Genomic DNA, 57671 nt, shown 5'->3' on the forward strand with positions numbered 1-57671 from the left:
AGCGAATATAAAGAAAAGGATGTGTTTAAAAACAAAAAAGCAGCCTAAAATGACTGCAGTTTTTATCTTTTCTACTTTCTTACACCCCCGAAAACAATTTCTTTTTTTCTATAAATTCATGCTTTTTCACCACATACGTAACGGACAATGTATCATGCCATCCTCTCTCAGCCATTAAAAAAGAAAAAGGCTCCAAAGGAATTAATCTCGATACTGTACGTATAATAATGCTTTTCATATTGGGTTTTGAACCGTCGTTTTTTACAACTAGTGTTTTTGTAAAATATTTAGCGAAGGTTCTGGAGAAATACATTTCGGTAATTGAGTAATAAAAAAACAGGATAATCAGTCCAAAAAAGAAGCTTTCAATTAGGCTTAATGATGTAACCCAATTCGACGCAGCATAACTATGGGTCAAATCTCCTATTATAATGATGGTGGTGCCAATGGTGATTTCGATGATATAAATAATCAATACATCGATAATGAGATTCAGGAGACGTTGGCTTTTGGAAGCTAATAAATCATCTGTAACAGTAAATTTTTTATTTTCCATAGTAGTTCGTATAAAAAATGATTACTTATAATGATAACTATCTCAAATATAGTGAATTATTTACAAATTTCAGAAGTAACTTCCTGATATTTTAGCCCTGATTGAAGTGAAAATCCTTTTTATTTTTTCTTTAAAAATAAAAAGATTGAAACGGAAAGCAGGACACGAGCGAAGCGAACTGACGAAGTAAATAGCTCCAAAAAAAAGCAGTTATCATTACAATAACTGCTTTTAGATTTAACTACTTTTTTTAATTCGAATCTTAAAACAACTTCCGTCTGTTTTACAAATTCTTCTTCCATCTCTCGTTGTGATACATTTTCTAAAAATGTACTCAAAACTATCATCCTGTTTTGGACTCATATTTGAAAAATATTAAAATTTAACAATAAAGAAGTCCTTTTTTTACCAAAAAATTTTATATTTGAAGTCTCAAAACAAATACACTTTTGGCTATAGAATAGAACTTCAATTCTATTATCTATAATTAATTAAAAAAAGGCTTCAACTCGAATTGAAGCCTTTTTTATTTTATTTAACTCCCACACATTTCACATTCGTCTGGACCGGCATTTTTAGACAATTCAATCATTGCTCTGTATTCTTCAGCCGTCATTTCTACTGCTTCAGCTACTACAGGAACTGCAATTGGTTGTTCTTTCACTTCAATTGGATCTGCTTTTTTATCATTGTTCAATGTAAATTTAATCGCATCCACCGCAGCTTTTGTTCTTAGATAATACATTCCCGTTTTCAATCCTGATTGCCAAGCGTAGAAATGCATCGATGTCAATTTAGAATAATTGGCATTTTGCATGAATAAGTTCAACGATTGTGATTGATCCACAAAATAACCACGTTGACGTGACATATCGATAATGTCTTTCATAGACATTTCCCAAACGGTTTTGTACAATTCTTTCAAGTCTTGCGGAATATCAAGCGCTTGAACAGAACCGTTATTTCGCATTAATTCTTGTTTCAAGGTTTCGTTCCACAAACCGCGTTCCACTAAATCGTGTAACAAGTGTTTGTTTACCACAATAAACTCACCCGAAAGTACTCTTCTGGTGTAAATATTAGAAGTATATGGTTCGAATGCTTCGTTGTTACCCAAAATTTGAGAAGTCGAAGCCGTTGGCATTGGCGCTACTAATAATGAGTTTCTAACACCATGTTTCATCACTTCTTTTCTCAAGGAAGCCCAGTCCCAACGACCAGATAATTCTTCATCTTTCATTCCCCACAAATTGAACTGAAATTCTCCTTGTGACATTGGCGAACCTTCAAAAGTAGAATACGGTCCTTCTTCTTTGGCCATTTCCATAGAAGCGGTAACTGCTGCAAAATATAAAGTTTCAAAAATATCCTGGTTCATTTTTTTAGCTTCGTCACTCGTAAACGGCAAGCGCAACATAATAAAAGCATCGGCTAGCCCTTGTACTCCAAGACCAACTGGTCTGTGACGCATATTTGAGTTTTCAGCTTCTTTTACCGGATAATAATTTCTATCAATAACTTTATTCAAGTTTCTGGTTACACGTTTGGTAACGGTGAACAACAAATCGTGATTGAATTTTTTGTTTTCCACAAACATTGGCAACGAAAGTGAAGCAAGGTTACAAACCGCGATTTCATCTTTAGAAGTATATTCCATAATCTCCGTACACAAATTCGAAGAACGAATTGTACCTAGATTTTTTTGGTTTGATTTTCTATTAGCTGCATCTTTATACAACATGTAAGGCGTTCCAGTTTCGATTTGTGATTCCAGAATTTTCTCCCACAATTCATGCGCTTTGATGGTTTTTCTACCTTTTCCTGCTTTTTCGTAATCCGTGTACATTTTTTCGAAATCGTCTCCATAAACGTCATACAATCCAGGACATTCATTAGGACACATCAAGGTCCAATAACTGTCTTCTTGTACTCTTTTCATAAACAAATCCGAAGTCCACATGGCAAAAAACAAATCTCTTGCACGCATTTCTTCTTTTCCAGTATTCTTTTTCAAGTCTAGGAATTCAAAAATATCCGCATGCCAAGTTTCGATATAAATAGCAAAACTTCCTTTACGTTTTCCTCCTCCTTGATCTACATAACGCGCTGTATCATTGAAAACACGTAACATAGGAACAATTCCGTTAGAGGTTCCGTTAGTACCACGAATATAAGAACCAGTTGCTCTTACATTGTGAATAGAAAGTCCAATTCCACCTGCTGATTGCGAGATTTTAGCCGTTTGTTTCAACGTGTCATAAATCCCGTCAATACTATCGTCTTGCATTGCCAAAAGGAAGCAAGAAGACATTTGAGGTTTTGGAGTTCCGGCATTAAATAAAGTTGGTGTTGCATGTGTAAAGAACTTTTTCGACATTAAGTCGTACGTTTCTATTACTGATTTCAAATCGTCTAAGTGAATCCCAACAGACACACGCATCAACATGTGTTGCGGACGCTCTACGATTTTACCGTTTATTTTTAGCAAATACGATCTTTCCAAGGTTTTAAAACCAAAATAATCGTAGTTGAAATCTCTATTGTATATAATATGTGAGTCTAAAAACTCTGCATTATCCATAATCACTTTATGTACTTCCTCAGAAAGCAACGGAGCATATTGACCGTTTCTTGGGTTTACATAATTGAACATATCATTCATCGTTTCCGAAAATGATTTTTTTGTATTCGAATGTAAATTTGAGATTGCAATACGAGCTGCTAATTGTGCATAATCCGGATGCGCAATAGTCATTGACGCAGCAGTTTCGGCAGCAAGATTATCCAATTCAGATGTCGAAACACCATCATAAAGTCCTTCAATTACGCGCATTGCCACTTTCACAGCATCAACCAAATCATTCAAACCATAGCATAGTTTTTTAATTCTATCAGTGATTTTGTCGAACATTACAGGCTCTTTGTGCCCATCTCTTTTAACTACATACATACGCTTAATTGTTTTAAAAAACAGAAAATCCCTTTCCCGTTTTTGAGTATTTGTTTCATTTTTTTGGGAAGCTAATCCCGCTGTCATTCCAATCTTTCTAGTCCTGAAAAAAGTTCAGGACTAGAAAGGATATTCCCTTCCATCGGGGCTAAAACAGCCCGTGATGCGATAACGACTTTCTAAAAATCAGCGTCAAAACTAATTTTCTGAGCATCTTCATCGGTATTCATAACACCTGCTTTTTGATATTCGGCAACTTTCTTTTCAAAGAAGTTTGTTTTCCCTTGAAGCGAAATCATGTCCATAAAATCAAAAGGATTTGAAGTGTTGTATTCTCTCTCGCAACCTAATTCAACTAATAATCTGTCGGCAACAAATTCTAAATATTGTGTCATTAATACCGCATTCATTCCTATTAAACTTACAGGAAGGGATTCAGTGATAAATTCTCTTTCAATATTCAAAGCATCAACAATAATACTTCTGATTCTTTCTTTTGGAACTTTATTTACTAAATGGTGGTTGTGCAAGTGTACTGCAAAATCACAGTGCACTCCTTCGTCGCGAGAAATCAATTCGTTAGAAAACGTCAATCCTGGCATTAACCCACGTTTTTTCAACCAATAAATAGAACAAAATGCTCCTGAAAAGAAGATTCCTTCCACAGCTGCAAAAGCAATCAAACGCTCTGCAAACGAATCAGATTCAATCCATTTCAAAGCCCAATCCGCTTTTTTCTTAATCGCAGGGAAAACTTCTAAAGCATTGAACAATTCATCTTTCTCTGCTTCATCTTTCACATAGGTATCAATCAATAATGAATACGTTTCACTGTGAATGTTTTCCATCATGATTTGAAAACCGTAAAAGAATTTTGCTTCAGCATATTGCACTTCGTTCACAAAATTTTCAGCTAAATTCTCATTTACAATTCCGTCAGAAGCAGCAAAAAAAGCAAGAATATGTTTTACAAAATAACGTTCCTCATCAGAAAGTTTGTTATTCCAGTCATTTAAATCTTGTGATAAATCGATTTCTTCAGCAGTCCAGAAACTAGCTTCCATACTTTTATAAAATTCCCAAATATCATGGTGTTTAATTGGAAAAATCACGAAACGATTTTTATTTTCTTGTAAAATTGGTTCAAGTTGTGCCATTATAGTAGTTTGTTTTTTTGAGATTTTAACGAAATTTTATGCTTTCTGTGGATTACAAAGATTGTGAAATATTGCCGAAATTAAAAGTCAAACTTATTCACAATCGGCCATAGTTTTTAACAAACGAAAAAAATTGAGGTATTTTTCATGTGGATTTTAAATACTTAAAAATCAGTATTTTAAAATTTAAAAAAAGAGTTGAAGTACCGTAAAATATAGGATTTTAAAAACAGCAAACAAGAAAATTTGCATTTATTTTAGATTTATTTTTTGAGTTCCTGTGCGACTATTTCAAGCTCTGCATACCAGTCCTCTCCAAACTTTCTAACCAAAGCTTCTTTGACAAATTTATACACCGGCACTTCAAGTTCCTGACCTAAAGAACAGGCCGGATCACAAATATCCCATTTGTCATAATTAACGGCAGCAAACTCCGTGAAATCTTTTACACGAATAGGATATAAATGACAAGAAACAGGTTTTTTCCAGTCAATCACACCTTGATTGTACGCTTGCTCGATACCGCACAAAGCTGTTTTACCGTCAAACATTACGTAAGCACAATCTTTATTATCAATCAGTGGCGTTTCAAGATCACCATCAGTTCCTTTTGTCCAAGTTCCTTGCGCTTCAATAGCCGCAATCCCTTGTTTACGTAAAAATGGTTTTACTTTTGGATAGATTTCTTCTAATATCTTAGTTTCCTCAACGCTCAATGGAGCTCCCGCATCGCCATCAACACAACAAGCCCCTTTACAGGCTGACAAATTGCAAACAAAATCTTTTTCGAGTATGTCTTCTGAGACGATGGTTTTTCCTAATTGAAACATTATTTTGGGGTACTGAGATTATAAAGCGCAAAGGTAGTCAAAGTAAATTGTAATTTTTTAGATAAAAACCAACTTTAACTTTTCGGAAAACCAACGAAACTACTGACTCTTTGAGCACACTAACAAACTAACCTTAAACAACATAGAATTAAAAAAAATAAGAAATCAATTGAAAATCAGTATGTAAAAAAATGAATCAGAATTGTTGTAATAAAATTTAATTTTAATCAAAAATCTACCGAAAAGTTTAACTTTGCAAACAAAAAAATTATGTTTGAAATCGATTTTAGAGAAATAATTACGGTTGGAATGGTCCTTTTTGCCGTAATTGATATCGTGGGAACCATTCCTATTATTGTTGATTTAAGATCAAAACATGGACACATAGAATCTGAAAAAGCTTCAATAGTAGCGGGTATAATCATGATTGTTTTCCTTTTTGTGGGAGAAGAATTATTGAATTTAATAGGGATTGATGTAAACTCTTTTGCGGTTGCAGGTTCATTTGTATTATTCTTTCTGGCATTAGAAATGATTTTAGGGATTCGGATTTATCGCGATGAAGAAGCGAGTTCCGCATCTATCGTCCCTCTGGCATTTCCTTTGATAGCCGGAGCAGGAACAATGACTACTTTACTCTCTTTACGTTCACAGTTTTCTACTATAAATATTGTTATCGCAATAATTTTGAATATTATTCTGGTATATATCGTTTTGAAATCATCGTCTAAAATTGAAAAAATACTAGGAGAAAATGGGCTCGGCGTCATTCGAAAGACTTTTGGCGTTGTACTTCTTGCGATTGCTGTTAAATTATTCGCTGCGAATGTTAAAGGTTTGTTCGTCTAAAATAAATTTTCATAAATTTACCCCCTAAGATAATTTTAAAAGATAATCTGATTTTAAGCTGACATGTGTTTCTAAAATAAAAAATCTGTTTCTTTTATATCAAAAACAAAAACGTATTATGAAAATTTTCACTAACATCTTGGTGTTTTTAGCAATAGCGCTAATCATATTTAATGTTACTTTGTTGGATTTTAGAAATCCATTTCAAGGAGATAGCGTAGTTGCTTTTATTGGAATTGCTGCTTCTTTTTGTGCCGTTTTGATTCTTCTGATTTTTAAAATGGCAAAAAAGATTGAAGAGAAATCAAATGACCAACTGTAATAATGTTTGATGTTCTCATCGTTGGCGGTGGCGTTTCTGGAATTTCATGCGCACTCGTTTTGGGTTCTGCAAAAAACAAATCCTTTGTCAGTGACAAAAGAATTGGCATTTTCACCCATCAAAAAACATCATCTCTTCAAGAAGCACTGTTTAATAATGCTTACGGAATCCCTCCAGGGAAATTAGGTTCTGAATTATTAGAGGAAAGCACCGAACATCTTTCGAAAGCGTATCCACATATCACTCAAATTCCAGGGGAAAAAGTACTCAAAATTGAAGGAGAATTTCCTGAATTTACAGTCATCACAAACAAAAATTCCTACCAAACAAAAACAATTGTCATAGGCATAGGATCCGCAAATTCTTTTGCAATAGATGGATTGATGCATTATGTGGAACCCCATCAAAAATCCCTTCCCGAAAAACAACGAATTCAACTCAAGAACAGCGACCACAAAGTGGCTGAAGGAATTTATGCCATAGGAACTTTAGCAGGCTGGAGAAGCCAACTGGCCATTGCTGCCGGTAGTGGTGCTGCTGTTGCAACGGATATTCTTACGTTATGGAATGATGGCGTACAGACTCATGCACACGACAGTATCAGGTAAATAGATTTTCATTCTGGAAAATCTCAAGAAAAATAGTGGTAGGTTTACATTTTCAATATACTTTTTATGTTATCACTATTATTGGGCTTGACCAGGCTAATTGTTTTTATAGTATTCGTTTCCTTTTTTTCGATTCTTTTCTATTTGACGAGTTTCTTTTGCAGCGAAGAAATTAATTCCAAAAGAGCACTTCATCTACGCGATTTTTTAATTCGGGTGTCCAATTACATTTTAGGTATTCGCACCATTATTTATGGAGAAAAACCCACGATACAAGGACTGATTGTAGCCAATCACCGTTCTTATTTTGACCCAATTGTTATTGTAAATCAAATGCATGCTTTTCCTGTAGGGAAGAAAGAAGTTGCGTCATGGCCTATTATTGGCTATATCTGTAAAATATCGGGTGTTTTATTTGTAGATAGAAAATGCCAAAAGAGCAGACAAGAAACTGCCGAAAATATTCGTGAAGTTCTGGCCAAAGGATATTCTATCATTAATTTTCCGGAAGGCACAACCGATGTTTTGCCAACGACTGTAGATTTCAATTATGGCTCGTTTGTGATGGCCACGAAGATTAAATCTGCCGTTATTCCTATTGCCATTGATTATAAAGAAAAAACGGATGCTTTTGTTGGAGACGATACTTTCATTCCGCATTTTTTAAAGTGTTTTGGAAAATGGACTACTGAAATTAAAATGACTTTTTTTCCTCCTATTTATTCTGAAGATGCAACCTATTTATTAAACACGTCTAAGAAAATGATAGACGATGAACTCATTCTGTACAGGAAAGATTGGGACAGTGAAAATTAGTTGTTTTTAAACAATATTTTTCTTCACAATTACTTCTTGGAAATTGCCTTAATCATTGCATCTTCTTTCAATACAATCTCATAATAATAGCTTTCTCCATACAATTGTCGGGCAAATTCAGCAGCCAAGTATCTTTTCACCAATGACTTGCTTTTTCCAAAATTCAAATCCAATCCGTTTCCGAAAATAAATTTTTGAAACGAATTAAAATACAAATCCGTTTCATTCATTTTAGTTTTGAATTGTTCGAAATTAAGTCCTTTAAAAGCACTTCGATTTTTATCTAATTGTTCGAAAACAAAATTACCCACGATTCCGGATTGCAATAAATAAGCCGTACTTTCATTTCCATGCTCTACTTCTAGCGGTACAAAAACGTCAGGGACAATTCCGCCGCCACCGTATACAATTTTACCTTTTTTAGTTTTGAATTTTAAAGTATCCGAAAATTTTATACTGTCTTTTTCATACAATTCTCCATTTCCAAAACGAGCTTCTGATTCTTTAAAATACGCCTCATTTCCTTTCGAATATGGTTTTTGAATCGAGCGACCCGTAGGTGTGTAATATCTGGCAATAGTCAATCGAACGGCCGAACCATCGGCAAAATCCATTTCACGTTGCACCAATCCTTTTCCAAAAGAACGACGTCCTACAATAGTTCCTCTGTCATTATCCTGAATGGCGCCCGCTAGAATTTCACTGGCAGAAGCGCTGTTTTCATTGATTAAAACAAACACATTTCCGTTTTCGAAACTCCCTTTTTTGGTTGCAAATGTCTTGTCTATATTCCCATTTTTATTTTTAGTAAAAACAATCAGCTGCTTGTCTGTCAATAATTCATCGGCAATAGCAATGGCTTCTTCCATATAACCGCCACCATTATCGCGAACATCAATTACAAGTGATTTTGCTCCTTGTTGTTTCAGTTTAGTTAAACCCGCCATAAACTCTCTATACGTAGTTTCGGCAAATCTATTTATTTTTATATAACCGGTTTTATCACTCAAAAGTAAAGCGGCATCGACACTTTTTAGAGGAATAACATCCCGTTTTATTTTTACTTTAAGTTTTTTACCTTCAGATTTTCTGTAGATAGTAAGCTCAATATCAGAACCTACAGTGCCTTTTAATTTAGAATACAAACTGTCGCTTGGCAATTTTCGACCAAATAATTTTGTTTTATCAGCATACAAAATTCGGTCGCCAGCCTTTATTCCAGCTTTTGCCGAAGGGCCATTTTCAACCGGTCTTATAACTGCAACTGAATCATTATACATATAGAAATTCACGCCTATTCCCACGAAATTACCTTTCATGCTTTCTACCACTTCCAGCTGATCGCTTGGCGGAATATAAACTGAATGCGGATCGAGTTGCGCCAGAATATTATCTACGGTAAGGTTTACAATAGAATCCGTGTTGATATCATCGACATATTCATTATCTATAAAATCAATTAATTTGTTGAGTTTGCTCCTGGAATTATTTCTGTCTGCAAAATCAGCTGCGTTAGGAAAATTCAACATTCCGCCCAGCACAACTCCCAGAGCGAGTGTTGAGAAAATAATAATGGGCAAATATTTTACGTTATATTTCATACGAAGACAATAATTATTCTTCTAATACTGGGATGTGTTCTACTTCTACTCCTGCTTTTACAAGGAACTGAATTCCTGAATCATCGCGGTATCCATTGTGATACACTACTCTTTTTATTCCGGATTGATGAATCAATTTGCTGCACTCTTTACATGGCGAAAGCGTAATATACAAGGTTGCGCCTTCACACGATTGTGTAGATCGTGCCACTTTAAGAATCGCATTTGCTTCGGCATGTAAAACATCCCAACGCGTCAATCCTTCATCATCTTCACAACAATTTTCAAAACCAGTTGGAGTTCCGTTATAACCATCAGAGATTATCATTCTATCTCGCACAATAATCGCACCAACTTGTTTGCGTTTACAATAGGACAGCAAACTCCATTCTTTGGCAATTCTAAGATACGCTTTATCGTATTTATTTAATTTTTTTTCGTTCATTTTTTATCTAATCCAGATTTCACTTTCAACAATCAATGGTATCACTACCCCAATAATAAATGCCGACATCACTAAAGTCCAATCGCGTTTTGAGAATCTAAAAACGGTTTGAACAATATACGACAAAATCAAAACCACAAAAACCACTACAATCTGGGCCGCTTCTATTCCTAATGCAAACTCTGACAATGGCAATATTTTAGAAGTGGCATCACCTCCAAGAATCGATTTGAAATAATTTGAAAAGCCCAATCCATGAATTATCCCAAAGAAAAGTGTGATGAAAAACACCAAATTTATACTTTCTTTTTTGCTTGATTTTCCCGCCGTAAAAAGATTAAACAACGCCGTTATTAATATCGTTATTGGAATTAATAATTCAACAACATTCACTTTAATCGCAATTATACCAAAAACGGAAAGCAATAAAGCCATCGTATGTCCAATGGTGAAAAGCGTTACCAAAAGCACAATTCGCTTCCAATCCTTAAAAGAGAAAGGAATTGCTAATGCTATTAAAAATAAAACATGATCATAAGCATGAATATCTAAAACGTGTTTTAATCCTATTTGAAAGTAAATCCAAAATTCTGACATAGGTAATTTATTAGGTTGATAAAGGGGTTGTAAACTTACGATTAATTTTGAAAATGATTGATTTGATTATTTAAATAAATGCAATTCAAAAGAGATCAAATTCAAAGAAAAAATATAAAAAAATTAAAATCATTAATTTAAAAATAGATTTATCTTTGTAAGATAAAAAAACAATAATTATGTCATTTTCAGATTTATTTGATAGCGAATTCAAACAAAGAAATAAAGGTCATTTTTCAGCTATTGTTCGTGTAGCACTTGCTGACGATAAGTTTGCTCCGGAAGAAAAACTATTTTTAGACAAACTGGCTGTTCGATTAGAAATTTCTCAAGCAGAATATGAAGAAATTTTAGAAAACCCACTAAAATATCCTATAAACCCTCCTTATTTACATGAGCAAAGACTGGAGCGTTTGTTTGATTTAGCAAGAATGGTTCACGTTGATCATCAGTTAGGTGACACACAAGAATTATTATTAAGAAAAATTGGAGTAGCACTAGGCTTTAATGCTGAAAATGTAGATTATATTATACATAAAGCACTTAAATTAGTAGATAGAAAAGTAGATTTAGATACTTTCCTTTTCGAAATGCAAAACATGAACAAGTAATTGTAAAGTATAAAAAAAGCTCCCAGAAATCTGGGAGCTTTTTTTATTAAACATGCATTTTAGTATTTGCTTAATTTAGCTTTATGCATAAATTCTTCTGCTTTTTCTACCATGTTGTAGCTTCCGCAAAAGAACGGGACCCTTTCATGTAATTCTGTTGGTTCAATTTCCATGATTCTATTAAATCCGTCTGAAGCTTTTCCTCCGGCTTGTTCAGCAATAAAAGCTAACGGATTGCATTCGTAAAGCAAACGTAATTTCCCATTTGGTGCTTTGGAACTTGTAGGATACAAATAAATTCCGCCTTTAATCATATTTCTATGAATATCAGAAACCAAACTTCCTATATATCTTGAAGTATATGGTCTGTCACCTTCTTCTAACTGGCAATATTTTATATAATCTTTTACTCCCTGCGGAAAATGAACATAATTCCCTTCGTTGATGGAATAAATATGACCGTCTGTTGGGAATTGCATTTTTGGATGCGATAAATAAAAAGTTCCAATGGCCGGATTCAATGTAAATCCGTTTACTCCATGTCCAGTAGTGTAAACCAACATCGTCGATGTTCCGTAAATAACATAACCTGCCGCAACCTGATTGATTCCCGGCTGTAAAAAATCTTCTATGGTAACTGGAGTTCCTATTGGAGTAACTCTTCTATAAACCGAAAATATAGTCCCTACGGAAACATTCACATCAATATTTGATGAGCCGTCAAGCGGATCCATTAAAACCACATATTTGTTATTATGGCTGTTGTCACTTCCTTCTACGGTGATAAAATCATCATTCTCTTCAGAGGCAATACCACAAACAATTTCACGATTGATTAAAGTTTGAATGAAAATTTCATTGGCATAAACGTCGAGTTTTTGCTGATCTTCACCTTGTATGTTTTGTTCTCCGGCAGCCCCAACAATATCAACTAATCCTGCTTTGTTTACTTTATAATTGACTACTTTGGCAGCCAATCGGATGGAGTTAATGATTCGGGATAATTCGCCTGACGAATATTGAAAAGCATTTTGGTTTTCAATGATAAATTCTCCTAGTGTTTTGTTGCGTTCTTCCATTACGAAATCGATGTAGTTATTTTGAAGTCACAAATATCGTTTTTTTTGTGAAAACAATTTGAATACTATTTATTTACTTTGACAGTATTGTATATTTGCTGAATAAAACACAAAATTAGTACGTAAAAATGCTATTTTATTGCATTTTTGAATCATTAAAATAAAAATTTATGAATATTAGAAAAGGAAAACCTGAAGACATGCAGGCTGTTTTAGGCCTTATTCAAGAATTAGCCGATTTTGAAAAGGAGCCAGATGCTGTTCTTGTAACTGTTGCCGATTTAATTCGCGATGGTTTTGGACCTGTTCCTTTATTTCATGTTTTTGTTGCCGAAGTGGAGTCAGAAATTGTGGGTATCGCATTATGGTATTACCGCTTTTCAACTTGGAAAGGAAAAACAATTCATTTAGAAGATTTAGTGGTAAAAGACAAAATGCGTGGAACCGGACTTGGATATGCTTTATATTCTGAAATTATAAAACAGGGTAAAAGAGATAATGTTCGAAGAGTGGAATGGAATGTTCTGGACTGGAACGCTCCTGCTATTGAATTTTACGAAAAATCAGGTGCAAAAGTGTTAAAAGATTGGTATGTAGTGCAAATGGATGAAATAGGAATCAACCATTTTGTAGAGAATAAATTGAAATAAAGTATAAAGAACAATTTTTGTTTAAAAGTATGAGAGTATTCAAATTTGGAGGAGCTTCTGTAAAAGATGCCGCAGGAATTAAAAACGTATATGACGTTTTACAAAAAGTGGGTTACGAAGATGTATTGTTAGTTGTTTCTGCAATGGGAAAAACGACGAATGCATTGGAAATTGTCATAAAAAACTATTTCGACAAATCGGCTGAGTTAAATTCATCAGTCCAAGAAGTAAAAAAATACCACAATCAAATTTTGATGGATTTATTTGAAGATGACAAAAACGAAGTTTTTGCTGCTGTAAATACTCAATTTGCTGATTTAGAATATTTCTTGACACATAATAAATCTCCTAATTATAATTTTGTTTACGACCAAATTGTAAGTTATGGCGAATTAATTTCGACAACTATTCTTAGTCATTTCATGAATTTCATGGGAATAAAAACGCAATGGCTGGATGTTCGTAATTTCATAAAAACAGACGCTAATTATAGAGATGCAGAAGTAGATTGGGAATTGACACAGAAGAACATTGCCAAGAACGTAAAACGAAAAATCTTAAATATTACACAAGGTTTCTTAGGTTCTGATGAGAATAATTTCACTACTACTCTAGGTCGTGAAGGTTCAGATTATACTGCTGCGATTTTTGCCTATTGCCTAAATGCCGAAAGCGTAACCATCTGGAAAGATGTTCCCGGAGTAATGAATGCCGACCCAAGATATTTTGAAAACGCAAGTTTATTAAATCAAATTTCGTATCGCGAAGCCATTGAATTAGCTTTTTACGGCGCAACGGTTATTCACCCAAAAACACTGCAGCCTTTACAAAAAAAGGAAATCCCTTTGTATGTAAAATCATTTATAAACCCATTATTAAAAGGGACAAGTGTTTCTAAAGGTGTCGATTTAGAACCGTATTTACCTTGTTTTATTGTCAAAAGAAACCAACTTTTAATTTCTCTTTCATCAATAGATTTCTCTTTCATCATGGAAGAAAACATCAGTGAGATTTTTGCGTTGTTTCACCAATTCAAAATAAAAGTAAACTTAATTCAGAATTCTGCCATTAGTTTCTCTGTATGTGTGGAAGATAAATTTGATAATTTTAAAGCGCTGAATGCCATTTTATCTAAAAAATTCAAAGTTGAATTTGACGAAAATGTAACCTTATATACAATCCGACATTTCAATGACAAGGCAGCACAAACTGTAGAAGAAAATAAAGTCGTTTTATTGAAACAAGTCAGCCGTGAAACCATGCAAGTGATCACTAAAGAAGTTTAAAACTGTTTCAACAGTATTAAAATGGGAATCGAAATTTAATTTTGATTCCCATTTTTTGTTATTCCAAAGCATAAAATCAAGCACTCTAAACCAGAATATGTCGATTTGTCTATTCATCAATTTTCTGATTGGCACATTTTCTAATTATCGAATTATAAATACTACTTTTGGTACTTTCGAGTTATAGTATTTATGTTGAAAAAATTACTTTTTTGGATTGTAATAGGCTGTTTTTCTGGGCTCCATGCTCAGGAAATTAATTCGCTGTACAAAACCAAAAAAATCCTTCTTTCCCGCGACACAATTTATATTGAAAAAGAAAGTATCAATTCCAGTTTTTTCAAATTGCTTGACGCCAATGGCAAGCCTATCGACAGTACTTTATTTAAAATAAATTTCAAAAAGGGAACTCTGATTTTAAAGGAAAACAGTTCTTTTACCTCCGATTCACTTACAGTACAGTATCTTAAATTCCCAGAAATACTAACCCAGGAATACCGCATTTACGACCCCAGCAGAGTGGTCAGTAATGAAGCCGGCAATGGAAATTTATATAAAATTGAAGCAAAAAACCTAAAGAAAAACGTGCCTTTTGACGGTTTGAATACTTCCGGAAGCATTACCCGTGGCATTACTATAGGAAACAATCAAAATGCTGTTTTGAATTCTAATTTAGATTTACAAATTACTGGTAAAATTTCCGAAAAAGTAAGTTTAAGAGCTTCCATTCAAGACAGTAATATTCCATTGCAGGATGGCGGCTATTCTCAAAAACTGGATCAGTTTGATAATGTTTTCATGGAATTATTCAGTGACCAATGGAACATTCGAGCAGGAGATATTTTTCTGGAAAACAAGAAAACCCAATTCTTGAATTTCAATAAAAAAGTACAGGGACTGTCTACTAATTTCAACTTTGGAACCGAAGAAAACAGAACGAATGTATTTGCATCAGCAGCATTAGTTCGAGGGCAATATGCCAAAAGTAATTTTGTGGGACAGGAAGGCAATCAAGGTCCGTACAAATTAAAGGGACAAAACGGAGAATTGTATGTTCTGGTGGTTTCGGGCTCAGAGCGGGTTTATGTAAATGGTATTTTACTGAAACGAGGCGAGAACAATGATTATACGATAGATTACAATGCCGGTGAAATTGTATTTACGCCACTTTTTACCATCACTTCCGAAATGCGAATCGCCATAGAATATCAATACTCCGACAGGAATTACACCCGTTTTGTAACGTATGCCGGTGCCACGCATGAAAATGAAAAATGGAGTTTTGGAGGCTATTTATATTCGGAAAACGACTTGAAAAATCAACCGCTACAACAAAATTTATCACAAGAACAAGCCCAGATATTAGTCAATTCCGGAGACAATCCTGATTTAATGACGGCGCCTTCTGCCTACGCTGATTCCTATTCCGAAAACAAAGTACTGTATCGAAAAACTATAGTTAATGCCATTGAAATTTTCGAATATTCAAATGATGCTCAACAGGAATTATTCAATGTTCGTTTCACTTTGGTCGGAGCAAATAATGGGAATTATATCGTGACAAATTCGGCTACCATTACGCGAGTTTATGAATATATTGAACCCATAAACGGTATTCCTCAAGGAAATTATGAACCCATAATTCAGCTTATTGCGCCAACAAAAATTCAAGTTGCCACCTTTTTGGGAAAATACAAACCCAGCGAAAAAACGGCTGTCGATTTTGAAATTGGCCTGAGCAACAATGATCAAAATTTATTTTCATCCATTGATGACCGCAATAATCAAGGCTTGGCCGGAAAAATCAATGCCAAGCAAAGGCTTTTTTCAAAAAAATGGCAGGTTGATGCTTTTGCGAATTATCAATTTATACAAAAAGATTTCAGATCCGTGGAACGACTGTACAATATAGAATTTGACCGAGACTGGAATTTAGGAACCGCTGCCATTGGAAATCAAAGTTTATTGGTTTCCGGTTTGCAATTGGACTTAAATCCAGAACCAAAATCTACTACTAGAGGACTGTTGTTGTATCAGTTTGAAAAACTGGATTTCTCTGAAAATTTTTCGGGTAGCAGACATATTTTAAATGGTTTGTTTCGAATAAAAAAATGGACTTTTCAAAACCAAGGCAGTTTCCTAAAAAGTGATGGCAGTGTTTTATCATCGAAATTTTTAAGAAACCAATCTCAAATGCGTTTTCATTTCGATAAAAATTGGGTTGGCTCCAGCTTGCGTTTAGAAGACAATCAAGAAAAAGACAAAGCAACAAATCAGTTTTCGGTTCTAAGCCAAAAATTTACGGAGTATGGTTTTTTTACCGGTCGTGGCGACAGCACAAAAGTTTTTGTAGAGTTGGGCTATTTAAGAAGAACCAATGACAGCCTTCAATCCCAAAGTGTCGGGAGGCTGCTGCAGCGGGTAAATTCCTCCCAGACTTTCATGTTAAAATCTAAATTGATACAAACCAACAGAAGTGATTTATCTATTTATGCCAATTATAGAATCTTGGATTTTGTGGATGCAACGAGAAAAAAAGAACCTACATTAAATTCCAGAATAGTGTACACGGATCGTTTTTTCAATCAGTTAATCCAAAGCACAACCGTTTATGAAACGAATTCAGGAACCATTCCGCAACAGGAATTTACGTATCTGGAAGTTTCCGCAGGTCAGGGTGTATATACCTGGAATGATTATAACGGGAATGGAATTCAGGAATTGCAGGAGTTTGAAGTCGCTCCGTTTATCGATCAGGCAAAATTCATCAGAGTGTTTTTGCCCAATCGGATCTATATAAAAACACATCAAAATAAATTCTCCCAATCCGTGACCTTAAACCCGAATCAATGGCAAAATGAAAAAGGATTAAAAAAATTACTTTCCTATTTCTATAATCAAACCGCATTTATAATTGACCGGAAAACGAGAAGTGACGGAGACAATTTTGAATTAAACCCGTTTAGCGGTTCTAATGAAAATGTCCTCGGATTGAATTCCAGCTTGAGGAATAGCTTGTTTTACAATCGGGGAAAACAAAACCATTCGGTTACCTATTCTTATCTTCAGAATAAAACAAAAAACTTGTTATCGATAGGTTCACAAGAAGCCACCAACAGTTCGCATCAATTGCAGTATGGACATTTGTACAAAAAAAGTTGGCTGTTTGGTTTTTTTGCCAAAACAATCCAGACAACTATTCAATCCGAGAATTTCCCAGAAAAAAATTATGACATAAACGGATATCAATTGGCACCAAAAATTAGTTATTTATTCTCTAAAAACACCAGCTGGGATCTCTTTTATGAATTGCAAAGCAAAGAAAACCAAATTGGAGTTTTCGAAACGTTGTTACAAAACCGTTTTGGAACTTCCTTTTCCTACGCCAGCGATAAAAAAATAACGCTGAATGGCGAAGTCTCTTTTTACCAAAATAAATTTGAAGGAAATGAATTTTCTTCGGTTGGATTTCAAATGCTGGAAGGATTACAGACTGGACAGAACCTCACTTGGAGATTGCTTTTACAAAAAAACATCACACAATTTTTAGACATTAATTTCAATTATCAAGGGCGAAAAAGCGAATCAAGCCAAACCATTCATACCGGAAATGTTCAATTGAGAGCTTATTTTTAATACTGGAATTTGGAATAATTTCATTGATTGAATTTATAAACTATGATTATTTTTTATTATTTTTATTATATAAAATTTAAAATCAAATTATTATGAAAAAATTACTGTTGTTATGTTTTGTAATTATTTTGTCAGCAAACTTGCAAGCACAAGAAACTGCAGCCGAAAAGAAAGCAGCAAAAGCTAAAACTGAAAAATTGGCTAAAGCCAAAAAAGAAAAAGCGGAAGCGGCTAAAGATAAAGCGGCTATAGCCAAAGAAAAAGCAGCCACGGCTAAAAAAACAGCTAAAGACAAAGCAGAAGCTGCCAAAGACAAAGCAACTACAGCTAAAGAAAAAACAACAAAAGACAAAGCCGAAACTGCAAAAGATAAAGCTGCTACTTCTAAAAAAATAGCAAAAGACAAAGCGGAAGCTGCTAAAGATAAAGTAGTCAAAGATAAAGCCGAAACCGCAAAAGATAAAGCTGCCATAGCTAAAGAAAAAGCAACAGCATCTAAAAAAACAGCTACAAAAAAAGCAGAAACTGCCAAAGATAAAGCAGCGACGGCTAAAACTGCGATAAAAGAAAAAGCTACAAGCAGCAAATCAGTAAAAAAAATCAAGGAAACCAATGAAAAAGCACCTAAAGTAGCCGACAAAATAACAGGTGAGTACAATGGTAAAAAAGTATATACTGGTCCTCGTGGCGGAAAGTATTACATTAACTCAAACGGAAATAAAACCTACATACAAGAATAATTTTTTTATAGAAAACATATCGGAAAGGCTGTCTGTAAAAAGATAGCCTTTCTTTATTTTAGTCTAAAAAAAAGAGAAAAACAATCTGAAATAGTATTCAATAATTGGATAATTTAATAGTTTAGTAATATTTTGCAAATACAAAAAAGGGCTTAACTTATGTATCTTTCAACTATAAAAAACATTTGATACAATTAGAAATGGATATAAAAACCGCCCCTAAAACTATTTTGATTGCGCCTTTAAACTGGGGTTTAGGTCATGCCACCCGTTGCATTCCAATTATTAGAGCTTTACAAGAGAACAACTATATTCCCATAATTGCCTCTGATGGTATTGCTCTTGAATTACTCCGAAAAGAGTTTCCCAGCGTACAAACTTTGGAACTCCCATCCTATCAAATTGAATATGCTAAAAATGGCGCCAATTTTAAATGGAAACTAATAAAGAATGGCCCAAAAATGATTAGAGCCATTCTGGAAGAAAAAAAAATAATTCAAAATTGGATTGAAAAACATGCAATCGACGGCATTATTTCAGACAACAGATTAGGTGTTTTCAGCAAAAAAGTACCCTCTGTATTTATTACCCATCAATTGAATGTGATGACTGGAAATACCACTTGGATAACCAGTAAAATTCATCAATCAATTATAAAAAAATATACGGAATGCTGGGTTCCCGATCTATCAGGTACTCCAAATTTAACCGGCAAACTAGGTCATGTTGACAATCCAAATCTCAAAACAAAATACATTGGTCCTTTGAGCAGACTCCAAAAGAAATTGTTACCAAAAAAATATGATTTACTAGTAATTCTCTCTGGTCCTGAACCTCAACGTGGCATGTTAGAAAAACATTTAAAAGAAGAAATTATTAACTATAGCGGTAATGCAATTTTTATTGAAGGAAATATAGAAAAGGAGCAAAAAACAAGAATAATTGGAAATGTCACCTATTACAACTTCATGAATTCAACTGAACTGGAGCAGGCTTTTAACGAAAGTGAAATGGTTCTTTGCCGTTCGGGTTATACTACAATCATGGATTTAGCTCAACTGAGAAAAAAAGCTTTTTTTATTCCAACACCCGGGCAATATGAACAAGAATATTTAGCCAAAAAATTGAAGAAAGAAGGTCTGGTTCCTTATGCAACGCAAGATGATTTTAGAATGGAAAATATTCTAGAGATTGAGGAATATAAAGGATTGCCTCGATTAGACTCTAAAATTGAATGGGCAAATTTGTTCCAAGTTTTTCAAAAATAATCAACCTTTGATACATAGAAATAAAAAAACCGATTCACAAGAATCGGTTTTTTTAATGTTATTAATCGTAGGTTTTATGTTGTTTTCTTACTTGTTTTTGTTTTTTCAAGTGTAAAAGAAAATTCAGAACCCACGCCATACGTACTGTCTACATAAATTTTCTCATCATGCGCTTCAATAATATGTTTTACAATAGATAAACCTAAACCTGAACCGCCTTCGGTTCTTGCTCCACTCTTATCAACTCTGTAAAAACGCTCAAAAAGTCTTGGGATATTTTTTTTCTCTATTCCTTCTCCGTTATCCGTGATTCGAACAATGACTTTTTCATCTGTCAAATCTTCAATACTTACCTCGGTAGAACCTTTTACTTTTCCGTATTTGATTGAGTTTACAACAAGATTCATCACTACTTGTTGTATTTTTTCCTGATCCCCAACCACCATGACCGGTTTGTTGTATTTCATGTCAAACATCAACAGGATATCTTTCTTTGAAGCTTTCATTTCGAGCAAATCAAAGACATTTTGAACTAATTTCACAATGTCAAATTCGGCAATTTCCAAGTTCAAATCTCCAATTTCCAGTTTAGAAATCATGTCTAAATCTTGTACGATATAAATCAATCGTTCTACTCCTTTTTCGGCGCGTTCTAAATATTTTTTTCGGATTGTTTTATCGCTCATGGCTCCGTCGAGCAAGGTTGACAAATATCCTTGAACCATAAACAAAGGCGTCTTGAGTTCATGAGAAACATTCCCAAGAAACTCTCTTCTATATTCTTCACGAACTTTTAAAGTTTCGATTTCTAACTTTTTATCGGTGGCAAACTTTTTCACTTCGCGTGTAAGCGTCGCCATATCTGTTGTAATGGGCTGGTTTCTAAAAGTACTTGACTCTAATAAAGAAACGTCATCATATATTTTTTTAACTTTTTTATAGATAAATCGCTCAACTCGATACTGTATGACCAAAAATGAAAATGCAGCAATCGCAATGGCAAAAATTAAACAAAAGCGATACGAGAAAGTGAAAAATAAATACGTGAGGAAACCAACTAATCCTGTAGAAAAAAGAGTGATGTAAAGCGCTGACTTTACCGCAAAACGATATGTTTTTTTAAAATTTATTGTCATTTACACTTCAAACTTATAGCCTACTCCTTTTATTGTTTTAAACAATTCTTCTCCTATTTTCTCTCTTAGTTTTCTGATGTGAACATCAATTGTTCTTCCACCAACAACTACTTCATTTCCCCAAACTTTGTCGAGAATCTCGTCACGTTTGAATACTTTTCCAGGTTTTGAAGCAAGCAGGTAGAATAATTCAAACTCTTTTCTAGGCAATGCAATTTCAACATTATCCTTAACGATTTTATATTCTTCGCGATTTATTTCGATTCCGCCTACGTTAAGTGTTTCGCTGTTTTGCTCCTTTTCTTTTAATCGGCGTAATAATGCTTTTACTTTACTGACTAATAATTTAGGTTTAATAGGCTTTGTGATGTAATCATCTGCACCGGCATCAAAACCTGCAACTTGAGAATAGTCTTCACTTCTGGCTGTCAAAAAAGTGATGATTACATTACTGAGTTCAGGAATCTTTCTAATGTTTTCGCAAGCTTCCATTCCATCCATTTCCGGCATCATTACATCCATTATAATAAGGTCTGGCATTTCTTTTTTAGCTTTCGCTATTGCCTCTCTACCATTTGCTGCCGTAACGATTTGATACCCCTCTTGAGAGAGGTTATACCCTACTATTTCCAGGATATCCGGTTCATCATCTACTAATAAAATCTTCGTGTTTTTCTTCTTCATAAAGCGCCAAAAATTGTTTTTGAATTGTAAATGTAATAATAAATGGGATATTCAAATGGTGTTAACCATAATTTAATATTGGGGTGATTTTAGGACCCAAAACAAAACATAACCATAACAAGCCAGTAACTTACATTTTACATTTCAGGCGTTACTTTGCAAAAAAATTAAAACCAAATGAAATTCAAGTTACTATTTTTCACGTTATTAATAACAGTTATTTCTTTTTCACAGAATAAAGGAACGATTTCTGGAATCTTAACAGACAAAGATGCTAATAATCAGTCTTTACCTTTTGCTAACGTTCTTATTAAAGGAACAAATATAGGAACTAATACTGATATTGATGGTAAATATACCATAACTATACTACCTGGAAGCTATACTTTACAACTTAGTTTTGTAGGGTATGAATCTGTAGAAATTCCTGTGACAGTGGTTGCTGATGAAACAGTAACTATTAACAGAGCACTAGGTTCTGGTAGCTATACCCTGAAAGATGTTGTTGTAAGAAACACAGCAAGTAGAGAAAAGGAAACAGCTCTTTTATTAGACCAAAAACAAGCGGTCGTAATTAAACAAAGTATCGGTGCCCAAGAAATGGCTCGTAAAGGAGTTAGCGATGTTGAGGAAGGTTTGACAAAAATTACCGGAATCACTAAAGTTGACGGAAGAGGTTTATTCATCAGGGGACTAGAAGACCGTTACAATAACTTATTGATAAACGATTTACAATCACCATCAAACAGTCCTTTCAAAAAAATCATTCCATTAGATTTATTTCCTACTGATGTTGTGGGAGTATTAAACATCTACAAAACTTTCAATACTAACATTTCTGGAGATTTTGCCGGAGCAACCGTTAATATCGAAACACCTCAACCAAAAAACATCACTAAATTGAATATTGGTTTTGGATATACGACTAACAATAATCTTCAAGACTTTTTACTTTCTGATGATGCAAATTCTACAAAGGGAACTTTAGGACTGATTGGTAATGACAGAGCACTTCCTGGTATTTTTGGATCAGTTCCAAGTGGACAAAAACTTTCTCCTGCTGAATACGAAAATGGATTTGGTAAAAAATCATGGGATGTTAACAATACAAAAAGTCCTTTGAATTCTAGTATTGGATTTTTACATGCTCAAAAATTCAATCTTAAAAACGAAAGAAACATTAGTTATATCATGTCCTTCAACTTTGACAACAAATACTCATACAGAGAAGGTGTTGACAGAACTTTCAATCTTGGACAAGGGAACTACGACAATAATTTATACAATACGCAATACAGCTACCAAACTACTTTTTCTGGTTTAGCAGGATTGAAGTACAAGACAGATCGTTTTAATTTAAGCTTCAATACGTTCTTGATTAAAGCGACTGAAAGCAAAATTCAAGACCAAGTAGGTTACACAAACAGTTTGGCAAATCAGACAAACAACCTTATTAGATTAAATCAATACGAAGAATCTAACTATTGGAACTCACAATTGTACGGTGATTATAAATTAACCGAAGACGGAAAACACAGCATAAAAGCTGGAGGTTCTTATGTGAAAACTTCTTTTCAACAACCTGACAGAAAATTTATCACTGGTGTAAAAGTAAGTAATAGCCAAATAAATATGTCTTATGGTGGTAATAACTTGAACCGTCAATTTCTTGATGTAAAAGGAAACTTCTATTACTCTTCACTTTTAGAATATAATTTAAAATTTGGAGACAAGGAAGATTCTAATAAATTATCTATTGGATACAACAGTTCGCTGAACGACATGGAATCTTCTTACCGTTTCTTCTCAGGAAGAAGAAATTTGGAGAAAAACTATACTGCTGATTTAAGTACTATAAGCCAAAACATCAACGAAGATATCAACAACGGAATTGTTTATGTTCAGGAAGAATCTAACGGAGATTATAAAGTAAAATTGAATCAGTTTGTTAATGCAGGTTACTTCAATTTGTTCATGAATCTTGGAGAAAAATGGGATTTGAATGCTGGTATTAGAGGTGAAAGTTCTACTCGTACCATAAAATACAGACAACAAGGTGATCCTTTTGGAAGCGCTTACCGCAAAAAGACAGATGACAAACTTGATATCTTACCATCTATAAATGCGAAACGTATTTTGAATGAAAACAGTAATTTGAGAGTGTCATTGGCAAAAACAATAACTCGTCCAGTTGCGATGGAGTTGTTACCAATAAATTATATCAATGCCGATGGAACTTCAGAAAGTGGAAACCCAGATTTGAAAGACAGTGAAAACTATAATGTTGATTTCAAATACGAATTGTTTCCTAACAATAAAGAATTATTTGCTGTAGGAGTATTTGGAAAGATGATCAACGATCCAATTGAAAGAGTTTTCAAACCAACTGCAAATAGCGGTGGACAAATCACAACTTTCAAAAACTCAGAGCAAGCAGTTATTTATGGTGCCGAAATAGAAATGCTTTTCCAATTGAGCAGAATCAGCAAATCTCTTTCTAATTTCTCTTTAGGTTTCAATACGTCATTGATGAGTACTGATGTTAAAATTGACATTAAGAAACAAGGGAATGAATTAGAAAACAGCACAAATCGTAAGCTGCAAGGTGCTTCAAACTGGTTAATCAATTCTGATTTAAAGTATGACTTCATCCTTAATAAAGATTGGAAAAACTCTATGACCTTAGTATATAATGTTTATGGAGACCGTATTTTCGCTGTAGGTTCTTCAGGAATTGATCATATCTACGAGAAATCTTTCAGTAAATTAGATTTTGTTTGGACTAACTCAATTTCAAAAAGTATCGAACTTAAATTTGGAGTAGACAACATCTTAAATCCAAGTTATAAAAAAGAGTTGGGAAGCAAAAGCACTTTAAACATTACAGAAGACTCACTAATTTTAAGAGAATTCAAAAAAGGTGTCGGGTTCTCCTTTAACATAGGATACACGTTTTAAAAACAACAAAAAAAGAGCTTTAATAGCTCTTTTTTTGTTTACGTAAGTAACATAAACTTTACATCAAATTCATTGTTATATAATACTTTAATAACAATTACATAACTAAATTTCAGAAGCTCGGAAGTACTTTTGAAATAAATAATTAACAAAAAAACTTATAATTTTAAAATCATTAAAAATGAAAAAATTAGTATTCAGTCTTGCATTATTGAGCTTGGTTTTTACAAGTTGTACTTCAAGTGATGACGATGTAGTAACAACTCCACCAACTGCAACGGGTGAAATCACAGGAGATATCACAGCTACAAAAACGTATACAAAAGGTGTTTATACTATTAAAGGTACAGTAAGAGTAAAAAGCGATGTTACATTAACTTTTGAAGCTGGTTCAGTAATTACTGCTGATGTAGCTGACGGTACAGATGCATTATTAGTAGAAAAAGGCGGAAAATTAAATATTTCAGGAACTGCAGCAGAACCTGTTGTATTTACTGAAAAATCTAAAACTGCAGGTTCTTGGGGAGGTATAATCATGTTTGGTGATGCTCCTATCGTTTCTGCAAAAGCAGCTGACGGAAGTGCTATTACAACTGCAACTTCTGAAGACGGAACAAATATAGTTTATGGTGGTACAAATGCTGCTCATAATGGTGGTTCTTTGAAATATGTACGAGTAGAATATGCAGGTAAAAAAATCCTTGACGGAAATTCTGAGATGAATGGTTTCTCATTCTATTCAGTAGGTTCTGGAACAGTATTAGAAAATCTTGTTGCTTACAAAGGAGCTGATGACGGTTTTGAATTTTACGGAGGAACTGTAAGTGCTAAAAACCTTATTTCTTACGGAAACACAGATGATTCTTTTGACTGGCAAGATGGATGGCAAGGTCAAGCAAATACTAACTGGTATGCTTATCAAACTGGAGCTGGAAATTTTGGAATGGAAATCGAAGCAAAAAGTGTGAACAATACTTTCTTTCCAAAAGTATCTAACATTACTTTAAGAAGAGCTGCTGGTACTGCAACTGAGGCTGGTAACCCACTTGAAATAGATGCAATCCAATTCAAAAAAGAAGGAAACGGAGAATATTCTAATGTAGTAATTTCAGGATACACAAATACTGCAGTTTCAGGAACTACAACAGTAAATGCGGTTGCCGTTAGAATACAAGATGCTGCTACAAACACGAATCAAGTTCTTACTGGTAAAATAAAAATGTTAAATGTAAAAATTTCAGACACTAATACAGCTCAATGGGGCGCTGGTGCAGCTTTTACAGTTTCATTCTTACCTGCAAACTTCACAACAAGCACAACAGCATCTGGAGCAGTATTGACTCCTGGAGCATGGGCTATTGTAGATGGTGTTAATTTACTATCGAATTTATAAAAAACACCCGCATATATTTATATCAAACATCCTGAGTTTTCAGGATGTTTTTTTTTGGTACGCTTTTTGAATTATTTTTTGTATATTTACTATTCAATCTAATCCGATGGCAAAAAACTACTTTTATACTACCCTTTTATTGGTTTTTTTATTTTCTATGAGCACTAATGCTCAGGAAACTAAGCAACAACCAAAAACACAAGAAACCGCCGTTATCGAAGGTTTAAACTTGTACCCGAACCCTGTGAGTAATGGAAAAGTCTACATTACTTCAAAAAATGACTTAGATAAAGAAATCATTATCTTTGATGTTTTAGGAAAAAAAGTGCTTCAAACAATGCTTAGTTCCAGAGAGCTCAATGTCTCTAATCTAACTTCCGGTGTTTACATCATAAAGATTAATGAAAAAGAGGCATCTGCGACCAGAAAACTAATTATAAGATAATACCTCAACATTTAAATACAAAAGCTCCAATTCCTATTGGGGCTTTTTTTTATACAGAATTCTAATATAAGAGATTCCAAAAACAGACTATTGCACTTTTGTAAATGAGCTTGCCTTAAAATTTTTGATTACTTTTGCAAAAAAAATTCTTGATTACATCCTCCGATATATTTGCTATTTCCAGTCAAAAACAGTTTGAGAAAATCGCCTTGAAAGTGTTTCGTTTCCAATACGAAAACAACTTGGTCTATCAAGAATTTTGCAATTTTTTAAAAACAGATCCTCATAAAGTAAAGTCATTACAGCAGATTCCCTTTTTACCGATTCAGTTCTTTAAGAGTCATGAAGTGGTTTCCAATACCAATCCAATTCAGGAAACCTTTACCAGCAGCGGAACAACCGGAATGATTACCAGCAAACATCTGGTTACCGATGTTACCTTATATGAAGAAAGCTACCGCAAAGGATTTTCAGAATTCTATGGCAATATCGAAGATTATGTCGTTTTAGCCTTGCTTCCATCCTATCTAGAACGAGAAGGTTCTTCCTTAATTTACATGGTCAAGGATTTAATTGAACTGTCCAATCATCCTGATAGTGGTTTTTACCTGCACAATCATGACGAACTGATTGCCAAACTCATAGCTTTAGACCAAGCCGGTCAAAATGTCATTCTGATTGGTGTTACTTTTGCTTTATTAGATTTAATTGAAAAACATGAGTTTCAACTGCAGCATACCATTATCATGGAAACCGGCGGTATGAAAGGCAAACGTAAAGAAATGATTCGCGAAGAATTACACGAACAATTGTGCAAAGGATTTGGCGTTTCTGCCATACATTCTGAATATGGAATGACCGAATTGCTTTCGCAAGCCTATTCTTTAGGAAACGGCGTATTTGAATGCCCTTCTTGGATACAAATCCTCGTTCGCGACACCGAAGATGCTTTGACCTATATTCAAGACGGAAAAACAGGCGGAATCAACGTGATTGATTTGGCCAACATTAATTCTTGTTCGTTTATTGCTACGCAGGATTTGGGCAAAAAAAATCCCAACAACTCTTTCGAGGTATTGGGACGTTTTGATAATTCTGATATTAGAGGTTGTAACTTGATGGTTCTTTAAAGTTTATTTGGTAATTTGTTGATTCGGTTAACCAAATCAACGAATAAACAAATAAGCTATTACACCACTCTCACCACAAAATAATTTTTCTTTCCACTTTGCAACAATACAAATTGATTGTTGATTAAATCTTTTGTTGAAAGCACAAAATCCTCAGCAACTTTTTCTTTATTCACTGAAATAGAATTAGCCGTCAAAGCGCGTCTTGCTTCACCATTCGATTTCATAAAACCTGTTTTTTCATTCAAAACAGTAACGATATCAATTCCTGCTTCGATTTCGGTTCTGCTGATTTCCGCTTGAGGAACACCATCAAAAACATCTAAGAAAGTTGTTTCGTCTAGTTGTTTCAAATCATCTGAAGTAGAATTCCCAAACAAAATATTTGATGCTTTTATCGCATTTTCTAAATCTTCTTTTGAATGAACAAAAACCGTAAGCTCTTCGGCCAATTTTCTTTGTAAAGCTCTTAAATGTGGAGCCGTTTTATGCTCTTCTATTAACGCATCTATTGTTGCCGCATCTAAGAAAGTAAAAATCTTAATGTATTTTTCTGCATCAACATCGGTCGTATTCAACCAAAACTGGTAAAATTTATAAACCGAAGTTTTATCAGCGGTTAACCAAACATTTCCTCCTTCGGATTTTCCAAATTTAGAACCATCCGCTTTTGTTATCAAAGGACAAGTCATTGCGTATGCTTTTGCATCTTCACCTACATTCATACGACGAACTAACTCAGTTCCTGTTGTAATATTCCCCCATTGGTCAGAACCTCCCATTTGCAACAAACAATTGTATTCTTTGTGCAAATGGTAAAAATCATACCCCTGAATTAATTGGTACGTAAATTCCGTAAAAGACATTCCTTCGCCTTCACCGGACAATCTTTTCTTTACAGAATCTTTGGCCATCATGTAATTCACGGTGATTCGTTTACCCACATCACGAGCAAAATTAATGAATGACAAATTCTTCATCCAATCGTAATTATTTACCAGAACTGGCGCATTTATTTCATTCGAATTAAAATCTAAAAAACGAGATAAAACACTTTTTATTCCCTCTACATTATGATTCAAAGTCGCTTCATCCAAGAGATTTCTCTCATCCGATTTCCCAGATGGATCACCAATCATTCCTGTAGCTCCACCAACTAATGCGATAGGCTTATGTCCAAAATTTTTCAAGTGAACCAAAAGTATTATAGGCACTAAACTTCCAATATGTAAGGAATCCGATGTTGGATCAAATCCTATATAAGTCGTTGTCATTTCTTTTAGAAGTTGCTCTTCAGTTCCAGGCATAATGTCGTGAACTAGACCGCGCCATTGTAATTCGGAAATAATATTTTTCATTTTATAAAAATCAATTTTCACAAAGATAGCTTTAATTGCATAATTTGAAAATCTATCGGTCTAAAAATCGAACAATCTAATTATCTTTACAAAATGATTTTAGTCACAGGAGGAACCGGTTTAGTAGGCGCACATTTATTACTTCATTTAATTGAATCCCAAAGTATCGGGAGTGAAAAAGTACGCGCTATTTATCGAAGTATCGCTTCGATGGAGAAAACTAAGTCCCTATTCGCTACCTATAAAAAGGAATCGTTGTTCGACCAAATTGAATGGATTCCCGCAGATATTACCGAAGTTCCTTCGTTAGAAATTGCCTTTCAAAATATTGACACCGTGTATCATTGTGCCGCTTTAATTTCTTTTGACCCAAAAGATGAAGATGCATTGCGAAAAACAAACATTGAAGGCACCGCGAATATTGTGAATTTCTGCATTGCTTTTGGAATAAAAAAACTGTGTTTTGTAAGTTCTATTGCTACTTTGGGCGATTTACTGCCTCATGAAAAATTCATCACGGAAGAAACCGAATGGAATCCAGAAAAACCACATAATGATTATGCCATTTCTAAATATGGTGCCGAAATGGAAATTTGGCGTGGGCAACAAGAAGGATTATCGGTAATAATTGTAAATCCAGGCGTTATTCTTGGCCCCGGTTTTAGAGAGCAAGGAAGTGGACAACTTTTTACGAAAGTAAAAAACGGATTAAAATTTTACACGCTGGGCTCAACAGGATTTGTTGCCGTTACTGATGTTATTCGGATAGCACATCAATTAATGCAAAGCGAAATTAAGAATGAACGCTTCACCTTGATTGCCGAAAATAGTGTTTTCCGTGACATTCTGAATTCTATGGCTGATGCATTGGGTGTTAAAAAACCTGAAATTCACGCAAAACCCTTTTTTATGGAAATGCTTTGGAGATTGGATTGGTTTGTTTCGAATGTGTTGCAACAAAAGAGAAAACTCTCTCAAACAACTGCTAAAGCTTCGTACTCGACAACTATATTTTCGAACCAAAAGATTAAAGATACCTTGAAAACTGATTTTATAAATATCCACCAATACATCAAAGAAATCTCTAATCTATAAGTTCTTTTCTTAGTCTAATTTTGTAGTATCTCTGCTGATTGCAGCTTGTTTTTGCTTTTTGTCAACAATAGGATTCTTTTTCTTTTTTTTCAATTTGACCAAAGAATCTACACTCTTAGTATTTGCCTCCAATCGCTTTCTGATTTGTTCAAACATGCTCTTGTATTCATTATAATCAGAGGCATAATAAACATTGCTTTTAGCAAATTGAACACTGTCAATTTTATATTTTTTAAAAATATAGTCTCTCGAATTTATTTTAAAGGTATCCAAAGACGCCGGATTTTGATTTCTTATGGCTTCCAAAATAGATAAATCATACATAATATCCACCATAACGTCTTTCTCTATAAGTCGTTCCGGCTTGTTCACCACTTCTTCTTTACAGCTTACAAACAGTGTTACAATCGTTAAAAATGTTATGATTTTTCTCATTTATGAAATTTTATCTATCAAATAATAAACGTTTTCCTGCACGAATATCTTTTACTTTAAAAGCGGTATAAACCAATTGCCCGTTTACAAAAGTATGGGTAATTCTAGACTTAAAAGTAAACCCTTCAAATGGAGACCAACCACATTTAGCCAAAATATTTTCTTTTTTTACGCTCCAAGGCAAGCCTGAATTTACAATTACCAAATCCGCATAGTAGCCTTCTTTGATAAAACCACGTTTTTCTATTTTGAAAATTTTCGCCGGATTGTGGCACATTTTCTCCACAATTTTTTCAATGCTTATTTTTCCTTGGTGATGCGCTTCAAACATAGCTACAACAGCATGTTGCACTAATGGCCCACCGGAAGGCGCATTCAAATACGATTGTTTTTTTTCTTCTAAAGTATGTGGCGCGTGATCCGTTGCAACCACATCAATTCTGTCATCCAGTAATGCTTCCCAAAGCGCTTTTCTGTCATTCGCCGTTTTTACAGCTGGATTCCATTTTATAAGATTGCCTTTAGTAGCATAATCATCATTGGTAAACCATAAATGATGCACGCAAACTTCGGCAGTGATTTTCTTATCTTCCAAAGGAATTTTGTTTGTAAACAAATCCATTTCTTTGGCGGTCGAAAGATGGAAAATATGCAAGCGAGCCCCTGTTTTTTTAGCCAGCGCAACCGCTTTGGAAGACGAAATATAACACGCTTCCTCGCTTCGGATAAGGTGATGAACCGTAACGGGAACGTCCTCTCCAAACTCTGCTTTGTATTTCTCTAAATTATTTTTGATAGTGGCTTCATCTTCACAATGTACCGCAATAAGCATGGGTGTACTCGAAAATATTTTCTCTAAAGTAGCTTCATTATCCACCAACATATTCCCTGTTGAGGAACCTAAAAATATTTTTATTCCGGCAACATTCTTTGGATTTGTTTTTAAAACTTCTTCCAAGTTATCGTTGGTTGCGCCCATCATAAAAGAATAATTCGCATACGATTTTTCGGCAGCCAACTCGTATTTTTGCTCTAATATTTCTTGGGTAACCGCATTAGGAACCGTGTTGGGTTGCTCGATATAAGAAGTAATTCCTCCTGCAACCGCCGCTCTGGATTCTGATTCGATGTCTCCTTTGTGCGTAAGTCCTGGTTCTCTAAAATGCACTTGATCATCAATTGCACCCGGAATCAAATAATTCCCTTCGGCATCAATAATTTTACATTGAGAGGATTTTGCACTAATACTTTCTGAAATCTCAACAATTAAGTCATTTTCAATTAATACATCGCCCTCAAAAATCACCCCTTCATTTACTATTTTGGCATTCTTAATTAAAACCCTATTCATCCTGCTTTTTCTTATAATGTGTTGACTAATCTTTTTAATCTAAGTGCAATAACTCCAAAAACGGCTTCAATAATTATCGAATTACTCATTTTGGATTGCCCTTTTGTTCTATCGGTAAAAATGATGGGAACCTCAGCAATTTGAAATTTTTTACAATACGTTCTGTATTTCATTTCAATTTGAAAAGCATATCCAACAAATTTTATTTTATCTAAATTAATCTCTTCGAGCACTCTTCTTTTGTAACAAACAAAACCTGCAGTGGCATCATGAATTTTCATTCCGGTAATCATTCGTACATAAACCGATGCAAAATAGGACATCAATACACGGCTCAACGGCCAGTTTACCACATTTACTCCGGTAACATAACGCGAACCAATCGCTAAATCAGCATCGCCAAAATGACACGCATTGTATAATTTCTCTAAATCATTTGGATTATGGGAGAAATCAGCATCCATTTCAAAAATGAAATCATATTGATGCGCTAATGCCCATCTAAATCCATGAACATAAGCCGTTCCCAGACCCGATTTTTTTTCTCTTTTTTCCAAAAACAATCTCCCTCCAAATTCAGACTGAAGTAAAACAACCTTATCAGCAGTATGATCCGGTGAATTATCATCAATAATAAGAACATGAAAAGATTTATGCTGCGAAAACACCGATCGAATAATGCTTTCTATATTTTCAATTTCGTTATAGGTAGGAATTATAACAATACAATCATTCATATTTTTGACTAATTTCACCGCAAAAGTAAACTTTTTATGCCATTTCATCCTTAATAAAATTATAATAAAAAGAATGATATAAAAATTAGTAATTTTGCAGCGTTATGATCGAAAATATACTTCATCCAAGAATAACTGAGAGCAAAGACTGGGCAACCGTGCTTTTTGTTCTGTCATTTGCTATTATTGCTGTTACAAAATCTGTTTTCGAAAACAGATTTGGTGATTTTGCTAATTTAATTTTTTCCAACAAATACAACAAAGTGTACAGAGACAGCAGCCACCTAAAAAGCGGTTTTACCATTTCCTTGTTTTTTGTCCAAGTCATTTCACTTGCTTTCTTTATCCAAATTTCGCTAAGCTATTTTGGTCATGCTTCAAAGACAGATTGGATCCTTTACATTCAAATTTTTACTTTCCTAACTTTCTTTGTTTTATCTAAATATTTGATTGAGAAAATAATAGCAACATCCTTCAATATTGAAGAATTTATGGAGCAATTTAACCTCCAAAAGGTGACTTATAGAACCTATATTGGACTAATCATACTGCCGTTGAATATTATTTTGTTTTATTACGACTCATTTTCAAGAAATATTCCATTGCTAATTATTGCTATAATATTGATAATGAATATTTTAACTTATTTGATTTCAATAAAAAATTATCAAAATATAATATTCGGTAAGTTGTTTTATTTTATTTTATATCTTTGCGCTCTTGAAATAGCACCCTATTATTTTATGTATTATTGGTTTACAAAAGGGAGTGCTTAGAAACCGTTAAATATGAAAGTGAAAACAATTTTGGTGTCACAGCCTGAGCCTAAAGTGGAGAATTCCCCTTACTTTGAACTTCAACAAAAGCATAAAGTAAAAATTGATTTCAGACCTTTTATTCATGTAGAAGGAGTTAATGCAAAAGAGATTAGACTTCAAAAAATCGATCTTAATCATTACACAGCAATTATTTTAACGAGTAAAAATGCCGTAGATCATTTTTTCAGAGTGGCTGATGAAATGCGTTATAAAGTTCCAGAAGGATTAAAATATTTCTGCCAATCAGAAGCTATTGCTTTTTACCTGCAAAAATACGTAGTGTATAGAAAACGTAAAATCTACGTTGGACCAAAAGATTTTGCTGATTTATCTCCGCTGATAAAAAAATACAAAGACGAAAAATTCTTATTGCCTGCTTCAGACCAATTGAATGCCGATGCGCCAATAACGCTAAACGCATTAAAAGTAGACTGGACTCCAGCTGTTTTTTACAGAACGGTAATGAGTGATTTATCTGATTTAGCCGATGTATATTATGATGTTTTGGCTTTCTTTAGCCCAACCGGAATAAAATCATTGTTTATGAATTTCCCAGATTTCGAGCAAAACAATACTCGAATTGCAGTTTTTGGAAGCACTACTCAAAAAGAAGCGTTGGATCATGGATTAAGAGTCGATATTCTTGCACCAACACCAGCAACACCTTCGATGACAATGGCTTTGGAAAAATACATTATTGAAGCTAATAAAGGAAAATAAAAAATTACTTTTCAAAATAAAATCAAAAAGCCATTCGCAATCCGAATGGCTTTTTAATTTTAAAACAGTACTATATCAGTAGTTATTCACTAATAATTTTCTTTCGGTGCTCAATTCCCCAGTCCGTTAGGTTTCTTATTATAGTTTGTAATGTTTTTCCGTGTTCAGTAAGTTCATATCGAACCGTTATTGGTTGTGTGTCCAAAACTGTTCTTTTGATCAATTTATTTATTTCCAACTCTTTTAGTTCTTTACTCAACATTTTGTTAGAAATACCATTGATGTCATTTAAAATATCTGAAAATCTTCTTTTGTTGTAATAACAGATGGAAGAAATTATAGATATTTTCCATTTGCCACTTAACACATCCATTGAATCTTGGACTGCCATCATTTCTCTCTTATGCTCGTCTGTATTGTATTCGCTACATTTCATATTGTTTCTTGTTACCTTAATGTTACTCTGTTACTCCAATGTGATTGTAACTTTTAGAAACGAAGTTACTAAAATAAATTAGAGTGTTATAGCTTTGCTTCATAATTAATAAAATACACTATGAGTAAATTAAAAAACAAGGTTGCAGTTGTTACAGGTGCTTCTAAAGGAATAGGAGCTTCAATTGCAAAATATTTTGCAACAGAAGGTGCAAAAGTTGTCGTAAACTATTCTTCAAATAAAGAAGATGCGGAACAAGTTGTTCAAACCATAATTGATAATGGAGGAAATGCAATTGCTGTTCAAGGTGATGTATCAAAAGTATCTGATGTAGTTAGAATTTTTGAAGAAACTAAGAATGCTTTTGGTACTTTGGACATTTTAGTAAATAATGCAGGTATTTATCCCGCAGCACTAATACAAGATGTCACGGAAGAGTCGTTTCACAAACTTTTCAATGTTAATGTGTTAGGATCACTTTTAACCATTAAGGAAGCTGTTAAAATGTTTGGAAATGTTGGAGGAGTAATAATCAATATTAGTTCTGGAGTCAGCAACACGCCTTTAGCAATGATGTCTGAATATTCAGCTACTAAAGCGGCATTAGATGCCATTACCGTTTCTTTATCAAAAGAGTTTAGCGGCAGAAACATTCGAATCAATTCTATACTTCCTGGCGGTGTTGAAACCGAAGGCACAAGAACTGCAGGAATTACAGGTAGTGAATTAGAAAAGTCTATCATTGAAAAAACGCCACTTGGCCGTATCGGTCATCCTGATGATATAGCAAAGGTTGCTGTTTTCCTTGCTTCTGACGATTCAGGTTGGATTACTGGAGAAAAAATCACTGTTACTGGTGGTCTTTACGGATTGTAAAAATCCATAGTTCATTAGATTTATCACTTCATATTAAAATCAAAAAGCCATTCGCAATCAGAATGGCTTTTTTTTATGGCAAAAATTATAAAAACAACTTAGTATGCTTTTTACTAATCGTTTTTTACTTAAATTTGATTTCCAATTCAAACTAAATTTCACATTTTAGTTTAAAACAACAACTCATGAAAATCAATTCCCTAATAGTAGAAATTGACGGTATCGATAAAGAGATTTTACGCGACCTGATGGAAGATGCCCGAAAACCAATTCTTCAAATCGCCAATAAAATAGGAATTTCAGGAGCGGCAATTCACCAACGTTTGCGAAAACTGGAGCAATCCGGCGTTATTTCGGGATCAAAATTTACGGTAAACAATAAAATTCTGGGTTATAATACAATGGCTTTTGTTGGAATCTATTTGGACAAAGCCGCCCGAAATCCAGAAGCCGTAAGGGATTTAAAGAAAATACCTGAAGTATTGGAATGCCATTACACCACAGGAAACTGGTCGATTCTAATCAAAATTATTTGTCGGGATAACGAACATTTAATGCATTTACTCAACACCAAAATCCAAGCGATAGAAGGCGTTTCCAGAACAGAAACCTTCATTTCCTTAGACCAGCAAATCGATAGGCAGATACAACTATAGATTGTTAGATTGTTAGATTTATATGAACACAAAAAAGCCGTCTCGTTAAGATAACAAGACGGCTTTTTCTATAATTCTCTAAAGATCTAGTTTTCTAATAATCTAATCTCTTCTGCTTCCGCCCATATAAATGGAAACGTAATACAACAGCGTTGCGATAGATCCCAAAGCAGCCACGACATACGTTCTGGCAGCCCATTTAAGAGAATCTTTCGCTCCCGCTTGTTCTTGTTGCGTCAGCATTCTTTTGTTTTCTAACCAAGCCAATGCACGATTACTTGCATCATATTCGACCGGTAAAGTAACAATCGAAAACAAAGTGGTTGCGGCAAAAATGATAATCCCTACCAATAATAATTGCGGAAAAGTTTTCATCATCAAGATTCCGGCAAGCAAAATCCATTGCATGTACGTTGACGCCACATTCACCACTGGTACTAATTTAGAACGCATCGTCAGCCATTGATATCCTACAGCGTGTTGTACGGCGTGACCACATTCGTGCGCAGCAACAGCAGCCGCAGCGGCATTGCGTTGGTTGTAAACCGCCTCACTTAGATTCACGGTTTTATCTACCGGATTATAATGATCCGTCAAACGTCCCGGAGTAGAGATAACTCTCACATCACGAATTCCATTATCGGCAAGCATTTTCTCAGCGATTTCAGCGCCTGACATTCCGTTTTGTAATTGTAATTTAGAATAATGTTCAAATTTACTTTTTAGTCTTGAACTAACTAACCAGCTGAAAAGCATAATTGCTCCGGCAAGAATCAAATAACCCATTCCCATATTTTTGTTTTTTAATTGTATTGTTAAAGCTATAAAAAGAATCATCAAAATCTGAACCAATTTTTTACAATGTCAATTTGGCATTCTTGAAATGGAACACGGATTACACCGATTAAACTGATTGGCAAGGATTTTAATAAATTTAAAAAAAAATCCAAATCCCAAAAATGATTTTGGAATTTGGATTTTAATATATTTTGTAGAGACGCACCGTAGAGACGCACTGCAGTGCGTCTCTACAATATGACGTTCTGTATTTACCCCACCAAATTGATAATTTTTCCCGGAACAATAATCACCTTGTTTGGCGTTTTTCCTTCTAATTGTTTGATAGTTCTTTCGTCGTTCATTACAATTTCCTCGATTTGTTCCTTGGTTAAATCCAAAGGTAAAACCATTGTGAAACGCATTTTTCCGTTGAAAGAAACCGGATATTCTTTGCTGCTTTCTACCAAATGTGCAGGTTCGAATATTGGAAAATCAACCGTCGCAATTGAACCTGTATTTCCTAATAACGACCATAATTCTTCTGCGATGTGTGGTGCATACGGCGAAATCACAATTGCTAACGGTTCCAAAATTGCACGTGAATGACAGTTTTGAGTAGACAATTCATTCACACAAATCATAAACTGAGAAACCGATGTATTAAAAGAGAAACCTTCAATATCTTCCGCTACTTTCTTGATAGTTTTGTGTAATGACTTTAAGTTGTCTTTGGTTGGTTCATCATTGGTTACAATCAAACCATTATCATCAAAATACAAACGACATAGTTTTTTCAAGAAACCAAAAACTCCAGAAATTCCTGCCGTGTTCCAAGGTTTTGCTTGTTCCAATGGTCCTAAGAACATTTCATACAAACGCAACGTATCGGCTCCGTATTCTGTACAAATATCATCTGGAGTTACTACATTGTATTTGGATTTCGACATTTTTTCGATTTCGCGACCTACAATGTATTTCCCGTTTTCTTCAGTTATAAAGACAGCATCAGCATAATCCTCTCTCCAGTTTTTGAACTTTTCAATATCTAATTCATCTGAAGTATTAACCATTGCAACATCCACATGAATAGGCTGGACTTTTTGTCCATCGATTTTATTTTTAGAAACATACGTATTAGTCCCGTCTAATCTATAAACAAACGCACTCATCCCCAAAATCATTCCCTGATTAATCAGTTTTTTGAATGGTTCTTCGGTTGGCGCAAAACCTTTGTCTTTTAGGAATTTGTTCCAAAAACGGGAATACAATAAGTGTCCGGTTGCATGTTCGCTTCCGCCAATGTATAAATCCACACTTTCCCAATATGCCAAAGCATCTTTGCTTGCAAATTCATTCTCGTTATGCGCATCCATATAACGCATCCAATACCATGAACTTCCCGCCCAACCTGGCATCGTGTTCAATTCTAAAGGAAATATTGTCACATTATCTACTAACTGAGTACTAACAACTGAACACTGAACACTATCCCAAGCCCACGTAGTTGCATTTCCTAAAGGCGGTAAACCGTCTTCAGTTGGCAAATATTTTTCTACTTCCGGCAAGATGATTGGCAAATGTTGGGCATCAATCATTTGCGGCAAGCCATTCACATAATATACTGGAAACGGTTCTCCCCAATACCGCTGGCGAGAGAAAACAGCATCACGCAAACGGTAATTCGTTTTTCCTTTTCCTTGGTTTATTTTTTCTAATTCCTCAATTACTTTTTGAGTTCCTTTTTTGTAATCTAATCCATTTAGAAAATCAGAATCTACCAATTGAAAACCTTCTTTTGCTCCAAAAGCAGCTTCAGATATATCTTTATCAAAAATGTTTTTGATTTCCTGCATTCCGTTTTGACCTTTGAAGAAATTCGCAAAAGCATAATCTCTTTCGTCGCCACAAGGAACTGCCATAACCGCGCCTGTTCCGTAACCCGCCAAAACATAATCGCCAATCCAAACCGGAATTGGTTCTTTGGTAAACGGATGTTCAGCATAAGCACCCGTAAACACACCTGAAATGGTTTTTACATCAGCCATACGTTCTCTTTCGGAACGTTTTGACGTTTTTTCTATATAAGCATCTACTTCTGCTTTTTGTTCTGCAGTTGTAATTTGAGAAACTAATTCGTGTTCCGGAGCCAATGTCATGAACGTAACTCCAAAAATTGTATCGGGACGCGTTGTGAAAACCGCAATTTTAGCTTCTGAATTCTGAACATTGAATTCCACCGTTGCTCCAACGGATTTTCCAATCCAGTTTCTTTGACTTTCTTTGATGCTTTCACTCCAATCAATATCGTTTAATCCTTGTAACAAACGTTCTGCATAAGCCGAAATTCGCATGCTCCATTGCGTCATTTTTTTACGAACAACCGTAAAACCACCACGTTCTGAAACACCATTTACGATTTCGTCATTAGCCAAAACGGTTCCTAACCCAGGACACCAGTTCACCTCAGTCTCGGCTAAATACGTCAATCTGTATTGCAGCAAAATTTTCTCCTGCTGTTCTTTTGCGAAAGCGCTCCATTCATTTGCTGAAAAAGCTTCTATATTTTCATCGCAAACCGCATTGACATTAGCATTTCCTTCTGTTGAAAAAATGGAAACCAAAGTCGAAATATCTTCGGCTTTATCGCTGTTTTTATTGTACCAAGAATTGAATAATTGGATGAAAATCCATTGTGTATGTTTGTAATAATCGGGATTTGAAGTACGGACTTCTCTACTCCAATCAAAAGAAAATCCAATTTTGTCTAATTGCTTTCTGTAACCCGCAATTTTATTTCCTTCTTTATCAGTTCCACCGTCAATATTTACCGAAGTAGTATCTTCAGGACGTTGCCCCGTTTGTATCGCATATTGTTCCGCAGGCAATCCAAAACTGTCATAGCCCATTGGGTGCAACACATTAAAACCTTGGTGTCTTTTGTATCTTGAATACACATCAGAGGCGATATATCCCAGCGGATGACCAACGTGTAATCCCGCTCCAGATGGATAAGGAAACATATCAAGTACGTAATATTTAGGTTTTTCTGAGTTATTTTCGGCTTTAAACGTTGCGTTTTCTAACCAATATTTCTGCCATTTGGCCTCTATTTCGTTCGGATTGTATTTCATTCCTTTTTTTATTATTTTTTTAATGGAGCCATGCTGTCGCACACTCAAGTCATATTATAAGATTCAAAGTAACTCGGTTACTAAGTTGCTGTATTGTTTTTGGAGAAATGATTATTTCAAGGTGCCAAATTTACGTTTATTGTACGAAAGTTGAAACTTTGAGCGTTATTAACTTTAAATAAAGAAATTCTTTATTATTTTTACCCAATAATTTCAGTAAACTATGAGTTCTTCCTTTGATAAATTTCAAAAACGCAGATTAATTTCCTCTTATTTTTCAGTAGTGCTAAGTGTATTCTTAGTTTTATTTTTATTGGGTGTATTGGGTCTTTTTATCATAAATTCTAAAAAACTGGCTGACGATTTCAAAGAAAATATTGCCATGACCGTTTTTTTCAAGAACGAAGCTAACGACAGTATTTTAAAGGCTTTTGGAACTGAATTAAAATCGAGCCGTTTTGCAAAATCATACGATTATGTAACCAAAGAATCTGCCGCAAAACAACATACGGATATTATTGGAGAAGATTTCATGGAATTTCTTGGTGAAAATCCACTTCAAAACTCTTACGATATTCACCTGAAAGCCGATTATGTAATCAAGGACAGTATTGCAAAAATAGAAACCCGCTTGCGCAAAAACGCTATGGTTTCGGATATTGTGTATGACAAGCAATTAGTGAATCTAGTGAATGACAACATCAAAAAAGTAAGTATGTGGATTCTAGTAATCAGCGGATTTTTGGCCGTGATTGCTGTATTATTAATCAATAGTTCATTGCGTTTATCGATACATTCCAACCGATTTATAATTAAAACCATGCAAATGGTAGGCGCAACCAAAGCTTTTATCAGAAAACCATTTGTGGTAAGAAGTATAAAACTGGGAATGATTGGCGCAGGACTTGCAATTATTGCATTAATTGGCGTTTTGATTTACGTTCAAACTAATTTTCCAAATCTTGGTATACTTGACGATAAAGCTTTAATTGCATTGGTATTATTAGCTGTTTTAGGAATTGGAATATTGATTACCTGGTTAAGCACGTATTTTGCAACACAACGTTTCTTGAATTTAAGAACGGACGACCTTTATTAATTGTAGATAAAAAAAGCATTATCATTCAGCATTTTTAGATGCTGAACTAAATTCAGCATAAATGAAAAATAACGAACAGCAACCAGAATTTCTTTTTGACAAAATAAATTATAAAATTCTATTACTTGGAATTGGAGTAATTGCCTTAGGATTTATTCTAATGGCTGGCGGAGGAAGTGATGACCCAAATGTTTTCAATGAAGACATCTTCAATTTCAGAAGAATTCGATTGGCGCCAACTACCGTTTTAATCGGTTTTGGAATTACCGTTTATGCCATCCTTAAGAATCCAAAAAAATAGTAAACAGTGACTAGTAATAAGTTGCAGTATAAAGCAAACTATATCAACTGAACACTAAAAACTGAACACCGATCACTATATAATGAATACATTACAAGCATTTTTAATTGCTGTTATCGAAGGATTAACAGAATATCTTCCTGTTTCTTCAACAGCTCACATGGTTTTTCTAAGTTCATATTTTGGAATTCAAGAAGATGATTTTGTGAAACTATTCCAGGTTTCGATTCAATTTGGAGCCATTCTGGCCGTTGTCGCTTTGTATTGGAAGAAATTTTTCGATTTCTCTTCAAAAAGTGTTGCCATCAATTTTTACATAAAACTTATTTGCGCCGTAATTCCAGCTTTGGTTTTAGGGAAATTATTCGATGACAAGATTGAAGCGGTTCTTGGAGACCCTATTCCTATTGCGATTGTATTAATTTTAGGCGGAATCATTTTATTATTTATAGACAGTCGTTTTCAAAGTCCAACGGTTCTTCAGGAAGAGGACATTACCATTAAAAAAGCAGTAACTATTGGTTTTTGGCAATGTTTAGCGATGATGCCCGGAACAAGTCGTTCTGCTGCTTCTATAATTGGTGGTATGCAACAAGGATTAACGCGTCATGCTGCAGCAGAATTCTCCTTCTTTTTAGCGGTTCCAACGATGATGGCAGTAACATGCTACTCTGTATTCTTGAAAACCTACGAAACGTCACAAATGAAAGGCTACGAATTGATTTTAAAGTCAAACGAAAACATACAATTGTTCTTAATAGGAAATGTTGTTGCTTTTATTGTTGCCGTTATTGCCATTAAATTCTTCATTGAAATCATCAAAAAATACGGTTTCAAACCTTGGGGATGGTACCGAATAATGGTAGGTATTTTTTTATTGATCTATTTTTCATACTTAAAATAATTCCCATTGAAAACAGCCGAAGATTTCCAAAACGGACAAATTTTACTCATTGACAAACCCTTGAATTGGACTTCTTTTCAGGCGGTAAATAAAATGAAATGGGCTTTAATCAGTAAAGTTAATCTTCCAAAAAAATTCAAGATTGGTCATGCCGGAACTTTAGATCCTTTGGCAAGCGGATTATTGTTAGTTTGTACCGGAAAATTCACCAAAAGAATCACCGAGCTTCAAGGTCAAGCCAAAGAATATACAGGAACGTTCTATATTGGAGCCACAACGCCTTCCTATGATTTAGAAACCGAAATCGACCAAACTTTCCCAACAGAACATATTGACGAAGCTTTAATTCAAGAAACCGTAAAACAGTTTTTAGGAGAAATAGACCAGAAACCACCCATTTTTTCGGCTATAAAAAAAGATGGCGTACGCTTATACGAACATGCTCGCGCTGGAGAAACAATAGAAATTGCGAGCAGAAAAACAACCATTCACGAATTTGAAATCACTCGAATTGCACTTCCGGAAATAGATTTCAGAGTCGTTTGCAGCAAAGGAACTTACATTCGTTCCCTGGCTTTTGATTTTGGAAAAGCCATGAATTCAGGCTCCCACTTAACCGTTTTGCGCCGAACAAAAATTGGAGATTATAATGTGGCAGATGCAATGGACGTTACTTTATTTGAGGATAGTCTTACTTCAGAATAATACCAAAAGCAAAAACACATGACAAATCCAATATTAAAATTGAATTTGCGATGTGTTTTTTCTAAAGTTAAAGTAGTTTTAATCCATACTCTTTTGTCTAGGCTCACGCCGATTGCTTAATAATTAGTTGCTTTTTTACCCCCAAATAGTAAATGTGACAAATAATCATAAAACTTTTCAAATCGATTTTTCATGATGATGTTTTTTAAGTTGTGAAACAATATTTAAACACCATTAAAAAAGTAAATTAACAATAGACCTGGTTGGCAGTCACCAATTTACAAATTTTTTTTCGATACACAAAAAAATTAACAAAAAATAAACTTAATTATTTTACCCCAATAAATACTGAACCTCAGGTGACTTTGCATTGAAAATTTTGCTTGAAAACAATGATTTCTTGCTCTATACTAAAGCATTTTTCGGCATTTATAATGCATCCAAAGTTATGAATATTGCCGCTTTTAAAATTCTATTGTTCCAAATCAAGCATCAAGTTAACCAACTCATTTTGGGTACTGATTCCTTTATCATGCAAATACCACAATTGCAAGTTGGTTTTTGCCGTTTCATCAATAACCCCAAATTCTTTTTTATAATCCGTGATTAAATTGGTTGCGCCTATGGGTCTTGGTCCCCACTTTCCAAGAACACTTCCTGTTGCTTTCTCTACGACAATCACTATTGGAATTGATTTCTTTTTATTGGTCAAAAACAACTTCATCAACTCCTCATTTTCATCACGCAGAACAATCTTCAATTCTATTTTACCGGAATCGATTGCCATTTTATTGATAATTGGCAGGAGTTGGGCAGCATCACCACACCAACCTTCGGAAATTACTAACCAAATATATTCGTTTTTTAAGCTCTTTAATTTCAGACTATTTTCATCGGTAATTTTCATCGTTTTGTCCAAACGATTCATTCGGGTTTCATTCAACTCAGTGTAATGGGTTAAATTTTCCGATTGTTCATTACCTGTTGATTTTCCTTCAAGTAATAAATCTGAAACTAGCTTTCTATACTCCGCATAAGAGTGACTATTAAACAACGCTTTAGCTACTGGAATTTTCATAATGAATTATTTGTTTTTACAAAGTTACCATAAAATTGGAGCATAAATATGACATATGTCACTTTCAATTCCACAAAAAGAGTAATTTTATCACAAATAAAAAAGATGGATTTAAAAACAAAATCGATAGGATTAGTACTTTCCGGCGGCGGTTCTAAAGGTATAGCCCATGCTGGTGTTATTAAATTTTTAGAAGAGAAAAACATTCGTCCGTCTCAAATGGCAGGAACAAGCGCAGGTTCAATTGTTGGTGCCATGTATGCTTGGGGAAAAACTCCCGAAGAAATTCTGGAATTTTTCAAATCGATATACCTTTTTCACTGGAAGCATTTAACGTTCAAAAAAGCCGGATTAATTGATTCTGAATCCTTCAAATCCTATTTTCACACTATTTTTAAGGATGCTACATTAGGTGATTTGAAAATCCCGATTCAAATTACGGCTACTGATATGGTTCGTGGAAAATTAAAAATATTTGGTCCGGAAACAAAGATCATCGATGCAATTTTAGCTTCTTCTGCATTTCCCGGAATTTTGTCTCCGTATGAAATTAAAGGAAAAATATACAGTGACGGCGGGATATTGAATCATTTTCCGACTGATATTTTACAAGGACAATGCGACACATTAATAGGTGTTTATGTGAGTCCGATTCAAAAAATTGAAGCCAAAGATTTAAGTTCAATCAAAGCAGTAACTACACGAGCCTTTGATATCCTTTCGGCAAATTCAAATCTGCATAAATTCAATATTTGTGATTGGGTCATCGAGCCAAAGGATTTGTGCCTTTACAGCACCTTTGAAACCAATAAAGTGAAGATGAATGCTGTTTTCAACATTGGCTATGAAGCCGCCAAAAAATCGTACGAAAAACTTAATTTATAAAATTTCAGCAACATTATTTTAAAAAAAAAGAATATTCTATATTTGCACCAATCAACTCAACACACACATGAAATACAAAAGAATTCTTCTAAAACTAAGTGGAGAAGCTTTAATGGGCGACTTACAATACGGAATTGACCCAAAAAGATTAGCTGAATATGCCGATGAGATCAAGCAAATTCATGAAAAAGGAGTAGAAATAGCCATTGTAATAGGTGGTGGAAATATTTTTAGAGGAGTTGCCGGAGCGAGCGCAGGAATGGACAGAGTGCAAGGTGATTATATGGGAATGCTGGCTACAATTATCAACGGAATGGCTCTACAAGGCGCACTGGAAGATAAAGGAATGCTTACCCGCTTACAAACTGCCTTAAAAATTGAAGCGATTGCTGAGCCTTATATCAAGAGAAGAGCAGTACGTCACCTTGAAAAAGGAAGAATTGTGATTTTTGGAGCTGGAACTGGAAACCCATATTTTACAACTGATACAGCTGCCGTTTTACGTGGAGTGGAAATCAATGCCGATGTAATCCTAAAAGGAACCCGTGTTGATGGTATCTATGATTCTGATCCGGAGAAAAATGCTTCAGCCGTGAAATTTGATCATATTACTTTTGAAGATGTCCTTAAAAAAGGATTGAATGTAATGGACACGACTGCATTTACATTAAGCCAAGAAAATAAATTACCAATCGTAGTTTTCGACATGAACAAAGTAGGAAACTTATTGAAAATCTGCGATGGAGAAAATATAGGAACCGTAGTAAATATATAAATAGACAAATTAGATTGTTAGACTTTTAGATTGTCAGACAGTCTAAAGATCTAAAAATCTAAAAATCCAAAGATCTAAATTATGACTGAAGAAATTGAATTTATATTAGATAGTACTAAAGAATCTATGACAGGTTCTATTGCGCATTTAGAAAAAGAATTTTTGAATATTCGTGCAGGAAAAGCATCTCCGGCAATGCTTGGAAGCGTTTTTGTAGATTATTACGGATCTGCGACACCACTTTCTCAAGTATCAAAAATTAGTGTTCCTGATGCCAGAACAATCACATTGCAACCTTTTGAAAAAAATATGCTGCAAGTAATTGAAAAAGCAATTATGGTTGCCAACATTGGTTTTAATCCAATGAATAACGGTGATGTAATTATCATTAGCGTTCCCGCACTAACTGAGGAAAGAAGACGCGATCTTGCCAAACAAGCCAAAGTAGAAGCTGAAGACGCCAAAGTGGGGATTCGAAATGCTCGAAAAGATGCTAATACTGAAATCAAGAAATTAGAAAAAGAAGGAACATCAGAAGACATTTGCAAAAGTGCTGAAGAAGAAGTTCAAAACTTAACCAATACTTTCATCAGAAAAATAGATGAACTTTTAGTGGTGAAAGAAGCTGAAATCATGAAGGTGTAATTCCTTTTCAAATTATATTAAAAATCCGTCTCGTTAGTTTTACGAGACGGATTTTTTTATTGTTATTTTTGCGATACCAAAATGAGATTATACCCGTTTTGCAGTAAACCCTATTTATGAAGCAATTGTGTTTGTTCTTCTTTTTTTTAACGCTTTCGCTACAGGCGCAATTTCAGGTAAATGGCATTGTGAAAGAATCTACAACCAACAAGCCGTTGCCGTTTGCCACCATTACTACAAATAATGGCCTAAATACCATCTCTGATGTAGATGGAAAGTTTAGTATCGCAACAGCAATTCCCTTTACAGCTTTTGATATTTCTTATATTGGTTTCACCAAGGCTAGGATTGTCATCGAAAAAAACAAAAATTATTATGTTGTCGTTCTTTCACAAAAAACGGATGATTTGAATGAAGTGAAAATTTCAAATGAAAACCCGGCTTTGGGAATTATCCGGAAGGCAATCGAAAATAAGAATAACAACAATCCCCAAAAAAAACTTCGCAGTTTTGAATTTAAATCCTACAATAAACTCATTGTAACCGCAAATCCTGACTCTATTGATGGAAGAATCGATTCACTTTTTGTCCAAAAATCTATTGGGAAACAATTCTCAAAAATTGACTCTTCCGATTATAAATTTAAAGACGTCATACGCCAACAGCATCTTTTTCAAACCGAAAAAGTGTCACAATATCAATTTGCCAATAGTACATTAAAAGAAACGATATTAGGTACCAAAATGGCTGGTTTCAAGCAACCTGTTTATGAAATCATTGCTTTCAATTTACAGTCATTCTCTATTTACGATTCCAGTTACGAACTTTTTGAAACCAAATACAACAGTCCAATTGCCAATGATGCGCTAAACGATTACAACTATAAACTCTTGGATTCACTTATCATTGACGGCAGAAACACCTATATGATTTACTTCAAAAACAAGAAAAAAAGAAAAGCATCAGGACTGGAAGGTGTACTTTATATTGACCAAAATAATTTTGCTGTTGCCAAAGCGGTAATGCGCATAAAAGGCGTTCTTGACATTAGCGGAATTCATGATTTTAAGTACATTCCTACTGAAAAATTATGGTTTCCAACGGACAAAACGTTTAAAATTGTAAAGGGCAAAAATGATGACGATATAAAAATTCTTGGCGGAACGATTCAATTTGATGGCGATGTAGAACAAGATTTTAAAGAACGAAAAAAAGTTGCTTCAGACTTTACTTATTTGCTTTCGCACACGAATAATTTTGAAATTCAATATAACATTCCGATACAAATTAAAAAATCGGCGATTTACATCGAAATCAAAGACGATGCAATTAACAAACCAGAACATTTTTGGAACACTTACAGAAAAGACAGCTTAGACAGTCGAAGCCAAAAAACGTATTTGGCATTGGACAGTATTTCTTCCAAAAAACGAATTGAAAGCCGCATCCGTTTTGGTCGAAAAATCATCAACGGATATTTACCAATAGGAAAATTCGATTTAGACTTACGTAAATTATTCAGTTATAATAATTACGAAGGATTCAGATTGGGAATTGGCGGAGTCACCAATGAACAATTTTCAAAAAAATTCAGAATCGAAGGCTACACCGCTTATGGAACTAAGGATGGGAATTTCAAATACAATTTGGGAATGGCGACTCGGGTTGGCAAATTTTCTAATTCCTGGATTGGCGTTTCTTACACCGATGATGTTCGGGAAATTGCAAGCACCGTGTTTACAATTGATAAAAAAGCGTTCAAAATCTATGATCCAAGACCGATAAACATCAGTACATTTTACAATTATGTGAGTTGGAAAACATTTATAGAAACCAAAATCATTCCGAAAACAGAAAGTTTCTGGGAACTTTCCCGTGCCGCAATAGAACCAAAATTCAATTATATATTCAACCTCAACGAGAAATTATACTCGAGTTATGTAATGACAACCGCAATGGTTTCTTTGCGTTGGAATCCATTCAGCGATTACATGCAAACGCCTACGGGACGAATTGAAGTAGAAAAACGTTTCCCGAAATTCACTTTTCAATACACACAATCCCTGCCTAAGGTTATGCAAAATGATTTTGAATTCAGCAAATTTGATTTCAAAACAGAGTATGAAAAGAAATATTTAAACGGGCAAAAAACAAGTCTACTTTTCGAAGCCGGTTATGCTCTTGGTGATGTACCGCTGACACATTTATACAATACGTCTCCTAATAATATTACCAAAGAAACCATCATGCAGAGAATCACTTTTGCAGGAAAAAACAGTTTTGAAACCATGTTTTTCAATGAATTTTTCTCCAGTGAATATGCCTATTTTCAATTCAAACATGGTTTTAGCCGCGTAACATTATTCAAAAAAGTAAAACCTTCCTTAGTTCTTGTTTCCAGAATGGCTTGGGGAAATTTACGCAAACCGGAACAACATGTTGGATTGGATTACAAAACGCTGGACAAAGGTTATTTCGAATCTGGAATAGAGCTAAACCAAATTTATAACGGCTTGGGATTAGGCGGATTTTACCGTTACGGTCCAAACCAACTGAGTAAATTTCAAGATAATATTGCGGTAAAAATAAGTTTCGTCCTTAATCTGGGACTTTAATGGCTCGAAACGAATTTCAAACCAATAATCGAACTGATTAAAGTGGTAATGAAAAATATTCGCCAGAAATCAGCCGGTTCTTTAAATACAAAAATTCCAACAAGAACTGTTCCTACTGCCCCAATTCCTGTCCAAACCGCATAAGCCGTTCCAATAGGCAATGTTTGTGTGGCTTTGTAAAGCAACACCATACTTATTGCCAAGCATATTAAGAATCCGCCCAACCATAATGTTGATGTCATTCCTGAACTTTCTTTGGCTTTGCCCAAACAAGTCGCGAAACCCACTTCAAAAAGACCGCCTATAATCAATAAAATCCAGTTCATGTTAATGCTTTATAATTAATACCGAAGGAACACCGCTCAACCAAGTACTTCTGGAATCAACGAGTTCTTTCCAGCTTTCAAGACTGATTAACATTAAATCCTGTTGATCCAAAAATTCCTTTTTAATTATTTTATTGGTTATCAAACTAATGTTGTTTGGATGTTTTTGTTCCAAAGAATCTATAGCGCTATTCATCACAAAATTAGTCGTAAGATGCCCATTTACATCCAAAAGAATAATTTTAGAATTGTTATTGTAAATTAATTTTTGCACATAATCAATCAAAAAGGAATCTTCTGGGCTGAAAATTGGAATAAAAACATGGTTTACTTGCTGCAAATCTTTATCGATCAAAATCCCTATTGGCATCTTGGTTTTAGAAATAATCTGTCTGGTTCTTTCGTCAAAAGGGGAATTTTCAAACAAGCCTTCTTTTCCGGTGAACTTATCTATCAATCGATCCGGATTGATTATTCTTGTTGTAAAACCAATTACTTTTCCAAGAATGGTTCCTTCAAATATTGATTTTCCCAAACCTATCAGCAGTAAATCATAATCCCCTTGATTGGCAACATCGGCAATCTCGGTTTCAATATCCATCGTTGCTTTAAAAATGGTGGTAATATCCTGTTTGAGCAGTTGAGATTCTTCAACAATAGGGTAAAAACTATTTTTCTCTTTGTCTTCCATGTTAAAAGTATGCACCTCATCACTTAAAGATAAATGCATCACGGTAATACTGGAAGTGTTTTTTTGCCTTTTTATTAAACTATTGGCCAATCGCAACAAGGATTTTCCTTTTTCGTTGTTCCCGAATGAAATTAAAATTCGATATTTATTATGGTTTGTTTGTTCTATAATTTCAACACCATCTTTAGTCTTAAAAATATAATTGATTAAATCCAAAGCAGGTCCCGTCATAAAAGTAGTAACCAAAGCCATGATTACCATCATTGTAAACACTTCGGGAGTTAAAACTTTAAGTTCTAAACCGATGTTTAAAACAATCAATTCCATCAATCCTCTGGTGTTCATCAAGGCGCCAATAGTCAAACTGTCTCGCCAATTCTGTCCTACGAATTTGGCTGCCAAAGCGCTTCCTAAAAATTTTCCCACTACTGCTACCAAAATAATAAAACCGGTAACTTTCCATAAGTAAGGATCATTAATAAGGCCAATTTCGGTTTTCAAACCGGTGAAAACAAAAAACAAAGGCAGTAAAAGTATTAACGCAACATCCTCCACTTTTTCTATGAATATCGTTCTGAATTTTGGAACATCCGGCATAATAGCTCCCGCCATAAACGCTCCAAAAAGTGCATGAATCCCAATAACTTCAGTAGCATAGGACGAAAGAATCAGTACCAGGAAAAAGATTGCCACAACCGGTTTGATTATAGTGTCTTTTGAACCATACAAATCCCCAATTCTTTTCAAAAATGGTTTTACAATAAAAATCATGGCAACAACATAAAGTACTGCCAACATAATAATGTATAATGAACTGACAAAAGTTCCCGCTTTTACAATTGCAATTACCACGGCCAGAATACACCAGGCGGTAATATCATCGGCAGCGGCGCACGTAATGACAATGGCACCTAATTTCGTTTTATGAATTCCTCGTTCTTGAACAATTCTTGCCAAAACCGGGAAAGCGGTAATACTCAAGGCTATTCCCATAAACAAACTGAAAGCAAGGAATTTCACTCCTTCGGGAGCAAATCGATTGTAAACAAAATAAGCCAATCCAATCCCAAGTGCAAAAGGGATAACGATACTGGCATGACTGATTACCACCGCTTCATTGGCTTTGTTTTTCAGCACTTTCAAATCGAGTTCCATTCCTATGACGAACATAAAAAGTATCAATCCTATCTGACTCAAAAACTTTAAATTCCCTAAGGATTCAGCCGGAAATAATGCCCCGGAAAATTCAGGAAAATACAATCCCAATAAGGACGGTCCAAGAACAATTCCTGCAATAATCTCCCCGATTACTGATGGTTGTCCAATTTTCTTGAAAATCCAACCAAAAACTCGGGCAACAAGTATTATCGTTATAATTTGTGCCAAAAGGATGGCTAAAGGATCCTGAAAATTATGTTGCATAGAAGCTATAAAATCACCCCAAGAACCGTTTCCGCTTTCAGGCGTTACAATAACTTCACTTGCTTCTAATTTTTTTCCTTTACTAATAATCCAATACATTAATGCAGTGAAACCGCCTGTTACACCTAAATAAAACAATGTATTTTTATAATTCTTCATATCCATTTTTATGTATTCATGCTCAACTCTAAAAAAACAAAGATGAGAAATTCAAATGTATAATTTATATCCCACAAAATTATTTAATTGTAAAATAAAAAACCGGTATAATCAGTCCCATACAACAACAAAAAGTTTTAGTTAAAACAAATGATTTATAGCGGTTTTGACTACCTTTACCGCCGTTAAATATGAATTATGATTAAGTGGTTTAGTTTAGGATTTTGGGAATTAATAGCCCGAATTGTCCTTAGAAATAGAATTTTGATGTTATCCATTATTGTAGCGATAACAGCTCTTTTAGCAATGCAATGGAAGAATATCCACTTCACCTTTACCGAAGCCAATTTATTACCGGATGACAATATTGTAAACATTCAGTACAATGCCTTTTTAAATAAATTTGGTGAAGAAGGAAATCTAGTCATCATAGGTGTAAAAGACGACGCCATATTTACCCCAAAAGCATACGCTTCCTGGAGTAAAATGATGAATACCCTCAAAGGAGACAAAGCAGTTGATTTAGTCGTTTCATTAAATGATTTAAAGAAATTACAAAAAAATGATTCGTTGGCAACCTTTGAATTGGTTCCTTTTGTGGACCAAAGCAAAACCGTTGACCCAGCCTATCTTCAAAAAATAAGGAAAGAACTTTTCAATGATTTGCCTTTTTACGAAGGATTGCTTTTCAACAAAAGATCGGGAAGCATTCGCTCTGCGGTTTACATGGATAAGAAAATTGTAAACACAGCGGCACGAAAAGATTTTATTCTCGATAAATTAGTTCCTGCAGTTGAAACATTCGAAAAAGAAACCGGAATCGACCTGCGTGTTTCGGGAATGCCTTACATCCGAACGCTAAATGCAAAAACCATTACTGATGAGATAAGCATCTTCATTGGCGCCTCATTATTAGTCACTTCATTGCTTTTCTTCTTCTTTTTCAGAAGTTTTAGAGCGACTTTAATATCAATGGTAATTGTTATTATCGGCGTGATGTGGTCCTTTGGATTTTTAGGATTATTAAATTACGAAATCACGGTTTTAACGGCATTAGTTCCTTCTTTAATAATCGTTATCGGGATTCCAAATTGTATTTTCCTGACCAATAAATACCATCAGGAATACAAAGTTCACCACAATAAAGCCAAAGCATTACAGCGTGTCACTACCAAGGTGGGAATGGCAACACTTATGACAAATCTTACCACAGCTATTGGTTTTGCTACGTTTGTCGCTTCAAATAATCAATTGTTATTAGAATTTGGGGTGGTAACTTCCATCAATATCATGGCACTTTTCTTTTTGTGTATCATTGTTATCCCTATTTTTCACAGTTATATTCCAGCACCAAAAGAGCGTCACATTGAGCATTTAGACCGAAATTATGTTAAGGTTTTCATGGATTGGATTCTGAGAAACGTAAAATACAATCGCTTTTCGATTTACGTCGTTGCAATTCTACTTTTAGTAATTAGTATTATCGGAATCTATGAAATGCGTATTTCCGGCAGTTTGATTGAAGACATGCCTAAAAAAGAAGCCTTTTTTGAAGATATTGTTTTCTTCGAAAAAGAATTTGATGGTGTTATGCCGCTGGAAATCATGATTGACACCAAACGTAAAAAAGGAGTCATGAGATTGTCTACGCTGAGGCGAATGGAAGAACTCGAGGAAACCATTGACGAAATCCCGGAATTATCAAAACCCATTTCTATTGTCAATTTGGTTAAATATTCCAAGCAAGCATACTACAACGGAAATCCGGAATATTATGAATTGCCGACGTCACAGGAACAGTCGTTTATTTTGTCGTATGCTAAAAATGCTACAAAAAACTCGAAAGACAATCTAATGAAAAGCTATGTCGATTCTACAGGACAATTTGCCCGAATCACAACTTTTATGCGCGATGAAAACGGTGATAATATTGCTAAAATTGAAGCCGAAATACGTAAAAAAGCAGATAAGCTTTTTCCACCAAGTCAGTACAACGTTAGCATTACCGGAAAAGCATTGGTTTTCCAAAAAGGAACTGGTTACCTGTTGGATAATTTACTTTCCTCTTTGGTTTTTGCCTTTTTCCTAACCTCCCTTTTGGTGGCGTTTATGTTCCGTTCGTTCAAAATGGTACTGGTTTCTATTATCCCGAATTTATTGCCTTTGTTGCTGACGGCAGGAATTATGGGCTTTCTGGACATTCCGCTGAAACCATCAACGATTTTGGTTTTCGGGATTGCGTTTGGACTTTCGGTAGATGATACCATTCGATTTTTGGCGCAATACCGCGAGGAATTAAAGAAAAACAACTGGAAAATCCGCAAGTCGGTTTACGCCACATTTACAGATGCCGGTTTGAGCATGTTTTATACTTCTATCGTGTTATTTTTCGGGTTTTCGGTATTTATGTTGTCCAGTTTTGGAGGAACAATCGCTCTTGGTGGATTGATTTCGTTGACCTTATTATTCGGAATGCTGTCGAATTTGATGTTACTGCCGGCTTTGGTATTGACGTTGAATAAAACATTGGCAAACGAACAGGAATTCATCGAGCCTAAAATTGACATCATCGAACATACCGATGAGGAGATTGACAATTTCGAAAAAAATAAATAAGAAAATTAGACGCTGTTTACTTCGTTCGTTCCCGCTACACTACAATCTTTTTCAATACTGTCAGGATTCAAAACCCTGACAGAATTTGTTCTAAAGTAGATATAAAATAAGACATAAAAACAGCTTTTTTTATGATCTGGGTTTATTAAGTCCTCGATCGTAAAGGACTATGCTTCCTGCGACTGATACATTTAAACTTTTTTCGGATTTGAATTTTACGAGGTAATGACATTTGGCAATGGCTGCTTTTGATAGTCCGTTATCCTCAGCGCCCAATAGATATACGCATCGTCTTGGATGTTCAAAAGTCTCTAAATCAGTTGCGTTTTCATCTAATTCGACACCTACTAACCGCGCGCCTTTAGGCAAGTTTTTATAGAAATCCTCAAATGACTCATAATGAAAATAAGGGATGGACTTTACAGCATTGTGCGTATCGCAAGCCTGCTTGGCGTAGCGATTACCAATTGTAAAAATATAACTTGCACCAAGATTTTGTGCTGTGCGCCATAATACACCCAAGTTCTCAGGAGTTTTACCGTTTTGAATTCCAATACCAAAATACTCTGTTACAAAATTGTCGTTCATAGGGCAAAAATACAAACTGTTACTAGGTTTGTCAAGTTTTTAAAATATTTATGCGTGCTGTCTTTCGTTCATCGTGTCGTTTTTTATTGGGACAGCTTCTTTTTTACTTGAAAACCTAAAATTCCACTATAACCTAGCCCCGATAGCAGCGGCATCCTTTTACTTTTTTCTTTAAAAAGTAAAAGATATAGCGAATAGCGGGAAATAGCTCCTGATTACCCTATTTCTTACAATGACTTTTCAAACAAATCATTTATATTTGCAGTTCAGTTACAAGACAATTTTTAATATCAATTATATACATAAAATGAGACATACAAAAGTTAAAGACTTACTAAACAGCACAACAACGCTTCATGAAGTAAATGCAAAAGGATGGGTGAGAACTTTTAGAAACAATCAATTTATTGCCTTAAACGATGGTTCGACCATTGATAATATACAATGTGTTGTCGATTTTGAGAACACACCTGACGAAACTTTAAAGAGAATTACGACTGGAGCAGCGATTTCGGTTACAGGAACTTTGGTAGAAAGTAAAGGTGCCGGACAGAAATTTGAAATTCAGGTAGCTAAACTAGAAATCCTAGGAGATTCAGATGCGGAGAAATTCCCGATACAACCAAAAAATAAACCGAGCTTGGATTTCTTGCGTGAAAATGCGCATTTAAGAGTTCGTACTAATATGTTTGGAGCGATTATGAGAGTGCGTTCAGTATTATCGTATGCGGTTCATAGTTATTTTCAAGAGAAAGGTTTTGTGTATGTAAATACGCCAATCATCACGGGATCGGATGCTGAAGGTGCCGGTGAAATGTTTAAAGTTACCGCTTTGCCATTTGACGGAACACCAAGAACCGAAGACGGAAAAGTGAATTATAAAGAAGATTTCTTCGGAAAAGAAACGAACCTAACGGTTTCGGGACAACTGGAAGGAGAGACTTTTGCGATGGCTTTGGGTCAGATTTATACTTTTGGACCAACATTTAGAGCCGAAAACTCGAATACTTCTCGTCACCTTGCGGAATTTTGGATGATTGAGCCGGAAGTGGCGTTCAATGATTTGAATGACAACATGGATTTGGCCGAAGACTTTATTCAGTATGTAATCAAATACACAATGGACAAATGTCCGGAGGATTTGAAATTCTTGGAAACACGATTATTGGACGAAGAAAAATCAAAACCGGTTGCAGAGAGAAGCGAAATGGCTTTGCTTGACAAACTAAACTTTGTTTTGGAAAACAATTTCAAACGTGTTTCATACACCGAAGCAATTGATATTTTAAGAGATTGTACGCCAAATAGAAAGAAAAAATTCAACTATATCATCAACGAATGGGGTGCAGATTTACAATCAGAACACGAACGTTATTTGGTGGAGAAACACTTTAAATGCCCGGTAATCTTGTTTGATTACCCGGCAAATATCAAAGCATTTTACATGCGTTTGAACGAAGACGGAAAAACAGTTCGCGCGATGGATATCCTTTTCCCAGGAATTGGAGAAATCGTGGGAGGTTCTCAAAGAGAAGAACGTTTTGATGTTTTGGTTGAAAAAATGAAAGCCTTAGGAATTGATGAAGAAGAATTATGGTGGTATCTTGATACCCGAAGATTCGGTTCAGCGGTTCACTCTGGTTTTGGACTTGGATTCGAAAGATTGGTATTATTTGTAACAGGAATGACAAACATTCGTGACGTAATTCCTTTCCCTAGAACACCAATGAATGCGGAATTCTAAAAAGGTTTATTCGGTTAATCGTTTATTTGTTTAACCGATCATCCCGAATAAACGATTAAACAAATAAACGATTAAACTTAATGCTAAAGCAATTCTTAAATTTAAAATTATCACAGAAATTATCTCCTCAACAAATTCAGTTGATGAAGTTAATTCAATTGCCTACGCAAGCTTTCGAACAACGTTTATTGGAAGAAATGAACGAAAATCCAGCTTTAGAAGCCGGAAAAGAAGAAGATGAATATGAAAAGGACGAGTTCGAAAACGAAGATTATGACGATTATGATGATTCGGAATCAGATAGAATTGAAGCCGAAGACATCAACATTGACGAATATTTAAGCAACGACGAAACTCCGGATTATAAAACACAGGCCAACAATTACAGTGACGACGATGAAGATCGCGAAACGCCTTTTGCAGCGCCAGTAAGTTTTCATCAGGATTTAATCAATCAGCTGAACACCTTTATCCTGAATGATGAAGAGCGTGAAATTGCTGAATTTCTGGTAGGAAGTATCGATGATATGGGTTATATCCGCAGAAGTGTTCCTGATATGGTGGACGACATGGCGTTTACCCAAGGGATTTACACCGATGAAAAAATGGTGGAGAAAATGCTGCAGGTGATTCATGAACTGGAACCATCCGGTGTGGGAGCGCGCGATTTGCAAGAATGTTTGTTGTTGCAATTGAAACACAAAACACCAACGGAATACGTAGAGCTAGCCACTGATATTATCGAAAATCAGTTTGATGCGTTTACCAAAAAACATTACGACAAGCTGTTACAAAAATACAATGTTTCGAATGAGCAACTTAAAAAAGCGATTCACGAAATAGAAAAACTGAATCCAAAACCAGGCGGGTCGTTTACCGGAAACAACAAAGTAACGGAAAATGTAGTTCCTGATTTTGCCATCAGAATTGTGGATGGCGAACTGGAACTGACCTTAAACGGGCGAAATGCTCCTTCCC

Annotated in this window: 51 protein-coding genes (1 of these 51 running past the window's edge); 30 read left to right on the plus strand and 21 right to left on the minus strand. The window is 34.7% G+C overall.

What is annotated here, in order from left to right:
- Positions 1-79: 79 nt before the first annotated feature.
- From C8C87_RS13330 to C8C87_RS13350, 4 genes are all read right to left on the minus strand, one after another.
- Positions 80-556, minus strand: a complete 477-nt coding sequence (locus tag C8C87_RS13330) for an RDD family protein (RefSeq protein WP_121342924.1) — start codon at positions 554-556, stop codon at positions 80-82.
- A 535-nt stretch (positions 557-1091) separates the two neighbouring features.
- Positions 1092-3506 carry a ribonucleoside-diphosphate reductase subunit alpha gene (locus C8C87_RS13340; RefSeq protein ID WP_099716250.1) on the minus strand — a complete coding sequence of 805 codons (2415 nt, stop codon included), beginning with the start codon at positions 3504-3506 and terminating at the stop codon, positions 1092-1094.
- A 179-nt stretch (positions 3507-3685) separates the two neighbouring features.
- The gene (locus C8C87_RS13345; protein ID WP_121342926.1) at positions 3686-4663 is read right to left on the minus strand and encodes a ribonucleotide-diphosphate reductase subunit beta; all 978 of its coding nucleotides are present in this window, start codon (positions 4661-4663) and stop codon (positions 3686-3688) included.
- A 263-nt stretch (positions 4664-4926) separates the two neighbouring features.
- Positions 4927-5493 carry a DUF3109 family protein gene (locus C8C87_RS13350; RefSeq protein WP_099714234.1) on the minus strand — a complete coding sequence of 189 codons (567 nt, stop codon included), beginning with the start codon at positions 5491-5493 and terminating at the stop codon, positions 4927-4929.
- 270 nt (positions 5494-5763) lie between these two features.
- Between C8C87_RS13350 and C8C87_RS13355 the strand changes: the two genes are divergently transcribed.
- The 4 genes from C8C87_RS13355 (at position 5764) to C8C87_RS13370 (ending at position 8088) form a co-directional block, all read left to right on the plus strand.
- A complete protein-coding gene (locus C8C87_RS13355; RefSeq protein ID WP_099714233.1) occupies positions 5764-6342 on the plus strand; it encodes a MarC family protein in 579 nt (192 codons plus the stop codon).
- 118 nt (positions 6343-6460) lie between these two features.
- Positions 6461-6664 (plus strand): hypothetical protein, encoded by a 204-nt coding sequence (locus C8C87_RS13360; protein WP_099714232.1) that lies wholly within the window; start codon positions 6461-6463, stop codon positions 6662-6664.
- A gap of 2 nt (positions 6665-6666) precedes the next feature.
- On the plus strand, positions 6667-7272 hold the full coding sequence (locus tag C8C87_RS13365) for an FAD-dependent oxidoreductase (protein ID WP_121342927.1): 606 nt from the start codon (positions 6667-6669) through the stop codon (positions 7270-7272).
- A 66-nt stretch (positions 7273-7338) separates the two neighbouring features.
- Positions 7339-8088, plus strand: a complete 750-nt coding sequence (locus C8C87_RS13370) for a 1-acyl-sn-glycerol-3-phosphate acyltransferase (protein WP_121342928.1) — start codon at positions 7339-7341, stop codon at positions 8086-8088.
- A gap of 29 nt (positions 8089-8117) precedes the next feature.
- Here C8C87_RS13370 and C8C87_RS13375 read toward each other — a convergent pair whose 3' ends face one another.
- Genes C8C87_RS13375 through C8C87_RS13385 form a run of 3 tightly spaced genes read right to left on the minus strand, consistent with a single transcriptional unit; the run spans position 8118 to position 10731 of the window.
- Positions 8118-9689: a S41 family peptidase gene (locus C8C87_RS13375; RefSeq protein ID WP_121342929.1), complete on the minus strand. Its 1572-nt coding sequence runs from the start codon at positions 9687-9689 to the stop codon at positions 8118-8120.
- A gap of 13 nt (positions 9690-9702) precedes the next feature.
- Positions 9703-10134, minus strand: coding sequence for a dCMP deaminase family protein (locus tag C8C87_RS13380; protein WP_121342930.1), 432 nt, complete (start codon positions 10132-10134; stop codon positions 9703-9705).
- A 3-nt stretch (positions 10135-10137) separates the two neighbouring features.
- Complete coding sequence (locus tag C8C87_RS13385; RefSeq protein WP_121342931.1) at positions 10138-10731, minus strand: HupE/UreJ family protein; 594 nt, start codon at positions 10729-10731, stop codon at positions 10138-10140.
- A gap of 179 nt (positions 10732-10910) precedes the next feature.
- On the opposite strand from C8C87_RS13385, the gene C8C87_RS13390 reads away from it, so the two are divergent.
- Complete coding sequence (locus C8C87_RS13390; RefSeq protein ID WP_099714226.1) at positions 10911-11342, plus strand: TerB family tellurite resistance protein; 432 nt, start codon at positions 10911-10913, stop codon at positions 11340-11342.
- Positions 11343-11401: 59 nt separating this feature from the next.
- On the opposite strand, the gene fbp is transcribed toward C8C87_RS13390, so the two are convergent.
- Entirely contained in the window at positions 11402-12421 is a 1020-nt protein-coding gene (fbp, locus tag C8C87_RS13395) for a class 1 fructose-bisphosphatase (protein WP_121342932.1), read from the minus strand.
- 170 nt (positions 12422-12591) lie between these two features.
- Here fbp and C8C87_RS13400 point away from each other — a divergent pair, with 170 nt between their 5' ends.
- From C8C87_RS13400 to C8C87_RS13420, 5 genes are all read left to right on the plus strand, one after another.
- Positions 12592-13071 carry a GNAT family N-acetyltransferase gene (locus tag C8C87_RS13400; protein WP_121342933.1) on the plus strand — a complete coding sequence of 160 codons (480 nt, stop codon included), beginning with the start codon at positions 12592-12594 and terminating at the stop codon, positions 13069-13071.
- Between the two features lie 29 nt (positions 13072-13100).
- Positions 13101-14357, plus strand: a complete 1257-nt coding sequence (locus tag C8C87_RS13405) for an aspartate kinase (RefSeq protein ID WP_121342934.1) — start codon at positions 13101-13103, stop codon at positions 14355-14357.
- A gap of 192 nt (positions 14358-14549) precedes the next feature.
- Positions 14550-17993, plus strand: coding sequence for a hypothetical protein (locus C8C87_RS13410; RefSeq protein ID WP_121342935.1), 3444 nt, complete (start codon positions 14550-14552; stop codon positions 17991-17993).
- 92 nt (positions 17994-18085) lie between these two features.
- Entirely contained in the window at positions 18086-18733 is a 648-nt protein-coding gene (locus C8C87_RS13415) for a hypothetical protein (protein WP_121342936.1), read from the plus strand.
- A 200-nt stretch (positions 18734-18933) separates the two neighbouring features.
- Positions 18934-20001 (plus strand): glycosyltransferase, encoded by a 1068-nt coding sequence (locus C8C87_RS13420; RefSeq protein ID WP_121342937.1) that lies wholly within the window; start codon positions 18934-18936, stop codon positions 19999-20001.
- 74 nt (positions 20002-20075) lie between these two features.
- Here the strand turns inward: C8C87_RS13420 and C8C87_RS13425 are convergent, their stop codons facing one another.
- Complete coding sequence (locus C8C87_RS13425; RefSeq protein ID WP_099714219.1) at positions 20076-21137, minus strand: cell wall metabolism sensor histidine kinase WalK; 1062 nt, start codon at positions 21135-21137, stop codon at positions 20076-20078.
- Positions 21138-21821 (minus strand): response regulator transcription factor, encoded by a 684-nt coding sequence (locus tag C8C87_RS13430; RefSeq protein ID WP_121342938.1) that lies wholly within the window; start codon positions 21819-21821, stop codon positions 21138-21140. It lies immediately after the preceding gene.
- A 177-nt stretch (positions 21822-21998) separates the two neighbouring features.
- Between C8C87_RS13430 and C8C87_RS13435 the strand changes: the two genes are divergently transcribed.
- The 4 genes from C8C87_RS13435 (at position 21999) to C8C87_RS13450 (ending at position 27747) form a co-directional block, all read left to right on the plus strand.
- On the plus strand, positions 21999-24779 hold the full coding sequence (locus tag C8C87_RS13435) for a TonB-dependent receptor (RefSeq protein ID WP_121342939.1): 2781 nt from the start codon (positions 21999-22001) through the stop codon (positions 24777-24779).
- Positions 24780-24960: 181 nt separating this feature from the next.
- Positions 24961-26172, plus strand: a complete 1212-nt coding sequence (locus C8C87_RS13440; protein ID WP_099714216.1) for a hypothetical protein — start codon at positions 24961-24963, stop codon at positions 26170-26172.
- A gap of 106 nt (positions 26173-26278) precedes the next feature.
- Positions 26279-26617 (plus strand): T9SS type A sorting domain-containing protein, encoded by a 339-nt coding sequence (locus C8C87_RS13445; RefSeq protein ID WP_099714215.1) that lies wholly within the window; start codon positions 26279-26281, stop codon positions 26615-26617.
- Positions 26618-26766: 149 nt separating this feature from the next.
- Entirely contained in the window at positions 26767-27747 is a 981-nt protein-coding gene (locus C8C87_RS13450) for an acyl transferase (protein WP_121343379.1), read from the plus strand.
- A 59-nt stretch (positions 27748-27806) separates the two neighbouring features.
- Here the strand turns inward: C8C87_RS13450 and tyrS are convergent, their stop codons facing one another.
- Positions 27807-29105: a tyrosine--tRNA ligase gene (gene tyrS / locus C8C87_RS13455; protein WP_121342940.1), complete on the minus strand. Its 1299-nt coding sequence runs from the start codon at positions 29103-29105 to the stop codon at positions 27807-27809.
- A 93-nt stretch (positions 29106-29198) separates the two neighbouring features.
- Between tyrS and C8C87_RS13460 the strand changes: the two genes are divergently transcribed.
- On the plus strand, positions 29199-30200 hold the full coding sequence (locus tag C8C87_RS13460) for an NAD-dependent epimerase/dehydratase family protein (protein WP_121342941.1): 1002 nt from the start codon (positions 29199-29201) through the stop codon (positions 30198-30200).
- Positions 30201-30209: 9 nt separating this feature from the next.
- On the opposite strand, the gene C8C87_RS13465 is transcribed toward C8C87_RS13460, so the two are convergent.
- From C8C87_RS13465 to C8C87_RS13475, 3 genes are read right to left on the minus strand one after another with little or no spacing between them, the layout of a single operon-like run.
- A complete protein-coding gene (locus tag C8C87_RS13465; protein ID WP_121342942.1) occupies positions 30210-30635 on the minus strand; it encodes a DUF4296 domain-containing protein in 426 nt (141 codons plus the stop codon).
- 10 nt (positions 30636-30645) lie between these two features.
- Entirely contained in the window at positions 30646-31986 is a 1341-nt protein-coding gene (locus C8C87_RS13470) for a dihydroorotase (protein ID WP_099714211.1), read from the minus strand.
- Between the two features lie 11 nt (positions 31987-31997).
- Positions 31998-32723, minus strand: coding sequence for a polyprenol monophosphomannose synthase (locus tag C8C87_RS13475; RefSeq protein ID WP_121343380.1), 726 nt, complete (start codon positions 32721-32723; stop codon positions 31998-32000).
- 104 nt (positions 32724-32827) lie between these two features.
- Here C8C87_RS13475 and C8C87_RS13480 point away from each other — a divergent pair, with 104 nt between their 5' ends.
- Entirely contained in the window at positions 32828-33499 is a 672-nt protein-coding gene (locus tag C8C87_RS13480) for a DUF4271 domain-containing protein (protein ID WP_121342943.1), read from the plus strand.
- Between the two features lie 12 nt (positions 33500-33511).
- Positions 33512-34261 (plus strand): uroporphyrinogen-III synthase, encoded by a 750-nt coding sequence (locus C8C87_RS13485; protein WP_099714209.1) that lies wholly within the window; start codon positions 33512-33514, stop codon positions 34259-34261.
- Between the two features lie 82 nt (positions 34262-34343).
- Here C8C87_RS13485 and C8C87_RS13490 read toward each other — a convergent pair whose 3' ends face one another.
- Positions 34344-34697 carry a helix-turn-helix domain-containing protein gene (locus C8C87_RS13490; RefSeq protein WP_121342944.1) on the minus strand — a complete coding sequence of 118 codons (354 nt, stop codon included), beginning with the start codon at positions 34695-34697 and terminating at the stop codon, positions 34344-34346.
- A gap of 120 nt (positions 34698-34817) precedes the next feature.
- On the opposite strand from C8C87_RS13490, the gene C8C87_RS13495 reads away from it, so the two are divergent.
- Positions 34818-35573, plus strand: a complete 756-nt coding sequence (locus C8C87_RS13495) for an SDR family NAD(P)-dependent oxidoreductase (protein ID WP_121342945.1) — start codon at positions 34818-34820, stop codon at positions 35571-35573.
- Positions 35574-35758: 185 nt separating this feature from the next.
- Positions 35759-36229, plus strand: coding sequence for an Lrp/AsnC ligand binding domain-containing protein (locus C8C87_RS13500; protein WP_099714208.1), 471 nt, complete (start codon positions 35759-35761; stop codon positions 36227-36229).
- A 102-nt stretch (positions 36230-36331) separates the two neighbouring features.
- Here the strand turns inward: C8C87_RS13500 and C8C87_RS13505 are convergent, their stop codons facing one another.
- Positions 36332-37021, minus strand: a complete 690-nt coding sequence (locus C8C87_RS13505) for a zinc metallopeptidase (protein WP_196852946.1) — start codon at positions 37019-37021, stop codon at positions 36332-36334.
- A gap of 257 nt (positions 37022-37278) precedes the next feature.
- Positions 37279-40140, minus strand: a complete 2862-nt coding sequence (gene leuS, locus C8C87_RS13515) for a leucine--tRNA ligase (RefSeq protein WP_121343381.1) — start codon at positions 40138-40140, stop codon at positions 37279-37281.
- Between the two features lie 223 nt (positions 40141-40363).
- On the opposite strand from leuS, the gene C8C87_RS13520 reads away from it, so the two are divergent.
- The 4 genes from C8C87_RS13520 to truB all read left to right on the plus strand — a co-directional run bounded on the left by C8C87_RS13520 (position 40364) and on the right by truB (position 43149).
- Entirely contained in the window at positions 40364-41239 is an 876-nt protein-coding gene (locus C8C87_RS13520) for an ABC transporter permease (RefSeq protein WP_121342947.1), read from the plus strand.
- A 61-nt stretch (positions 41240-41300) separates the two neighbouring features.
- The gene (locus C8C87_RS13525; RefSeq protein WP_099714206.1) at positions 41301-41540 is read left to right on the plus strand and encodes a DUF3098 domain-containing protein; all 240 of its coding nucleotides are present in this window, start codon (positions 41301-41303) and stop codon (positions 41538-41540) included.
- An 82-nt stretch (positions 41541-41622) separates the two neighbouring features.
- Positions 41623-42444, plus strand: coding sequence for an undecaprenyl-diphosphate phosphatase (locus C8C87_RS13530; protein ID WP_121342948.1), 822 nt, complete (start codon positions 41623-41625; stop codon positions 42442-42444).
- Between the two features lie 6 nt (positions 42445-42450).
- Positions 42451-43149: a tRNA pseudouridine(55) synthase TruB gene (truB, locus tag C8C87_RS13535; RefSeq protein ID WP_099714204.1), complete on the plus strand. Its 699-nt coding sequence runs from the start codon at positions 42451-42453 to the stop codon at positions 43147-43149.
- Positions 43150-43621: 472 nt separating this feature from the next.
- On the opposite strand, the gene C8C87_RS13540 is transcribed toward truB, so the two are convergent.
- Positions 43622-44227, minus strand: coding sequence for a thioredoxin family protein (locus C8C87_RS13540; protein WP_121342949.1), 606 nt, complete (start codon positions 44225-44227; stop codon positions 43622-43624).
- Positions 44228-44332: 105 nt separating this feature from the next.
- Between C8C87_RS13540 and C8C87_RS13545 the strand changes: the two genes are divergently transcribed.
- The 4 genes from C8C87_RS13545 to C8C87_RS13560 all read left to right on the plus strand — a co-directional run bounded on the left by C8C87_RS13545 (position 44333) and on the right by C8C87_RS13560 (position 49147).
- Positions 44333-45112, plus strand: coding sequence for a patatin-like phospholipase family protein (locus C8C87_RS13545; protein WP_121343382.1), 780 nt, complete (start codon positions 44333-44335; stop codon positions 45110-45112).
- Between the two features lie 67 nt (positions 45113-45179).
- Positions 45180-45887 carry a UMP kinase gene (pyrH, locus tag C8C87_RS13550; protein ID WP_099714202.1) on the plus strand — a complete coding sequence of 236 codons (708 nt, stop codon included), beginning with the start codon at positions 45180-45182 and terminating at the stop codon, positions 45885-45887.
- Positions 45888-45968: 81 nt separating this feature from the next.
- A complete protein-coding gene (gene frr, locus C8C87_RS13555) occupies positions 45969-46532 on the plus strand; it encodes a ribosome recycling factor (protein ID WP_121342950.1) in 564 nt (187 codons plus the stop codon).
- Positions 46533-46648: 116 nt separating this feature from the next.
- Entirely contained in the window at positions 46649-49147 is a 2499-nt protein-coding gene (locus tag C8C87_RS13560) for a DUF5686 family protein (RefSeq protein WP_121342951.1), read from the plus strand.
- Here C8C87_RS13560 and C8C87_RS13565 read toward each other — a convergent pair.
- Both C8C87_RS13565 and C8C87_RS13570 read right to left on the minus strand, forming a co-directional pair.
- Positions 49144-49473, minus strand: coding sequence for a multidrug efflux SMR transporter (locus C8C87_RS13565; RefSeq protein ID WP_121342952.1), 330 nt, complete (start codon positions 49471-49473; stop codon positions 49144-49146). The two genes, C8C87_RS13560 and C8C87_RS13565, sit on opposite strands and share 4 nt — an antisense overlap.
- Position 49474: 1 nt before the next feature.
- Entirely contained in the window at positions 49475-51745 is a 2271-nt protein-coding gene (locus C8C87_RS13570; protein WP_121343383.1) for a cation:proton antiporter, read from the minus strand.
- 198 nt (positions 51746-51943) lie between these two features.
- Between C8C87_RS13570 and C8C87_RS13575 the strand changes: the two genes are divergently transcribed.
- Positions 51944-54361 (plus strand): RND family transporter, encoded by a 2418-nt coding sequence (locus tag C8C87_RS13575; RefSeq protein ID WP_121342953.1) that lies wholly within the window; start codon positions 51944-51946, stop codon positions 54359-54361.
- Between the two features lie 129 nt (positions 54362-54490).
- Here C8C87_RS13575 and C8C87_RS13580 read toward each other — a convergent pair whose 3' ends face one another.
- Positions 54491-54949 (minus strand): RNA methyltransferase, encoded by a 459-nt coding sequence (locus tag C8C87_RS13580; RefSeq protein ID WP_091166166.1) that lies wholly within the window; start codon positions 54947-54949, stop codon positions 54491-54493.
- 307 nt (positions 54950-55256) lie between these two features.
- Here C8C87_RS13580 and asnS point away from each other — a divergent pair, with 307 nt between their 5' ends.
- Both asnS and rpoN read left to right on the plus strand, forming a co-directional pair.
- Positions 55257-56693, plus strand: a complete 1437-nt coding sequence (gene asnS, locus C8C87_RS13585) for an asparagine--tRNA ligase (RefSeq protein WP_121342954.1) — start codon at positions 55257-55259, stop codon at positions 56691-56693.
- Positions 56694-56773: 80 nt separating this feature from the next.
- A protein-coding gene (gene rpoN, locus C8C87_RS13590) for an RNA polymerase factor sigma-54 (RefSeq protein ID WP_099714193.1) crosses the window boundary here: on the plus strand, positions 56774-57671 show its 5' portion. Its footprint extends 569 nt past the window's final position; only the first 898 of its 1467 coding nucleotides appear in the window; its start codon is at positions 56774-56776; the stop codon falls past the right edge of the window.

The organism is Flavobacterium sp. 120 (assembly GCF_003633605.1).
Taxonomy (GTDB): Bacteria; Bacteroidota; Bacteroidia; order Flavobacteriales; family Flavobacteriaceae; genus Flavobacterium; species Flavobacterium algoritolerans.

Coding starts and splice junctions, on each gene's coding strand:
- C8C87_RS13540 (WP_121342949.1), bottom strand. CDS start 44,227: ATGAAAATTCCAGTAGCTAAAGCGTTGTTTAATAGTCACTCTTATGCG.
- C8C87_RS13495 (WP_121342945.1), top strand. CDS start 34,818: ATGAGTAAATTAAAAAACAAGGTTGCAGTTGTTACAGGTGCTTCTAAA.
- C8C87_RS13410 (WP_121342935.1), top strand. CDS start 14,550: ATGTTGAAAAAATTACTTTTTTGGATTGTAATAGGCTGTTTTTCTGGG.
- C8C87_RS13500 (WP_099714208.1), top strand. CDS start 35,759: ATGAAAATCAATTCCCTAATAGTAGAAATTGACGGTATCGATAAAGAG.
- C8C87_RS13575 (WP_121342953.1), top strand. CDS start 51,944: ATGATTAAGTGGTTTAGTTTAGGATTTTGGGAATTAATAGCCCGAATT.
- C8C87_RS13415 (WP_121342936.1), top strand. CDS start 18,086: ATGAAAAAATTACTGTTGTTATGTTTTGTAATTATTTTGTCAGCAAAC.
- C8C87_RS13375 (WP_121342929.1), bottom strand. CDS start 9,689: ATGAAATATAACGTAAAATATTTGCCCATTATTATTTTCTCAACACTC.
- C8C87_RS13420 (WP_121342937.1), top strand. CDS start 18,934: ATGGATATAAAAACCGCCCCTAAAACTATTTTGATTGCGCCTTTAAAC.
- leuS (WP_121343381.1), bottom strand. CDS start 40,140: ATGAAATACAATCCGAACGAAATAGAGGCCAAATGGCAGAAATATTGG.
- C8C87_RS13445 (WP_099714215.1), top strand. CDS start 26,279: ATGGCAAAAAACTACTTTTATACTACCCTTTTATTGGTTTTTTTATTT.
- C8C87_RS13385 (WP_121342931.1), bottom strand. CDS start 10,731: ATGTCAGAATTTTGGATTTACTTTCAAATAGGATTAAAACACGTTTTA.
- C8C87_RS13525 (WP_099714206.1), top strand. CDS start 41,301: ATGAAAAATAACGAACAGCAACCAGAATTTCTTTTTGACAAAATAAAT.
- C8C87_RS13565 (WP_121342952.1), bottom strand. CDS start 49,473: ATGAACTGGATTTTATTGATTATAGGCGGTCTTTTTGAAGTGGGTTTC.
- tyrS (WP_121342940.1), bottom strand. CDS start 29,105: ATGAAAAATATTATTTCCGAATTACAATGGCGCGGTCTAGTTCACGAC.
- C8C87_RS13505 (WP_196852946.1), bottom strand. CDS start 37,021: ATGGGAATGGGTTATTTGATTCTTGCCGGAGCAATTATGCTTTTCAGC.
- C8C87_RS13380 (WP_121342930.1), bottom strand. CDS start 10,134: ATGAACGAAAAAAAATTAAATAAATACGATAAAGCGTATCTTAGAATT.
- C8C87_RS13430 (WP_121342938.1), bottom strand. CDS start 21,821: ATGAAGAAGAAAAACACGAAGATTTTATTAGTAGATGATGAACCGGAT.
- pyrH (WP_099714202.1), top strand. CDS start 45,180: ATGAAATACAAAAGAATTCTTCTAAAACTAAGTGGAGAAGCTTTAATG.
- C8C87_RS13485 (WP_099714209.1), top strand. CDS start 33,512: ATGAAAGTGAAAACAATTTTGGTGTCACAGCCTGAGCCTAAAGTGGAG.
- C8C87_RS13365 (WP_121342927.1), top strand. CDS start 6,667: ATGTTTGATGTTCTCATCGTTGGCGGTGGCGTTTCTGGAATTTCATGC.
- C8C87_RS13475 (WP_121343380.1), bottom strand. CDS start 32,723: ATGAATGATTGTATTGTTATAATTCCTACCTATAACGAAATTGAAAAT.
- C8C87_RS13350 (WP_099714234.1), bottom strand. CDS start 5,493: ATGTTTCAATTAGGAAAAACCATCGTCTCAGAAGACATACTCGAAAAA.
- C8C87_RS13480 (WP_121342943.1), top strand. CDS start 32,828: ATGATCGAAAATATACTTCATCCAAGAATAACTGAGAGCAAAGACTGG.
- fbp (WP_121342932.1), bottom strand. CDS start 12,421: ATGGAAGAACGCAACAAAACACTAGGAGAATTTATCATTGAAAACCAA.
- C8C87_RS13345 (WP_121342926.1), bottom strand. CDS start 4,663: ATGGCACAACTTGAACCAATTTTACAAGAAAATAAAAATCGTTTCGTG.
- C8C87_RS13400 (WP_121342933.1), top strand. CDS start 12,592: ATGAATATTAGAAAAGGAAAACCTGAAGACATGCAGGCTGTTTTAGGC.
- frr (WP_121342950.1), top strand. CDS start 45,969: ATGACTGAAGAAATTGAATTTATATTAGATAGTACTAAAGAATCTATG.
- C8C87_RS13560 (WP_121342951.1), top strand. CDS start 46,649: ATGAAGCAATTGTGTTTGTTCTTCTTTTTTTTAACGCTTTCGCTACAG.
- C8C87_RS13330 (WP_121342924.1), bottom strand. CDS start 556: ATGGAAAATAAAAAATTTACTGTTACAGATGATTTATTAGCTTCCAAA.
- C8C87_RS13460 (WP_121342941.1), top strand. CDS start 29,199: ATGATTTTAGTCACAGGAGGAACCGGTTTAGTAGGCGCACATTTATTA.
- C8C87_RS13405 (WP_121342934.1), top strand. CDS start 13,101: ATGAGAGTATTCAAATTTGGAGGAGCTTCTGTAAAAGATGCCGCAGGA.
- C8C87_RS13545 (WP_121343382.1), top strand. CDS start 44,333: ATGGATTTAAAAACAAAATCGATAGGATTAGTACTTTCCGGCGGCGGT.
- C8C87_RS13440 (WP_099714216.1), top strand. CDS start 24,961: ATGAAAAAATTAGTATTCAGTCTTGCATTATTGAGCTTGGTTTTTACA.
- C8C87_RS13435 (WP_121342939.1), top strand. CDS start 21,999: ATGAAATTCAAGTTACTATTTTTCACGTTATTAATAACAGTTATTTCT.
- C8C87_RS13390 (WP_099714226.1), top strand. CDS start 10,911: ATGTCATTTTCAGATTTATTTGATAGCGAATTCAAACAAAGAAATAAA.
- C8C87_RS13490 (WP_121342944.1), bottom strand. CDS start 34,697: ATGAAATGTAGCGAATACAATACAGACGAGCATAAGAGAGAAATGATG.
- C8C87_RS13530 (WP_121342948.1), top strand. CDS start 41,623: ATGAATACATTACAAGCATTTTTAATTGCTGTTATCGAAGGATTAACA.
- C8C87_RS13520 (WP_121342947.1), top strand. CDS start 40,364: ATGAGTTCTTCCTTTGATAAATTTCAAAAACGCAGATTAATTTCCTCT.
- C8C87_RS13470 (WP_099714211.1), bottom strand. CDS start 31,986: ATGAATAGGGTTTTAATTAAGAATGCCAAAATAGTAAATGAAGGGGTG.
- C8C87_RS13425 (WP_099714219.1), bottom strand. CDS start 21,137: ATGACAATAAATTTTAAAAAAACATATCGTTTTGCGGTAAAGTCAGCG.
- C8C87_RS13360 (WP_099714232.1), top strand. CDS start 6,461: ATGAAAATTTTCACTAACATCTTGGTGTTTTTAGCAATAGCGCTAATC.
- C8C87_RS13465 (WP_121342942.1), bottom strand. CDS start 30,635: ATGAGAAAAATCATAACATTTTTAACGATTGTAACACTGTTTGTAAGC.
- C8C87_RS13370 (WP_121342928.1), top strand. CDS start 7,339: ATGTTATCACTATTATTGGGCTTGACCAGGCTAATTGTTTTTATAGTA.
- C8C87_RS13580 (WP_091166166.1), bottom strand. CDS start 54,949: ATGAACGACAATTTTGTAACAGAGTATTTTGGTATTGGAATTCAAAAC.
- C8C87_RS13340 (WP_099716250.1), bottom strand. CDS start 3,506: ATGTATGTAGTTAAAAGAGATGGGCACAAAGAGCCTGTAATGTTCGAC.
- C8C87_RS13570 (WP_121343383.1), bottom strand. CDS start 51,745: ATGAAGAATTATAAAAATACATTGTTTTATTTAGGTGTAACAGGCGGT.
- C8C87_RS13355 (WP_099714233.1), top strand. CDS start 5,764: ATGTTTGAAATCGATTTTAGAGAAATAATTACGGTTGGAATGGTCCTT.
- asnS (WP_121342954.1), top strand. CDS start 55,257: ATGAGACATACAAAAGTTAAAGACTTACTAAACAGCACAACAACGCTT.